This window comes from Bacillus sp. FSL K6-2865 (genome assembly GCF_040311405.1).
Lineage (GTDB): Bacteria > Bacillota > Bacilli > Bacillales > Bacillaceae > Bacillus > Bacillus velezensis.
The window spans coordinates 892,501-949,524 of sequence record NZ_CP152036.1; the positions used below are offsets into that span (position 1 = coordinate 892,501).

The window sequence follows — 57,024 nt, forward strand, 5'->3', positions numbered from 1 at the left end:
CGAAGAGGTCACACCCGTTCCCATGCCGAACACGGAAGTTAAGCTCTTCAGCGCCGATGGTAGTCGGGGGTTTCCCCCTGTGAGAGTAGGACATCGCCAGGCAGACTTCATTCCGCAGTAGCTCAGTGGTAGAGCTATCGGCTGTTAACCGATCGGTCGTAGGTTCGAATCCTACCTGCGGAGCCATTTATGGAGAGCTGTCCGAGTGGCCGAAGGAGCACGATTGGAAATCGTGTAGGCGGTAACCCCGTCTCAAGGGTTCGAATCCCTTGCTCTCCGCCACTAATTATCAATACATAACAAACGAAAAAATACCAGGGCCCGTTGGTCAAGCGGTTAAGACACCGCCCTTTCACGGCGGTAACACGGGTTCGAATCCCGTACGGGTCACTTATATGATGGAGGATTAGCTCAGCTGGGAGAGCATCTGCCTTACAAGCAGAGGGTCGGCGGTTCGAGCCCGTCATCCTCCACCATTATCATCGCGGGGTGGAGCAGTTCGGTAGCTCGTCGGGCTCATAACCCGAAGGTCGCAGGTTCAAATCCTGCCCCCGCAACCAAAAAAATGGTCCGGTAGTTCAGTTGGTTAGAATGCCTGCCTGTCACGCAGGAGGTCGCGGGTTCGAGTCCCGTCCGGACCGCCATTTATAAAAAGGCTCGGTAGCTCAGTTGGTAGAGCAACGGACTGAAAATCCGTGTGTCGGCGGTTCGATTCCGTCCCGAGCCACCATTTGCCGGTCTAGCTCAATTGGTAGAGCAACTGACTTGTAATCAGTAGGTTGGGGGTTCAAGTCCTCTGGCCGGCACTCTAAATGATGGAGGGGTAGCGAAGTGGCTAAACGCGGCGGACTGTAAATCCGCTCCCTCAGGGTTCGGCAGTTCGAATCTGCCCCCCTCCACCATTTTAAATAGGGGCATAGTTTAACGGTAGAACAGAGGTCTCCAAAACCTCCGGTGTGGGTTCGATTCCTACTGCCCCTGCCACTATTTTATTTATTCATCTTCAGATTATGGCGGTTGTGGCGAAGTGGTTAACGCACCAGATTGTGGCTCTGGCACTCGTGGGTTCGATTCCCATCAATCGCCCCATTTTATCATTGGGCTATAGCCAAGCGGTAAGGCAACGGACTTTGACTCCGTCATGCGTTGGTTCGAATCCAGCTAGCCCAGTTGCATTTTTTAAAAAACAACAGCATAAGATGTATTAAGTTCTTTTACATGTTGCGGAAGTAGTTCAGTGGTAGAACATCACCTTGCCAAGGTGGGGGTCGCGGGTTCGAATCCCGTCTTCCGCTCCAAATTACGGCGGCATAGCCAAGTGGTAAGGCAGAGGTCTGCAAAACCTTTATCCCCGGTTCGAATCCGGGTGTCGCCTTTCTATTGCCGGGGTGGTGGAATTGGCAGACACACAGGACTTAAAATCCTGCGGTAGGTGACTACCGTGCCGGTTCAAGTCCGGCCCTCGGCACCAATTTAACTTTGAACGAACTATGTTAAATTGGTCATCAGTTTTCACATTATAAAACATATATGAGAGTGATTTGCATATTGCAGATCACTTTTTTTATATAATAAAAACGTAATGACCATCAATATAAGTTTCTTGCTTGTATCGTATATACTGCATTACCATTTAAAAAACTTTGCTAAAACCGTTGACGTTTTATGAAATACATGTTATATTTATATACGTCGGTTGAACACGACGCATTACATGCCGGTGTGGCGGAATTGGCAGACGCGCACGACTCAAAATCGTGTTCCTTCTGGAGTGCCGGTTCGACCCCGGCCACCGGTATACAAAGGCTTCTACAATATGTAGAAGCCTTTTTTGTTGTGTGAAAATATCCTCCAAGGCTTGTGAAAACATGATACGCGTGCAGATTGTATAAATACGCTTTTTTCAAAGATACTAACAAGAAGTTCTTTGAAAGAGGTGTTTTTTATGGAAGGGACTTGGACTTGTCTTATCCCATTTATTCTGGTCATTCCCATTTCAATCATTACAAAGCAAGTGCAGTCCGGTCTGTTTGTCGGTTTGCTGGTCGGAAGCTATCTTTTGCATCCCAGCTTGCTTGGCGGGATTGAACATATGGTTCAATATGTAATCAGCAACATTGTCGTCACCAATAATATTAGAATCATTGTGTTTCTATATTCATTTGCCGGCCTTGTAGGGATTATAAAGCTGACCGGCGGGATAAAAGGATTCGTCCATTTGATCAGTAAAAAAGTTAAAACCAAAAAAGGTGCGATGCTGCTTGCATGGCTGTCGACATTTGGCACGTTCAGTGAACCGGACTTTCGCATCGTCACAATTGCACCGATCATGAAAGCTTTAAGCAAGCGTCTGGACCTGTCGAAACAGAAAATTGCGTATGCCATTGAGTTTACGGCAAACCCTGTCATTGCCTTGATTCCGATAGCAACGGCATTTGTCGGCTACATGGTTTCCATTATCGGACAGGCCCTCAAAACGTCAGGAATAGATCAGCCGGCTTACACGGTGTATGTGAAAAGTATTCCCTTCAATTTTTTCTCCATTGTGATTATAGTAGTCGGAATTTATTACTGCTTTTTTAAGAAACAAAAAGCGGACGAAAGCTTAGAAAAAACAGAAAAGGACAAACTTCTGCTCGCAAACATAACAAAAATACGGAACCGATTCCGCGGAACAGCGGTGTGTTGCTTTCAAAAGGCTCAGGTTCATTCAACATGGAAACAGGGACGATCTCAGATATTCACGATGGACATACGGGAATGTTCGAAAGTGATGATCATGCTGACCAGCAGGAGGAGCTGGATTCGGCGCACCGTGCTTATATTAAGGAAACACCGATTCGGCCGTGGAATTTAATCATTCCGATCGGGCTGTTTTTGCTATTAACACTCTTTCTCAGTTGGTGGGACGGCCATTCAAAAGCACAAGGGTTTTTGAATGCTTTTATCAAAAGCGATATGCTTGGCGTCATGTTAACCGCATTATTGGCAGCGGTTATTGCAGCATTTGCTCTTTTTATGTTTCAGCGTTTTCATGCAGGCGAGCTTGTTACCCATTTTATTAAGGGCGGAAACGAATTGGTCAACGTTATTATTATGTTATCGCTGATTTGGGCCGTAACAGCAGTATCTGAAGATCTGGGATTCTCGAAATATGTTACTTCTCATTTAACGTCATGGATCCCTCATATGTTTATTGCGCCGTCTCTTTTTATACTGGGGGCTGTTATATCCTATTTTATCGGGTCATCTTGGGGGACTTGGGGGCTTTTAATGCCGCTCGGCGTAACGCTGGCGGTTCAGTCACATACCAGTTTATTATTAGCGATCGGGGCCGTGTTTGCGAGCGGAACATTTGGAGCGTTTGCTTCTCCTCTCAGTGATAATACGGTGACAACCTGTACGGTGTTGGGGATCGATGTTGTGAAGTATGCCCGTTCGAAGCTTGTTCCGGCGCTTATCGCCGCGGGGATCTCCGTTGTGTTATACGGTGCGTTTTCATTTTTTAGATAACAAATACTTTTTAAAGGCGGTATCCGAAATGGGGATAACGCCTTTTTATGAGCTGTTATACTAGAGGAAAAAAGAGGTGATGACATTGGAGCAGATTATTGCAATGGGCGGCGGGGGCTTTTCCATGGAGCCGGATTATCTTATGCTGGATCAGTATATTTTAGAGCAGTCGGCGCGGTCAAAGCCGAAAATTTGTTTTTTGCCGACGGCAAGCGGAGATTCGGAGAATTATATCGGCAGGTTTTATCAGGCCTTTCAAAAGCTGCGGGGTGAGCCGGATCACTTGTCGCTGTTTAAACCGCCGGGTTCTGATCTCAGATCCTTTCTCATGAAGAAAGATATTATATATGTCGGCGGCGGAAATACGCGCAATATGCTTGTCTTATGGAAAGAGTGGGGGCTTGACCTTATTCTTCGTGAGGCTTGGGAAAACGGCATCATGTTGGCGGGTCTCAGCGCCGGGGCGATTTGCTGGTATGAAGAAGGATTGACGGATTCGGCTGGAGATTTGAGAGAGTTAAGAGCTTTAGGATTTTTGCCGGGAAGCTTTTGTCCGCACTATGACGGAGAAGCGGAGCGCCGGCCGGTGTATCACCGTCTGATTTCAGAAAAGAAACTCAGGGAGGGCTATGCCGCTGATGACGGCGCTGCGCTTCATTATAAAGACGGTCAGCTGTTCCGGGCTGTCTCTTCCAGGGAAACCGTAAAGGGTTATCGGGTTTTTAATACCGAAAAAGGCGTTCGGGAAACAGAGCTTATGACCGTACCGTTATCTGAATTTTGATAATATGCTTTTTTTTGTACACAACTTATGTTACGATGAGAGCGAAATCAATAGTTACTGGGGGTGCCCGTCTGAGCGGGCTGAGAGAGAAGCGGCGGCTTCTTAACCCTTTGGACCTGATCTGGTTCGTACCAGCGTGGGGAAGTAAAGGTTTTATTATTGTTGATGAAAACAATAATAGTTTCTTTCTGACTGCAAAACCGGGTTCTTCTTTGAACCCGGTTTTTTTGTGCTGGTGCTGAGCTTGGTTCTGTTATTCAAATGATAAAGGAGAGATTTGTATGCAAAATCAATCAGTACAGCAAGCGAACATTTCCATTATGTCGAGTTTTTCCGGCAGTAAAAAGGTTTATGCAGAAGGTTCTTCGCCCGATATACGAGTGCCGATGCGGGAAATCAGCCTGAGTGCGACTACGGGGGCATTCGGGGAAGAGGAGAATGCGCCGGTCCGTGTTTATGATACGAGCGGGCCGTATACAGACCCAGATGTACAGATTGATATTCATGAAGGGCTGGGGGCGCTCCGCACAAAGTGGATTACCGGGCGCGGAGATGTAGAAGAATATAATGGCCGGACCGTGAGACCTGAAGACAACGGTTATAAAAAAGAGGGCCGTGCCGCTGAATACCCCGGCCTACAGCGGAAACCGCTTCGGGCCAAGCCGGGGAAAAATGTAACACAATTGCATTATGCGAGAAAAGGCATCATTACGCCTGAAATGGAGTTTATCGCAATACGTGAGCATGTGTCTCCCGAATTTGTCAGAGACGAGGTAGCCAGCGGCCGGGCGATTATTCCTTCTAACGTCAACCACCCGGAAAGCGAGCCGATGATTATCGGCCGGAATTTTCATGTGAAAATTAATGCCAATATCGGCAACTCGGCTGTTACATCTTCTATCGAAGAAGAAGTCGAAAAAATGACGTGGGCGATTCGCTGGGGCGCCGATACGATGATGGACTTATCCACGGGAAAAGACATTCATACGACGCGTGAATGGATTATCCGCAACTGTCCCGTGCCTGTGGGGACGGTGCCGATTTATCAGGCGCTTGAAAAAGTAAATGGCATTGCCGAGGATTTAACGTGGGACATTTATCGTGACACATTGATTGAGCAGGCGGAGCAGGGCGTGGATTATTTCACCATCCATGCCGGCGTACTGCTTCGTTACGTCCCGTTAACGGCTAAACGCACGACGGGAATCGTATCCCGCGGGGGGGCGATTATGGCGCAATGGTGCCTGGCTCATCATCAGGAAAGCTTTCTGTACACGCATTTTGAAGAAATTTGTGAAATCATGAAGACCTATGATATCGCTTTTTCTCTTGGTGACGGGCTTCGCCCCGGTTCGATTGCGGATGCCAATGATGAAGCGCAGTTTGCGGAATTGGAGACTCTCGGAGAATTGACGGAGATTGCGTGGAAGCACGATGTGCAAGTGATGATCGAAGGACCGGGTCATGTGCCGATGCATAAAATTAAGGAAAACATGGACAAGCAGCTGGAAATTTGTAAAGAGGCGCCTTTTTACACGCTCGGGCCATTAACGACGGATATCGCTCCGGGTTATGACCACATTACTTCAGCAATCGGCGCGGCGATGATCGGCTGGTACGGGACGGCGATGCTTTGCTATGTCACGCCGAAGGAGCATTTGGGGCTGCCGAATCGTGATGATGTAAGAGAAGGTGTCATCACGTACAAAATCGCGGCACATGCCGCAGACCTTGCTAAAGGGCATCCGGGTGCACAGATCCGTGACGATGCTCTGTCTAAGGCGAGGTTTGAATTCCGGTGGCGTGATCAATTTCATTTGTCTCTTGATCCTGAAAGAGCAATGGAATATCATGATGAAACGCTGCCGGCTGAAGGCGCAAAAACGGCTCACTTCTGTTCGATGTGCGGTCCGAAGTTCTGCAGCATGAGAATTTCTCAGGATATTCGTGATTATGCGAAGGAAAACGGACTTACTGAAGACGAGGCCGTCAACGAAGGGCTGAAAGAAAAAGCAAAAGAGTTTGCAGAGAAGGGAAGCCGCTTATATCAATAAAAGAAAAGATGAGGATGGAGTTTGCCCATCTTCATCTTTTTTAGAAAAACGGTGAACGGCGAAGCGGCGGAATGCTCTGTTCAAAGCGGAATATATTTTCCGGATCATATTTCGTTTTGACTTGACGGAGGCGGTGAACATTTTCTCCGTAATACGTTTGCAGCCAGTTTCTGATTTCTCTATCAGGCCAATTCACGTAATCTCCCATCGTTTCTCTTGATAGGGACGTTCTCAGTCCTTCGATCCAGCGGACATTTTGTCTTTCTTCTTCAGCAGATGTCCAAGTTGTAATATATTCTTGGGCAATGATTGCGTTGCGATAGTAGAATGCCGTTTGGTCCGGAGCGATCCGTCCGGCCGCCCCGCCGAGAGATTGCTGCCACACACTGGCGTTTTCGTTCGGAGCGTGCTCTAAATAGCGCTTTAAAGTGGAAATCGCGCGTGTTGATAATGGTTTTTCAATAAAGGATCCTGACCGCTTCATCTTTTGCGGCTGATTGCCTCCCGGGCTGTTAAAAAAGGCTGCCGCTTTAATAAATGGCACTGTCTTGACCATGCCGCTTGCCGGTTTTCCCGCTTTCATTAACGGAGCCAGCAGTTCTTTCAGCTCATCCTTTGTCCCGGTAAATTGACCGAGCGCTTCTATGCGGTTGACTTCCTTAGGCCAAAACTGAATTGATGAGGTAAGCCGGTTGTCTGTAAATGGAGCCCAGCGCTGCCATGTGTTAAATACTTCCTCAAAATCATCCCAGCCCCAAGTGACAGAAAAAACAGACACGCACGAGATCGGCACGGCTTTAAACATCATGGATGTGACAATGCCGAAGTTGCCTCCCCCTCCTCCCTGAGACGCCCAAAATAGATCAGAGTGCTTTGAACGGTTGACTGTGATCAAGTCAGCACCCGCTTTTTCGTCCGCTATGATCATTTCGAGCTGGAGGAGACGATCGCAAGTAAGTCCGGCTGTCCTTGTTAAATATCCGATTCCTCCCCCGAGCGTCAGCCCCGTGATTCCCACATTCGCAATGGTTCCCGCAGGAAGGGTCAAGCCGTACCGCCAGAGTGTGCGGTAGACTTCCCCCAATTCGGCTCCCGCTTCAATCGAGACCAGCCGCTTATCCTCATTTACTCTTATTTTCTTCATTTCACTGAGATCAATGACTAGTCCGTCATTTAACAGGGAAAAGTTTTCGTAGCTGTGTCTTCCGCCTCTGATACGGAAAGGCACATTGTTCTCACGCGCCCATCTCAGCGCATTGAGGGCGTCATGTTTGTTTTGACAAAACACAATGATGTCTGGATATCTTTGCAGGCTCAAATTGATATTGGTTCTTGCAGCATTATAGTCCGGGTCATCTTTTTTGACGATGCGACCGGTCAATGTTGTCTTTTCCACATTCTCACTCACTTTCACTTGTACTCTGCTATGTTTTCTAGCATATGCGGAAAAATGAGAGAGTGTATGAGGAAAACCCCCGGAAGGAAACGATATTTTAAATTATAGTTGACAGGTAGTGATTGTATGAATTAACATAATCATTACATATTTCCAAACGATGGCTGATCGGATCACCGAAGGCTCTTATCTTTTAAACAGATAAGGGCCTTTTTTGCGTGAAAGTCATGAATGAAATGAAAAGCGGAGGGATGAAAAGTGGCGTTAAAAAAGGTATCACATGTGCGCAAAAAGAGCAAAAAACGAAAAAAGTACAGAAAATACACATTGAATTTCGAACTGCTTGTAGAGAAAAACAAACGGGAGATTATGAGAAATGAGGAACAGATGGAGCAGATTTATATAAAGATAGATGAAAAGCATGCGGGGGTTCGATAAAGATGAAGGAGAGAAAATGGAGGATAAAAACAACGGTACTCGCGCTGTCGGTATCCATCATGTTATCAGGGTGCGCGTTAGGGAGCGCCGGGGAAGAACCGTCATCTGCGGCGGATAAAAAGGAAGAAACACGTATTGCCCATGTCAAGACAAAGGAATTTAAAGCTTCTCATCCGGCGGCCATTCCCGCTAAATCGAAAGCCAGAACTGACACTTTTGTTGCTGGGATTTCCACGCCGGGCGGTGTGTTTCTGCCGTACTTCTACGAAAACGGCTGGGATGGAAATGCGACAGATCCTATTTTTGAACCGTTAGTCAAACTGGATAAAATGGGGAAGCCTGCCCCGGCTCTTGCGGAAAGCTGGAATATTTCCAAAGATCAGCTTACCTACACGTTCCGTTTAAGAAAAAATCTCGTTTTCAGCGACGGTTCACCGCTGACCGCAAAGGATGCCGCATTCACTCTAACACTGCTGCATGATCCTGCATACGCGGGCTATGAAGATATCACCACGGCCTATATTAAAGGCGGTAAGGCTTACAAAGAAGGAAAGGCAAAGACGATAGAGGGCATTCGCGTCCTTAATGACAGAACCATTCAAATCACGACTGAGAAAGTCAGTGCGAAGTCGCTGCTTCTTTTGGGAGGGCAGGTGCTGTCAGAAGCCTACTACGGGAAGAAATATCAATTCGGCAAACTGGACTATTTAAAAGAGCTTTATGCCAAACCGCTCGGAGCGGGACCTTATCAATTTACAGAATACCTTCCGGGACAGGAAATACGCTATCAGGCTAATGAACACTATTATGCCGGAAAACCGAAAACGGAAAAGCTGATTTATAAAATTATCGATCCGTCAACTTCCCTTCAGCTGTTTGAAACGGGTGACCTTGATTACGCTTCTTTCTCACCTGATGATGATACGGTTCAGCATTTAAAAAGTCTCGGTTTTGCCAATATAAGCATATCTGTCGTGAATGATTACGGGCTTGTGTACGTCAATCACAAGCGTCCGCCTTTTCAAGATAAGAAAGTGTCCCAGGCGCTTATTTACGGACTTGACCGTCAAAAAATCGTCGATGTCCGCTTTAAACGCTACGGAGAGGTCGCGAATGTTCCGGTGTCTCCGGTTTCGTGGGCTTATGATGACAAAGGTGTTAATCGGTATGAGTTTAACCCTGAAAAAGCCAAAAAGCTTCTCGATGAAGCGGGCTGGAAAACGGGCAAAGACGGTGTACGTGAAAAAAACGGCAAAAAGCTTGAAATCAGCTATTACACGTCTAAAGCGGATGATGATTTTATTCCGATCGCGAAAGAAAATTACGCGGACATCGGAATCGCATTAAAACCGGAAGTGATGGATTTTAATACAGAAGTAGCGAAAATAAATGACAAACAATATGACCTTGCCGCCGTTTCCACCTCGCAGATTCTTGATCCGAATGACACGGTGGAAAAGCTGGCTTCCGGCCATCCCAATAATGTAACGGGGTATTCCAATCCGAAAGCGGACCGGCTGATAGAGAAAGGAGCCGGCACGCTTGATATCAGCAAAAGAAAAGAGATTTATCACCAGCTGTACCGGGAGCTCGGGGAAAACCCGCCTTACATTCTGATTCATTACCGTCAGAGCGCAAGGGCGGTCAGCGGAAAAATAAAAGGGCTTGAGCCTGACAATTATTCTGGAATCAGTTCAAGTCTCTCAAATGTCTCAATTCAATAGAACGGTTGGGCAAAATACCCGGTGCATCCTGGGGATTTTGCCCTTTCAGCGGAAAGGAGGGGCTTTTTATGAAACGGTATGCCGCAGAACGATTCATTCAAATGCTTGTGATCTTATTCGGTACGTCCTTTATTATTTTTTTCTTATTCGCCATGCTGCCGGGCGACTATATTGATTCCAATGTAAACCTGACTCCTGAAAGAGCGAAGGAGTTAAAAGCGCTTTACGGGTTGGATCAGCCGATTTGGCAACGCTATGTGACGTGGCTCGGAAATGTGCTCAGCGGAGATTTTGGGTTTTCTTTGAAATATCAGGAGAACGTCCTGTCACTGCTTCGGAAATATGTCTGGAATTCGTTTTTTGTCGCGTTTTTGGCGTTGCTTGTCACATGGTCAGCCGCGATGATAACGGGTGTCATATCCGCTGTCAGGAAATACTCATGGTTTGACGGGATCGTGACGTTTCTTGTATTTGCTTCCATGGCGTTCCCGTCTTTTTTTATCAGCCTTCTGTTTATTAAGTGGTTGGGGGTGGATTTGAAAATATTGCCCGTCGGCGGGATGATTGATACCGGAAGCACGAGTACAGGTTTTTCGTACGTGCTTGAAGCCGTCAGACATATGATTCTTCCGACCGTGATTTTATCTATGCTCGGCATCGGCTCGCTGACAAGGTATTTCCGCTCCGGCATGCTGGACGTGATCAGACAGGATTATATCAGAACGGCGAGAGCGAAGGGATTGAAAGAGCGCACCGTCATCTGGAAACATGCGTTGAAAAACGCGCTCATTCCGGCCATCACCCTGCTTGCTTTTGAACTGCCGGGACTGTTTTCCGGAGCCATCATTATTGAACAGATTTTCGGGTGGCCGGGTGTCGGACGTATTCAGCTGGAATCTGTGCATTATCGTGATTATCCGGTTTTGATGGCGTTTACCTTGTTTTTGTCTTGTTTAACGATTGTGGGGAACTTCTTGGCGGATATCGCTTATGCCGCGGTTGATCCGCGGGTCAGGCTGAAATAGGGGGTGTTCGGAATGAAAAAACAAAAAGGGGTGCCGCCTTCTCTTTGGAAGCAGACGTACCGCCGCCTGCTGCAGCATAAGCTGACGGTCATCAGTCTTCTTTTCTTATGTTTTATGTTTTTATTGTGCTTTATCGGGCCGTCTTTTTCTCCGTACATAACAGATCGGACGGATATTTCAAATGCCAATCAGCAGCCGGGAATCCATCATTGGCTGGGAACTGACCAGTACGGGAGAGATGTGCTGATGAGGCTGATGCTGGCGGGGCAGATTTCTCTGACCGTGGGGCTTGCTTCAATGGTGCTGTCGCTTGTCATCGGTTCTTTACTCGGGGCTGCGGCCGGATTTTATCGGGGAGCCGCTGATATGATCATTATGCGCATCGCTGATATGCTCATGTCCATCCCGGGCCTGCCGCTGCTTTTGATTTTGGCTGCGGTGATGTCGGAGTGGAAAGTGCCTTCTGAATACAGGATGTACCTGATCATGATGATGTTAAGCTTGATTGGATGGCCCGGTCTGGCGCGGCTTGTACGCGGACAGATTTTGTCGCTGAAGGAGCAGCCGTTTATGATGGCCGCGGAAGTTTTGGGGCTTAGTGATAAACGGAAAATCCTCTATCATTTGCTTCCCAATACATTGCCGTTATTACTGGTAGCGGCGACTTTGCATGTGGCGGGAGCGATGCTGAGTGAATCGGCGCTGAGTTTTCTCGGGCTTGGCGTTGCTCCGCCCACACCTTCTTGGGGAAACATGATGGAAGCGGCGAATCATTTTATGGATTTTACACTCCGCCCGTGGCTGTGGATTCCGCCGGGAACGGCCATTTTTCTGACCGTTGTGGCGATTCATCTGCTTGGAGACGGTTTAAGAGACGCTTTTGATCCTAAGGTAAAACGGCAGGTGAAAATGAAATGAAAAAACCGCTTTTAGAAGTGATGCATTTGGAAACGGCTTTTTATACAGAGGAGGGGGCGGTAAAGGCCGTGGACGATGTCAGCTTTACGATACATGAGGAGGAAACGGTTTGTATTGTAGGGGAGTCCGGCTGCGGGAAAAGCATGGCGTCATTGTCCATTATGCAGCTTATTCCCGAGACGGGGAGAATCGAACGGGGAGCAGTGCATTTTTCCGGACGGAACCTGTTGGAATTGAAACCAAAAGACATGCAGAAAATCCGCGGCAGCGAAATCGGGATGATATTTCAGGAACCGATGACATCTTTGAATCCGGTGTTTATAATCGGTGAGCAGCTGGCCGAACCGATTCGCGAACATTTATTGCTGAGTAAGAAAGAAGCATGGCGGAAGGCCGTTGAACTGATCACGTTAGTGGAGATCCCGCATGCCGAGCAGGTTATGCACCAATATCCTCATGAGCTGAGCGGCGGCATGCTGCAGCGCATCATGACGGCTGTCGCGCTTAGCTGCGAACCGAAACTGATCATTGCCGACGAGCCGACGACAGCGCTTGACGTAACCATTCAGGCGCAGATATTGGATTTATTGAGGGATATGAAAAAGCAATTCCGCATGTCTATTTTATTCATTACTCATGACCTTGGCGTAGTTGCTGAAATGGCTGATTATGTGATTGTCATGTATGCGGGGAAAATTGTGGAGGAAGGACCGGTTGCAAAGCTGTTTTCTGATCCGAAGCATCCGTATACGAAAGGGCTGCTCGCGGCCAAGCCGGTTATCGGTCAAAGAAGGGAGATGCTGTACACCATTCCGGGGCAGGTCCCCGAGCTTGCGGACCTGTCGGGATCGTCTTGTTATTTTGCGGAGCGATGTGAACACAGCACGGAAATATGCCGGAAATCGAGCCCGCATTTTACTGAATTCGGGAAGGGGCATCAGGCGGCGTGCTGGCTTTACAGAGAGGAGAAAGCAGATGGGTGATGTGTTGCTGGAGGTCAAGGGGCTGAAAAAATATTACGAGGAGCATGGGGGGATGAGAAAGACCCGCAAAAATCCCGTAAAAGCGGTCGACGGTGTCAGTTTTACGATAGAAAAGGGAGAAGTGTTCGGCTTAGCGGGAGAATCGGGCAGCGGAAAGTCATCAATCGGCAAGACCATTTTGAGGCTTCATGAAAAAACAGCGGGAGAGGTGTTTTTTCAGGGGCGTGATGTGTTTCGGATGAGTCGGCGCGAGCTCAAAACTTTCAGATCAGAAGCGCAGCTCATCTTTCAAGATCCGTTCAGTTCTTTAAATCCCCGGCGTCGGATCGGAGAAGCCATCGGTGAAGCGATGATCGAGCATCAATTGGCGGTGAAGCGGAACGCGCGTGATAAAGCGGCGGAAGTTCTTGAAGCCTGCGGACTTTCCGCAAACTTTATCGACCGTTATCCGCATGAATTTTCCGGAGGGCAGCGGCAGCGGATCGTGATTGCAAGAGCGATGGCGCTCAAGCCGCAATTTATCATTATGGATGAACCCGTGGCGGCGTTAGATGTCTCCATCCAGGCGCAGATGATGAATTTGTTCAGCAGCCTTCAAAAACAGCACGGGCTGTCATATTTGTTCATTTCTCATGATTTAAGCGTGGTGGAGCACTTATGTACGAAGGTCGCCATTATGTATTTAGGGACGATTGTGGAATACGCGTCAAAGGAGGAGCTCTTTTCACGGCCGCTTCATCCTTATACGAAAGCGCTGTTATCAGCCGTGCCTGTTCCTGATCCCGGAGCGAAAAGGGAGCGGATAATTTTAAAGGGTGATATACCGAGCCCCTCTGATCCGCCTTCAGGCTGTAAATTCCGAACGAGATGCCCGGCAGCCAAGAAGATATGTGCTGAGAAAAGTCCGGCGCTGTCAGAAAAAGGGCTTCATCATTTTGCGGCATGCCACTTCATATAATTGAGAAAAAACGGTTTTATTGATAATAAACAGGAAAAACCTACCGGGCAGACCGGCAGGTTTTTTGATGTTATTTTGGTGATGGCAGTCCGAGTCCTTCGGCAACGCGTCTGCCGTATTCAGGATCAGCTTTGTAGAAGTGGCCGATCTGGCGCAGCTTAATTTCTTCTTTTTCCACAGGTTTCATCGCACTGACGATATTGGCAACAAGGCGCGCGCGCTCTTCCTCACTCATCAGGCGGTACAGGTCGCCGGCTTGTGTGTAATGATCATGATGATTATAGCTTACACTGTCAGCGAAACCTGATACAGGATATGCCGCCTGTTTATCTTCAGGTGACTCTTTCGGGCCGCCGAAGCTGTTAGGCTCGTAATAGACGGAGCGGCCGCCGTTATCATCAAAACGCATTTGTCCGTCACGCTGATAGTTTTTCACTTCATTGCGGGAACGGTTGATCGGCAGCGCCTGATGGTTCGCGCCGACACGGTAGCGATGCGCGTCATGGTATGCGAACAACCGGCCTTGAAGCATTTTGTCAGGTGAGACGTCGACGCCGGGGACTAATGTGCCGGGAGAGAACGTCGCCTGTTCTACTTCCGCAAAGTAATTTTCCGGATTGCGGTTCAGAACCATGCGGCCGACTTCAATGAGCGGATAGTCTTTTTGAGACCATACTTTTGTGACGTCAAACGGATCAAAGCGATATGTGTTTGCGTCTTCTAACGGCATGATTTGAACATATAATTTCCATGCGGGGAAATCGCCGTTTTCAATCGCATTGAACAAATCTTCCGTATGGTAATCGGGATTTTCGCCCGCGATTTTTGCGGCTGTATTAACATCAAGGTTTTTCACGCCTTGCTCTGTTTTAAAGTGATATTTAATCCAGACGCCTTCGCCTTTATCATTTGTCCATTTAAATGTATGGCTTCCGAATCCGTGCATATGGCGAAGAGTCGCCGGAATGCCCCGGTCTGACATCAGAATGGTTACCTGGTGCAGGGATTCCGGCGACAGAGACCAGAAATCCCAAACGGCCGTTGGATTTTTCAGATGTGTTCTCGGATCTCTTTTTTGTGTATGGATAAAGTCAGGGAACTTGATGGCATCGCGGATGAAGAACACGGGTGTATTGTTTCCGACGATGTCGTAGTTTCCTTCTTCTGTATAAAACTTAACGGCAAATCCGCGCGGGTCGCGCACTGTGTCACTAGAGCCCAGTTCGCCCGCAACGGTTGAGAAACGGATGAAGAGCGGCGTGCGTTTACCGACTTCTGACAGAAATGCGGCTTTCGTATATTTTGTAACGTCATTTGTGACTTCAAAATAACCGTGTGCGCCCGCGCCTTTTGCGTGAACGACACGCTCGGGAACGCGTTCTCTGTTAAAGTGCGCCAATTTCTCAAGCAGATGGACGTCTTGTATTAAAGCAGGACCGCGATCGCCGGCCGTCATTGAGTTTTGGTTATCTCCGACAGGAGCGCCCCAGCTGGTTGTCAATTTATTTGAACTCATGTGATCACCTCTTTAGATTTATAAAAACATAATATCACCTATCATTAAAAAGTCAATATTATTTTATAATGATTATAAAATAATTATTTTTATTATCGAAAAAATGGTTTGGATTTTAAAGCCTACTTGACTGGCGGGAATAATGGGTTTAAGATGAGGAAAAATAGAAACCGCTGACTTGGACACAAGAGGCTCTTATTCTTCACTGGATAAGGGCCTTTTTTTATTGTCAGGCGGTAAGGGAGGCGGCGATTGTATGCTTTTCCGGCAGCATTTTAAACCTGTCGATATTCACGGTCATCTGCCGTACAGCCTTTATTTCGGCAAAAACGATAAGACATTTTCCGATTATAACCGGGAGCGGTCAGATAGAATGAATCTGACTTGGGATTTTCCTGATCCGCATGATGTTGAGGGCGATGACGGCGAAATCGCTTTGATGACAAGATGGGAGAATGAATTAGATAAGTACGGCATTGACGTGCTGAATTTTTTAACAGCAGAGAGCAATGACCGGATGGCGGCGTTTATTCAAGCCAATCCTGCGAGATTTACCGGATTTGCATATCATCCTTTGGAGCGGGAGGATGCGTATGAAGAGCTGAAAAGAGCGGTAGAAGAGCTCGGTCTGAAAGGATATAAACTGTTCGGGCCGCTGACAGACATTGATTTTCATGATCCGTCGCTGAAAAAGCTGTGGACGTATCTGGCTGACAAAAGGCTGCCTGTATTAATTCACTTCGGGCTTTTAGGAAGAGCGGGGGGCATTGTCAGCCATCGCAACATCAACCCGCTCTCCATCTACCGCGTCGCGAGAGAGTATGCTGATATTCCGTTCATCATTCCGCATTTCGGCGCCGGATATTATCAGGAACTGCTGCAGCTGTGCTGGAGCTGCCCGAATGTGTATATTGACACGTCCGGCTCAAATCAGTGGATGAGGTGGATGCCGTACCCGCTTGATTTGGAAATTCTGTTTCGAAAGACATCTGAATTAATCGGTGCTGAACGGATCATCTTCGGGACGGATTCGAACGGATTTCCGAGAGGATATGTATACAGATATCTTCAGGAGCAGGTGAGGACCTGCCGGGAAATCAATATGCGGGAAGAAGATATAGAAAACATTTTCGGCAACAACGCGCGGACATTATTGAAAATCGCCCGTCAAGAAAAGGAAGTAAATACGTGATACAGCCGATGCGCTCTCTGGCAGGGTTATGCCGGAGGGCGTATTTTAATCCTTATAAAAAACAGTTGACAAGTCGGAATAATTTGAATTAACATGATATTCAAATTTAAAAACAAACGGGTTGCCGATCGGACCGCCGAAGGCTCCCATCTCTGCAAGCAATCGGAGATGGGGGCCTTTTTGTTTTTCGATCGCGCGCGGCAGGAGGAGAGGGGAAGACAGATGGCTGTAACCATCAGCATACAAGAAAAAGCTTTTGAGTATGAAGGCCGGAAAACGCCGGTGCTGAATGATATTGAGCTTTCAATTGCATCGGGAGAATTTTTGACTGTCATCGGTCCGAGCGGATGCGGCAAAAGCACGCTTTTAAAATTGATTGCCGGTCTTGATACCGATTATAAAGGCTCTGTCACAATAAACGGCCGCAATGTGTCGGGACCGGGCATCCGGCAGGGATTTATCTTTCAGGAGCACCGGCTGTTTCCCTGGCTGACGGTAAAACAAAACATCGCTGCCGATCTCAATATGAACGACCCGGCCGTTCGGAAAAAAGTGGATGATCTGATTGAGGTTGTCAGGCTGCAGGGAGCGGAGAACGCTTATCCGCGCGAATTATCCGGCGGCATGTCGCAGCGGGTCGCCATCGCCAGAGCCCTTTTGCGCGAGCCGGAGGTGCTGCTTTTAGATGAACCGTTCGGGGCGCTTGACGCTTTTACGAGAAAACATTTGCAGGATGTGCTGCTTGATATATGGCGCGAGAAAAAAACGACGATGATTCTGGTCACGCATGATATTGATGAATCCGTCTATTTAGGCGATAAGCTGGCGATCCTCAGGGCAAAGCCCGGCCGGCTGCACAGCCTGATGCCGATTCAGCTTCGGCATCCGCGCAATCGGACGTCAGCGGATTTTCAGGCCGTCCGGCAGAAGGTGCTTTCTGAATTTGAGAAAACGGAAGACCTCCGGTTTGCGGATGGGTCCGGAATATAGAAGGGACGAAGCGAAGTGAAAAAAATCATCATTCTTTTAGCCGCAGCAGTCATGATGTCAGCCGGATGCAGTGCAGACAGGACAGGAGGGAGCGGGAAAACGGTGAAAGAAATCCGGATCGGCATCCAGCAGAGTTTAAGCCCGCTTCTCATTGCCAAGGAAAAAGGCTGGTTTGAAGAGGCCTTCAAAAAAGACGGAATAAAAGTAAAATGGGTCGAATTCCAAAGCGGTCCTCCGCAGTTTGAAGGTCTTGCCGCCGATAAGCTTGATTTTTCCCAGGTCGGCAATTCACCGGTCATTTCCGGTCAGGCGGCAGGGATTGATTTTAAAGAGATCGGGCTGTCTCAGGACGGGTTAAAGGCAAACGGCATTCTCGTAAACAAGGGCAGCGGGATTCAGAGCCTGAAAGAATTGAAAGGTAAAAAAATCGCTGTAGCCAAAGGCAGCAGCGGCTTTGATTTTCTCTATAAAGCTTTAGATAAAGCGGGGCTTTCCGCCGATGACGTCACCATCATCCAGCTTCAGCCTGATGAGGCGGTTTCCGCTTTTGAAAACAAATCAGTTGACGCATGGTCCATTTGGGAGCCGTATTTGTCGATTGAAACGCTGCAGCACGGGGCGGAAATATTGGCGAACGGAGAAAGCACAGATTTATATTCTCCCGGTTTCACGTTAGTCAGAACGGGATTTTCCAAAGAACACCCGGATGAGGTGGTCCGTTTTCTGAAAGTGCTCAATAAAGCAGTTGCATGGCAAAAGGAACACAAAGATGAAGCTGTCTCCTTATATGCGAAAATCAAACATCTTGATCCGAAAGTCGTCAGAAACGTGCTTAACAATACTGAGCCTCTCAATGAACCGATCAATGATGATATTGTCAAAGCCCAGCAGGAAACCGCTGATTTTCAATATCAAACAAAAGCGATTCATAAGAAAATTCATGTAAAAGACGTTGTCGACAATTCATTTATTAAAAAAGCGCTTGAAACGGGGGATGGCAAGTAATGAAAGCAGAAGCATCAACGGCTGCCAGCGCAATAAGCCAATCAGAAAAGAAAGCTCTGGCAAGATCCCGGAAGTATTCATACCAATGGATGAAAGGGATTGTACTCCCGGCTGCGGTCATCGCAGTATGGCAGTTTATCGCAAGTCTGGGCATCGTCTCGGCCACGGTGCTCCCCTCACCTGTCGTCATCTTGCAGACGTTTCAGGAACTTCTTCTTTCAGGTGAACTTTGGGGTCATTTAGAGATCAGTTTATACAGGGCTGCTGCCGGATTTCTGCTTGGCGCGGGCCTCGGACTTGTTTTCGGGCTGCTGGTCGGTTTCTCAAAGCGGACGGAAGCATATCTAGATCCGTCTCTGCAAATGCTCAGAACGGTTCCGCACTTGGCCGTGACTCCTCTGTTTATTTTGTGGTTCGGGTTTGATGAGACATCAAAAATTCTGCTGATCGCATTAGGGGCATTTTTCCCCGTGTACATTAATACGTTTCTCGGAATCCGCAGTGTGGACGCGAAGCTGTTTGACGTCGCGCGGGTGCTGGAATTTAACTGGTATCAGCAGATGACGAAATTAATTCTTCCGGCATCTCTGCCGAATATCCTGCTCGGCATCAGGCTCTCTCTAGGCATTGCGTGGCTCGGTCTCGTGGTGGCGGAACTGATGGGATCGAGCGAGGGCGTCGGTTATATGATTATGGATGCCAGACAATTTTCACAGACAAATAAGGTGTTTGTCGGCATTATCATTTTTGCGGCTGTCGGCAAGCTGACAGATGCATTGGTCAGAATGCTCGAACGGAAACTATTAAAATGGCGGAACAGTTATGAAGGGTAACCTATTAAAAAAGGAGAGATTCATATGGAGATTCTTTGGTTTATTCCGACGCATGGTGACGGCCGGTATTTAGGGACGCAAACGGGAGGGAGAACGGCGGATCATCTTTATTTTAAGCAAGTGGCACAGGCGGCGGACAGACTCGGGTATACGGGGGTTCTGCTGCCGACGGGGAGATCATGTGAAGACCCGTGGCTGACGGCTGCCGCTTTAGCGAGGGAAACGAGTGACTTGAAATTTTTAGTGGCGGTCCGTCCGGGACTGATGCAGCCGTCTGTCGCTGCGAGAATGGCGTCGACAATGGATCGGCTGTCAGACGGCCGTTTGCTCGTAAATGTCGTAGCGGGCGGAGATCCTTATGAACTGGCGGGAGACGGCATGTTTATCAGCCACGATGAACGTTATAAGGCGACTGAAGAATTTTTAACCGTCTGGCGCGGACTCATGCGGGGGGAAACGGTGACATATGAAGGGGACCATATCAAAGTGGAAAACAGCAATCTGCTGTTTCCGCCAAAGCAGTCTCCGCATCCGCCATTATATTTCGGCGGTTCATCACAGGCGGGAATTGAAGCTGCGGCGAAACATACAGATGTCTATTTAACATGGGGAGAGCCGCCGGAGCAGGTAAAAGAAAAGATTGAAACCGTTAAAAAACAGGCTGCCAAGGAAGGAAGGACGATGCGTTTTGGTATCAGACTTCACGTGATTGTCCGGGAGACTGAGGAAGAGGCATGGGAAGCGGCTGATCGATTAATCAGCCACTTAGACGAAGAGACGATTGCGAAAGCGCAGGCTGCGCTTCGGCGCGCTGATTCATCGGGACAAAAACGGATGGCCGATCTCCATAACGGTGACCGCTCGAAGCTTGAGATCAGCCCGAATCTCTGGGCCGGCATCGGACTGGTCAGAGGCGGAGCGGGCACGGCGCTTGTCGGTGATCCGCAGACTGTCGCTGCTCGAATTTTAGAGTATCAGGCACTCGGCATTGAGACGTTTATCTTTTCAGGCTACCCGCATCTGGAAGAAGCTTATTATCTGGCTGAACTCGTGTTTCCGCTTCTGCCGTTTCAGAATGAACGGACTAAAAAGCTTGAGCGCAGACTGGGTGAAGCAATGGGAAACGACCATTTTGCAAGAGGAAATAAAGCGACAGTCTGATGACGTCGCAAGGCGGATAATTGACGGCGGGCGCTTTCTGCGGATTCATTTCGGGGAAATGCCGGCAGTGAAGGCGGGTATTCACCCGCCTTTTTAAGCGCTTAGCTTGCACGATGCTCATATGGATGATATGATACAAAACGTAATTATTACGATTTGTTAGGGGTGCTGAAATGGCAAAAAAATCAAAAGTGATCAAAGAGCTCAAGCGGCAGAAGCTTGTTGAACAATATGCGGACATCCGAAGAGAATTAAAGGCAAAAGGAGACTGGGAAGCGCTGAGCAAACTGCCGCGTGATTCTGCTCCGGCCAGGCTTCATAACCGCTGTACGTTGACGGGGCGGCCCCGCGGATATATGAGAAAATTTAAACTGTCCAGAATCGCATTCAGGGAGCTGGCCCATAAAGGCCGGATTCCCGGGGTGAAAAAAGCGAGCTGGTAACGTAAAAAACTCCGGATCTGTCATGAACCGGAGTTTTTGCCGTGCTTATGAAAAGTGAAAACATAAGCCAAATGCTGAATCATCATCAGAATGAAAATCAAAAGAATCGGAAAAAAGGGAAGATGCGGCTGAATCAGCGGATAAAACAAAAGCAGAACGGCTGCGGCCGGCAATGAGAAGTAAACGGCGATATACGAGGAACGGCAAGCTTTAGCCGTCATCATCTGTTCTCTTTCATCCTGTTCCTCAAATTCATCGGGCACAAGCCTGTGCTTTTTGCCGTTCCGTTTTTTCTTTTCAGTATAGATATATAATGCAGTACAAACGGTAAACAGCAGAAACGGCGTGATATTCAGCTCAAATGAACCGCTCCCCTCCGTTTGGAAAAACTGAGCGATCCGCGGCGCCGCTTCCATAAAGGAAATAAGCGTCCAGCAGGCCAATCCGTAGAGTGCAAGGTGAAAACACGCTTTTCTTTTCAAACTCATTTTTTCTCCTCCTCCAGCCAGAAAACTTCCTCCATCGGCAGGGAGAAAGCCCGGCAGATGTTAAGCGCCAATAAAAGTGAAGGCACATAATCTCCTTTTTCAATCGCTGCAATCGTCTGTCTGGTGGCTCCGGCTTCTTTTCCGAGCGTTTCCTGAGAATAGCCGAATCTGGCTCTCAGCTCTTTTACTTTATTTTTCATCATCAGGCGTACCTCAAGTTTTTTCTTTTTTATATTGTATGAGACTCTTAACAAAATGTAAACCCAACTTAACATGTGGACAAAAAAAGAATTTTTTTCGACAAATTTTTTAACATTCCCTTGACGAAAAAAAAATAAACATGTAATATTAGAAACATCAAATCGGTACTGACAAAAAATAATTTTGATGCGGGTGTAGTTTAGTGGTAAAACCTCAGCCTTCCAAGCTGATGTCGTGAGTTCGATTCTCATCACCCGCTCCATACATACGTTATTAACGCAGTGTTTCGTTTCTCTGATAAACGAAGTATTGCGTTTTTTTATGTGAAAAAAGACACGAAGGCGTGTCTTTTTATGAAAGCCAAGAGACGGTATGCGTGCCTCCGTGAATTTGTTCAAACATTTTTGTTAAGGATGATAGCAGCTCATCCGCCGCGTCGGCATGAAATGAAGGCGGGAAAAAGATCAGCTGCAGCATTTTCTTTGTGCCGGGCGTGACCGGGCGGGTATTGATATGTCCGGTGAAGTCGCCGAAAACGCCGTCCGGGCCGGAGAAAGACAGTACGCTTTCTTTTTCTCCGATCGTAATCGAAATCGGTTCATCTATTTCTGCGGCGTCATACGCCATGATAGGCAATGAATATTTCAAGGAGAAAAAAAGTATGGTATCATGGGCTGAATTCACACTTTCAATGAATCGTTCCCGGGAAATATCGCCGAGCATAAGCTCCATCGGCGTTTTTTGTCCTGAAAAGGCGGGACTGAGCTGTTCCATTATACGCGCCCACTCTTTTACAAAAGGCTGCTCTTCTATACCGCCGTCAGCATAATCAAAGTAAAGAGATTCTTGAAATAAACGGAGGCGGCCTTTCAGCATTTGCGGAGCAGGCCCGACTTCGATCTGTTCATATAAGACGGCTGCCGCTTTGATCCCCGGCACCCGTTCAGCAATAAGTGGATCTAAACTGATGTTCAAGTGTGTTCACTCCATTTCGGGATGATAAAACTCTATTATACCTGTGCGGGAGCCTGATCACAAAGAAAGGAGGCTGTGCAAAAAATGAATATTCATAAACTGAAAGAGGAATTAATCGAATACGCCAAAAGCATCGGAGTCGACAAAATCGGGTTTACGACGGCTGATACGTTCGACAGTCTGCGGGACCGGCTGATTCTTCAGGAATCACTCGGCTATTTATCCGGTTTTGAAGAGCCGGATATTGAAAAACGGGTTACTCCGTCTTTGCTTCTCCCGAAAGCCAAATCAATCGTCGCCATCGCCCTTGCGTATCCTTCCAAAATGAAAGATGCGCCGAGGAGCACGAGGGACGGGCGGCGCGGCATTTTTTGCAGAGCTTCCTGGGGGAAGGATTATCATGACGTGCTGAGGGAAAAGCTTGATCTGCTGGAGAATTTTCTCCAAAGCAAACATGAGGATATCCGCACAAAGTCAATGGTGGATACAGGGGAATTGTCCGACAGGGCCGTGGCTGAACGGGCGGGAATCGGCTTCAGCGCCAAAAACTGCATGATCACCACGCCTGAATACGGCTCTTACGTCTATCTGGCTGAAATGATCACCAATCTGCCCTTTGAACCGGATGTGCCGATTGAAGATATGTGCGGTACGTGCACAAAATGTTTAGACGCGTGTCCGACCGGCGCGCTCGTCAATCCCGGACAGCTTAACGCCCAGCGCTGTATTTCGTTCCTGACCCAGACAAAGGGATTTTTGCCGGATGAGTTCCGCACGAAAATCGGAAACCGTCTGTATGGCTGTGACACGTGCCAGACGGTCTGTCCGATTAATAAGGGGAAAGATTTTCATCTTCATCCGCAGATGGAGCCTGATCCGGAAATCGCAAAGCCGCTGTTAAAGCCGCTTTTGACCATAAGCAACCGCGAATTCAAAGAAAAATTCGGACATGTATCGGGATCATGGCGCGGCAAGAAGCCGATACAGCGGAATGCGATTTTAGCTTTGGCTCATTTTAAAGATGCCTCGTCTCTTCCGGAATTAACGGCCTTGATGCACCAAGATCCGCGCCCCGTTATCAGGGGGACGGCCGCCTGGGCCATCGGGAAAATCGGTGATCCTGATTATGCGGGGGAATTAGAAAAAGCGCTTCAAAAGGAGCAGGATGAGGAAGCTATACGGGAAATTGAAAAGGGACTGGAGCTGTTATCGGTTTCTGATAAGACTAAAACCGGCCGGTCCTGACATATGTATAGAGAAAAAGCACTTGGCGTGAGTTCAAGTGTTTTTCTTTATAAAACAGTATGGTGGGTGGAGCGCTTGAAGCATATTATTGAAGATTTAGCGGAGGCCCGGCTTCATTATTTAATCAACGGAACCGAGATGAGGCACAATGGGCAGCCCGGCGATCTTGAGGTCCTGACGAGAAAAAAAGAGCTGTTTGAAAAACGGAAAGTTGACATCGTGAAAGCGAAGGCAAAAGCCGTCATTGTCAAAAGCAGCCTTGAGGACGACGGCACGTTATGCGTCATGTACACGATTCATTTCGAATATTTGTGCAAGGAGCATGACGGACACCTTTACTTAGAAGAGCAGATTGAGGAACGGACTGCATTTCTCTATGATCAGCTTTTGATTAAAGACCGGGAAGTAAAGAAAAAACCGGCGGGATTTTCTGACGGAAACAGCGTAATTGAATATGAGCGGAGTGAACGGGAAGATTTCGGGCGGGCGTTTCAATACGACCGTCTGGCTGCCGTGCAGTACGCGGAGAAGTTTTGGAATAAACGAAATCCCGCTTATAAAAATTTCAGCGACAACTGCACCAATTTTATTTCCCAATGTTTACATGCCGGAAAAGCACCGATGCGGGGGCATCCGAACAGAGGCTCAGGCTGGTGGATGAAGGCAAGCTCGTGGAGCTACAGCTGGACGGTCGCGCATTCGATGAAGATGTATCTGGCCCAATCCAAGGCAGGGCTTCGCGCGGTGCAAGTATCAAGAGCTGAAGAACTGATGCCCGGAGATATTATTTGCTATGATTTTGAAGGGGACGGCCGTTTTAATCATACGGCGATCGTGGTCGCGAAAGATAAAAGCAATATGCCGCTTGTCAATGCCCAAACGTATGACAGCAGAATGAGATATTGGTCATATGAGGATTCAACGGCGTATACTCCTTCCATCAGATATGCGTTTTTTCATATTACGGATGATACGACAAAAGAGTAATTAATGATATAATGGTGGGCGGAATAAAAAACAGAGGTGAACATCGTGGCATTACATGTCGTTTTATATCAACCCGAAATCCCGGCCAATACGGGAAATATCGCACGTACTTGTGCGGCAACAGACACAACGCTTCATTTGATCCGCCCGCTCGGATTCTCGACCGATGATAAAATGCTGAAGCGCGCCGGACTCGATTATTGGGAGTTCGTCAACGTCGTATATCATGATTCATTGGAAGAGTTATTTGAGGCATATGAGAACGGAAAGTTTTTCTTCATTACAAAATTCGGCCAAAAGCCGCACACATCATTTGATTACTCAAATACGGAGGAAGACTTTTTCTTCGTATTCGGCAGAGAAACGAGCGGACTTCCGAAAGAATTGATCGAAAACAATATGGACCGCTGCCTGCGTCTGCCGATGACCGAGCATGTGAGATCATTAAACCTGTCCAACACGGCCGCGATTCTTGTATATGAAGCGCTGCGCCAGCAAAATTACAGAGATTTGACGTGAGAAAAAACGCCCGCATCCGGGCGTTTTTTTTATTGAATAAAAAAGACGGACAGCAGCTGTTCACGGCATTTTTATATTCCAGGCTTAACAACGTAACAGTGTTATGTTACAATACATTCATCAAAGGAGCTGGATTCATGGAGGAACAACTGATTTCTAAAAAAGAATTGCTGGAAGAAACATCAATTTCATACGGGCAGCTGTACCGCTGGAAACGGAAAAATTTAATCCCTGAAGAATGGTTTATCCGAAAATCAACATTTACAGGCCAGGAAACATTTTTTCCGAGAGCGGAAATATTAAAACGTATCTCAAAAATACAGAAAATGAAAGAAAATTTGTCTTTGGATGAAATGAGAGAAATGCTGTCTCCGCAAATGACTGATGTCAATATAACGTCTGCGGAACTGCTTCAAAAGGGACTGATTTCAAAAGCCGCGCTGCAAGTTTATGGCGAAGACGGCGTGACATTCACGTCCCGCGCGTTGCTGTCTTTATATGTGCTTGAAGGGCTTTTGCAATCGGGCAATATCAGCCTTGAGGAAGGAAAATTGGCGGCAGGGGTGCTGAAAACGTATGAGGCTTCCGAGCTGAAAGCGAATACGGAGCTTGTCATGCTCCGAAAGCTTGGCGTAACGACGTGCTTCATCACAGACGCGGAACATATTCTATTTGAACCGACTGTCAAAGTGGTTGAACGGGTGGCGCTTGCTGCGGCATCGGAAGAATTAAAAACGAAATGGATGCAGGAGGACCATCAATGGAAGTAACAGATAAATTAATCATCAACGGTTCAGGAAGTTCAAAAGGAGGCCGTTTTCATACAGTGGAGATCAACGGGAGCGGCACGGTATCGGGTGATGTGGAGTGCACGAGCCTTTTGTTTAACGGCAGCGGAAAAACAGACGGACATGTCAAGACGCAAACGCTGACGATCAGCGGTTCGGGGAAAATTTCCGGCAGTGCCGAAGCTGAATCCATCCGTATCAACGGAACGGGTGTCATTAAAGGTGATGTCAAAACGGAGCGGCTGAACGTCGCGGGATTTTCATCTTTCGGCGGCGGTGTGAAAGCTGATGATATTTTCATATCCGGGAAAGCCGGGATTGAAGGCGATTGCGAGACAGAGACGTTCCGTTCGGAAGGCAAATGCAAGATTGGCGGCCTGCTGAATGCCGATGAAGTCAGTATTAAGCTGACGGCGGGAGAGAGCCATGTGAAAGAGATCGGCTGCCGCCATTTGAAAGTGATGAGCAGAAAGAGCGTGCTTACGCGTTTTAAGCTGATGCCGGCCCCGGTGCTGACAGCGGAGCTGATTGAAGGTGACATCATTGAATTGGCGGACACGAACGCGAAGACAGTCCGCGGAAATCATGTGCGGATCGGCGCAGGCTGCACCATTGGGACTGTGGAATACAGCGGCGATTTTACATGTGATCCTTCCGCTTTGGTTAACAAAGTCGTGAAACGATAGGAGGAACTGCGATGGAAACGACAAAAAAATTGAGTCATTTAAAAATGTACGGAGCCGGACACGCCTCCGGCGGCTCCTACCAAAATGTAAGCATTAAAGGGGAAGGAACTGTCGGCGAAGGACTTCAAAGCGAACGCTGCCGGGTATTCGGTACGGGACTTTTTCTCGGAGATGCCGAGATCAACAGGCTGAAAATTTTCGGAGAGCATGAAGTTGCAGGAGATTTATCAGTACGTTCAGCAAACGTGATGGGCACATTGAAAGTCGGCGGCTCCATGCGTTTCGCCACGATGAGGCTGAAAGGACTTGCTGAAATTGGCGGCGGGGCCGCGGGAGAGCAGTGTCATATAAAAGGCAGTCTCACCGTCGGCGGCGATTGCGAGACGGAGCTGCTTCATGTAACAGGATGTATCAATGTGGCAGGATTGTTAAACGCGGGGGACGTAAACATCCATTTGCGTTATGACCGAAGCCGCGTGAAAGAAATCGGCGGCACATCGATCACCGTCAGACGGAAACTCGGTTTTCTTAAACGGAAAGCCGGCACGCTTTCTGCTGAATTGATCGAAGGAGACGCAATTTATCTCGAATACACGGAAGCGGACATCGTCAGAGGGAAACATGTGGAAATCGGCCCGGGCTGCAAAATCGGAAAAATCGAGTATCAAACAAGCTGCAAATCTCATGAAAAATCAACTGTCCAAGAACATATTCAAATATGAAACAGTGTTATGTTGTACAGGAAAGGGTGCTCTTCATAAAGAGCACCCTTTTGCCGTTATTTGTTTTCAGGTTTGCTGTCGTAACCCGCCGTAAAAATGGATACTAAAAAAGTGAGAATGACCCCAAGTAAAATGATCGTTTTCATCATTTCTCCTCCTCTTTGCTTTTCCATTTGATGTCCGAGTCTGGATGAAACTGTATTTCTTTCATTATGAACGGTGCACCGGACCCTTGTCAATGACGGCCTTGTAACGTCTTTATTTTTAAGAAACGAAAAGCATGTATTATCACGTCACCGCATAGATTGTAACAAAGTACCTTATTTCTAGTGCATTAACCATGATAGAGGAGGTTCTTATGGATATATTAAAGAAAATTGAAAAGTACAGAGAGGAAGAGCAGCGTCTCAAATGGGAAGGGACGTTCGCTGATTATTTGGAGATCATAAAAGAAAATCCATTGGTCGCGCAGTCTGCTCATTCTCGTGTTTTTAATATGATAAAAGACAGCGGAATCGAGGAGGATGACGGTAAAAAGACATACAGCTTTTTCTCGCGGGAGCTGTTCGGCCTTGAGGAATCTCTGGAACGGCTCGTGGAGGAATACTTTCACCCGGCTGCCAAGCGGCTCGATGTAAGAAAACGGATTTTACTATTGATGGGACCCGTCAGCGGCGGAAAGTCAACTCTTGTCACCATGCTGAAAAAAGGGCTTGAAGCCTACTCATTGACAGACAACGGCGCTGTTTACGCCATTAAAGGCTGCCCGATGCATGAAGATCCTCTCCATCTCATTCCCCATCATCTGCGCGACGACTTCTACAGAGAATACGGCATCAGAATTGAGGGCAGCCTTTCTCCGCTTAATGTCATGCGGCTTGAAGAAGAATACGGCGGCAGAATTGAGGATGTAAAGGTTGAACGTATATTCTTCTCGGAGGATAAACGTACCGGAATCGGAACCTTCAGCCCGTCTGACCCGAAATCACAGGATATCGCCGACTTGACGGGGAGTATTGATTTTTCAACGATTGCCGAATACGGCTCAGAATCAGATCCGCGCGCTTATCGGTTTGACGGTGAATTAAATAAAGCGAACCGCGGAATGATGGAGTTTCAGGAAATGCTGAAATGCGATGAAAAATTTCTGTGGCACCTTCTGTCACTCACGCAGGAAGGGAATTTCAAAGCCGGACGGTTTGCGCTCATCTCAGCCGACGAATTGGTTGTTGCGCATACGAACGAAACGGAGTACCGCTCGTTTATTGCCAATAAGAAAAATGAAGCCCTTCACTCCAGGATCATCGTGATGCCTGTTCCTTATAATTTAAAGGTGTCAGAGGAAGAACGGATTTATGAAAAAATGATTTCTGAAAGTGATGTTTCTGACGTACACATCGCCCCCCATACATTAAAAGTGGCCGCGATGTTTTCTATTTTGACCCGGCTGAAGGAACCGAACCGCTCTGATATTGATCTCGTCAAAAAAATGAGGCTCTATGACGGAGAAAGCGTTGAAGGTTACAATTCCGTTGATCTGGAGGATATGAAGAAGGAATTCCATGATGAAGGAATGAGCGGAATTGACCCGCGCTATGTCATCAACCGCATTTCCTCAACAATTATCAGAAAAAATATGGAATCGATCAATTCGCTTGACGTGCTGCGTTCCTTGAAAGAAGGACTCGACCAGCATCCGTCCATCTCCGCCGAGGACAAAGAGCGGTATATGAATTTTATTTCCGCCGCCAGGAAAGAGTACGATGACATCGCTAAAAAAGAAGTGCAGAAGGCGTTCGTCTATTCATATGAAGAATCCGCGAAAACTCTCATGGACAATTATTTAGATAATGTGGAAGCGTACTGCAATAAAAATAAGCTCCGCGATCCGCTGACGGGTGAAGAAATGAATCCTGACGAAAAACTGATGAGATCCATTGAAGAGCAGATCGGCATTTCAGAAAACGCGAAAAAAGCGTTCCGCGAAGAAATTTTAATCCGCATATCCGCCTATGCAAGAAAAGGAAAACGCTTTGACTATAATTCGCACGAAAGACTCCGCGAGGCGATTCAGAAAAAGCTGTTCGCAGACTTAAAAGATGTGGTGAAAATTACGACCTCCACCAAAACGCCGGATGAGCAGCAGCTTAAAAAGGTCAATGAGGTAGTGGCAAGGTTAATAGATGAACACGGCTATAATTCGACTAGCGCTAATGAACTGCTGAAGTATGTCGGAAGCTTGTTAAACCGCTGATGTTTGATTTCATTGAGAGGCCCGTCTGTAAAAGGACGGGTTCTTTTGTCTGTTTTTCACAATTGTTTGTCAATTGGAGAGTCCGGCCGGCATAAGATAAAAATAAATCTTTTCGCCGGACTTGTTTCATAAACAGGACCAAGCCGGAATACACATGTAAAACGACCATAACGGTTAAGGAGGGGAATTCATGTCCCGTAATGACAGCGGAAATTTTTTGATTTCAGAGGAAGACTGGTCCCTCCATCGCAAAGGCTTTGACGACCAGCAGCGCCACCAAAAGAAAGTACAGGAAGCGATAAAAAACAACCTTCCGGACCTTGTTACTGAGGAAAGCATTATTATGTCCAACGGAAAAGATGTCGTGAAAATCCCGATTCGTTCGCTTGATGAATATAAAATCCGTTATAACTATGATAAAAATAAACATGTCGGCCAAGGCGACGGCGACAGCGAAGTCGGCGATGTCGTCGCAAGAGACGGCGCAGATAAAAAGCAGGGGGCCGGAAAAGGCCAGGGAGCAGGCGATCAGGCAGGCGAGGATTATTATGAAGCGGAAGTTTCATTGATGGATCTGGAAGAAGCGCTGTTTCAGGAATTAGAACTGCCGAATCTGCAGCAAAAGGAAAGGGACAATATCGTCCATACCGATATCGAGTTCAATGATATCCGGAAAACCGGGCTGACAGGGAATATCGATAAGAAAAGGACGATGCTGTCGGCCTATAAACGAAACGCCATGACAGGCAAGCCGTCGTTTTACCCTATTTATCCGGAAGATCTGAAATACAAAACATGGAATGATGTGACGAAGCCGGAATCGAAAGCTGTCGTTTTAGCGATGATGGATACAAGCGGTTCGATGGGCGTATGGGAAAAGTATATGGCGAGGAGCTTCTTTTTTTGGATGACACGATTTTTACGGACAAAGTATGAAACGGTTGATATCGAATTTATCGCTCACCATACGGAAGCGAAGGTTGTGTCCGAAGAAGATTTTTTCTCGAAAGGCGAGAGCGGGGGCACCATCTGTTCCTCCGTTTACCGGAAGTCTCTTGAATTAATTGATGAAAAATATGACCCCGCCCGCTACAACATCTATCCCTTTCATTTTTCAGACGGAGATAACCTGACTTCGGATAACGCCCGGTGCGTAAAGCTCGTCAATGACATCATGAAAAAATCGAATCTGTTCTGTTACGGTGAGGTCAATCAATATAACAGGCATTCCACCCTCATGTCCGCCTATAAAAATGTCAAAGATGATAAATTTAAATACTACATCCTGAAACAGAAATCAGACGTATTTCAAGCGCTGAAAAGCTTTTTTAAAAATGAGGAAGCCGGTGTAAGCAAAGCATCGTATGAAATATAAAGCCGAGTGAAGAATCGTGCGGCCGCGGTTCTTCACCCGGCTTTTTTAAATTAAAAATAAAGAGAAAAAACGGCATAAAAAAAATCCTTAAAAAATGAAACTTTTCTCTTTACAAACCTTCTTTCATTTATTAATATTTTATCTTGTGAACTATTATTAAGGGAATGAGGTGAAAATACGGTGATTGAATCAGAGCTCGCTTTGCTCAGTTTTGAACAACTGTTTGATACTTCCAGATCGATTTACAAAAAGCAGAAAATGATTCTGGAGACAGTTCTTGAACCTTTTGATATTACAGTGCTGCAGTATCTGCTGATGTTCAAAATACATAAGAGCAAAAGCACGCAGCTTTCAAGGCTGGCTTTGTCGCTTGATCTGAAACCGGCGTCTGTCACGAGAATGACCGATATTCTGTATAAGCGCCGCCTAATGGTTCGGAGCGACTATCACGACGACCGGCGTGTTGTTATGATTCAGTTAACCGAAGAGGGGGAAGAACTTCTAAAGAAAGCTGCTGTTCAATATGCCGAAAAAGCGGCGGTCTTATACCGGCAGCTCAATACCGCTGAACTGCAGTACCTGCGCAAGCTTGCGGAAAGTTTAACGAAGCTTGCAAACGGCTGTGCAGTGAAAAACGGAAAATAAAAAAATCCCCACATATTTTTATCATCATTCCACAAAATGATAGAGGAAGAAACGAAAGGAGAAAACAAAATGAACAGAGGACGTTTAATTCTGACCAACATTATCGGTTTGATTGTTGTTCTTGCAATTATAGGCGGAGGTGCTTACTACTATTATCAAAGCACACACTATGTAAAAACCGATGAAGCAAAAGTTGCCGGCGACATGGCTGCTATCACAGCTCCTGCTGCGGGTAAAGTAACTGACTGGAACCTTGATGAGGGGAAAGAAGTAAGCAAAAACGACGTTGTTGCAAAAATCAAAGGACAGCAAAATGCTGACGTAAAAGCCATCATGGATGGAACAATCGTGAAAAACGAAGTGAAAAACGGCCAAATGGTGCAAGCCGGTACGACAATTGCCCAGGAAATTGACATGAAACACCTTTACATCACTGCAAACATTAAAGAAACAGACATTAGAGACATTGAAGTAGGAAACAAAGTAGACGTAATTGTTGACGGCGACCCTAATACAACATTTGACGGAACAGTAGAAGAAATCGGTTATGCGACAAATTCAACATTTGATATGCTGCCTTCTTCAAACTCAAGCGGCAACTACACAAAAGTAACGCAAAAAGTTCCTGTTAAAATTTCACTCAGCAACCCATCTGACAAGGTGCTTCCTGGTATGAACGCATCTGTAAAAATCTCTGAATAATACAGATCAGTCATCAAACCATGAAGGGAGGTTGTCTTAGGTGGCTAAATCAGATAATCAAGTAAAAAGTCCTAAAACATTGCTTATTGTGCTTATGGCCGGGTTATTCCTGGCGATCTTGAACCAAACGCTTCTTAACGTGGCGATGCCGCACTTAATGACCGAGTTCGGTGTGAGTGCGACGACGATTCAGTGGCTTACGACCGGATACATGCTGGTCAACGGTGTTTTGATTCCGTTATCTGCGTTCTTAATTACCCGGTTCGGACAGAGAAGCCTCTTTCTCGTAGCCATGTTCTGTTTTACAGCGGGAACGTTAGTCTGCGGAATCGCGCCTAACTTCTCAACCATGCTGATCGGCCGGTTAATTCAGGCGGTCGGCGGCGGTATCCTGCAGCCGCTGGTCATGACAACCATTCTGCTTATCTTCCCGCCTGAAAGCAGGGGGAAAGGAATGGGGATTTTCGGTCTTGCGATGATGTTTGCTCCGGCGGTCGGACCGACTCTTTCCGGCTGGATCATCGAGCATTACACATGGCGCATTATGTTCTACGGCCTTGTTCCGATCGGGGCAATCGTTATTATCATAGCGTTCTTCCTCTTTAAGAACTTGGTGGAACCGCAAAAAATCAAACTCGACAGCTTGGGTGCGATTCTATCCATTGTCGGATTTGCCTCATTGCTTTACGGAGTCAGTGAAGCGGGCAGCGACGGCTGGGGAGATCCGATCGTGCTGTCTACCGTCATTGTCGGTGTCATCGCGATTGCCGCGTTTGTCATTCAGCAATTGCGCTCTGAAAAACCGATGCTCGACTTCCGGGTATTTAAATATGATATTTTCTCACTTTCCAGTGTGATTAACATCATTATTACCGTTGCGCTTTACACAGGAATGTTCCTGCTTCCGATTTACCTGCAGAACTTAGTCGGCTTTACGGCGCTGCAATCGGGCCTCTTGCTATTGCCGGGCGCGATTGTCATGCTGATCATGTCGCCGATTTCCGGTATTCTGTTTGACAAAATCGGTCCGAGACCGCTTGCGATTATCGGGCTGGTCATCACGGTCGCAACGACATTCCAGTACACAAAATTGACAATTGACACACCTTACACGCACATTATGCTTGTCTATGCCATCCGCGCATTCGGTATGTCACTGTTAATGATGCCTGTTATGACAGCCGGAATGAACCAGCTTCCGGCACGGTTGAACAGCCACGGCACGGCGATGAGCAACACGCTCCGCCAGATCAGCGGTTCAATCGGAACAAGTTTGATCACAACGATTTATACGAACCGTACGACAATGCACTATTCGCAGATTGCGGATAAAACGAGCACGGCTGATCCAAGCTTCATGCAGTCGTTCCAAAGCGCGGTTTCGAATTTAATGGTCAACATGAACATGTCGCTTGATGCGGCGAAACAAACCGTTTATTCTTATCTCTACAAAACAGCTTCACTTAATTCCAACGTTATGGGGATTAATGACGCGTTTATGTGGGCGACGATCTTTGCGGTTATCGGCGTAGTCCTGAGCCTGTTCTTGCGTGACGTACGGAAAGACAAACAGCGGGCGAAGAAAAAAGAGGAGCTGTCATTGCTTCCGGCCCCTAAAGAAGTGAAGGAATCTTAATCATCTGAATGGGAGGTTTCCTGAATGAAAATTTACGTAGTGTACGATAGTGAAGGCGAACATACAAAACACCTTGCTGAAGCCATTGCCGAAGGAGCGCGAGAAAACGCTGAGGCTGAAGTCCTGATCGATCATGTCGATCAAGCAGACATCCGCAAGCTGAAAGACATGGATGCCATTATCTGGGGATGTCCGGGTCACTTTGGCACCATCAGTTCAGGCTTAAAAGCGTGGATCGACAGACTCGGCTATCTGTGGGCTGAAGGCGAGCTGATTGATAAAGTCGGCGCCGTATTCTGTACGACGGCGACAACACATGGCGGATTAGAAATGACAATGCACAATCTGATCACTCCTATGTTTCACCAAGGCATGATTGTTGTCGGACTTCCCGGCAACGTTCCTGAAAACGCGCTGTACGGCTCTTACTACGGCGCGGGCGTCACATGCCCGGTTGACAGCGATGTGCTGATGACGGAAGAAGGCCTTCAATTAGGCCGTGCGCTTGGCAGACGTGTCAGCCAAGTCACAGGTAATCTAACTGCCGGACGACAGTAAGGAGAGGGTTATATGGCCATTATTATAGCGGTTATTGCTGCTGTCATTGTGATTGCACTTCTTATCACATTCAATGTCCGCAGCACTTCTGCAGGACAGGATGTCAAAGAAGAAAAGAGAGAAGCGATCGGCACTACAGCCGAACAGCCGGAAAAGCATGATCCGGCCGAGGAGCGCTCAGCCGAGCATGCTCCCGTCGTTGTAAAATCTGAATCTCCCCGTGAGAAAAAGAATACAATGGGCGATGATGTGTACCGTCAGGCGCTTCAGAAGTTTAAGACTTCTGAGACGGATCAGGAACCAAACGATCCTGATAGCGGCGGCAAAATGCAGGATAGCAGCTATCGTGATGCGCTGCTCTCCTTAAAAAACAAAAAGAAGTAATTGGAAAGGCAAATCTGCGTAAGAGCGGATTTGTCTTTTTTTTTATTGAAGATATTGTAATACGTGATGATCTAGTGTACTATGTTACTCATACACTTGATCCGAATGGAGAGAGAAAGAATGACATCGTTTTTAGGTTTGCTGAAAAAAGATGCGAAAGTTTCATGGATTTGGCTCGCGGTGTGGCTTTGCGGCATGATTTGCTGGGCGTTTGCAGCCCACGTCATCGCTGCCCGTCAGAAAGAACCGCTCGTCATTTTCGGCTTTTTTACGGCAATGGGGTTTTTTCAATTTCTTGTAGCGCCGCTTTTTATGTACTATCACCTTCATAAAGAAGGAAAAAATCAGCTGTGGCTTTACAATCCGAATGGAGGATTTTATCTGCTGGCTTCCAAGCTGACGGCCTCACTGCTGTATCAGTTGATCGGGCAGCTGGCGCTGACCGGTTACGGCATTTGGATGTACCGGATGCTTTCTGCAAAAGGAGCGCTGGAACACACCATTCCCCTGGCCGGCACATTAACCGGACTGAATGCTTACCTGCTGATCAGTTCAGCGTATTTATCTGTGATCGTGGCCGTATTTTGGACTGTTTTTCACTCATTAAAACATGTTCCCGTCCTCCGGTGGGTGATCTGCATCGTGCTTGCGTTTGTCTGGACCTATATTGACGATAAAATCATTACGCCATTCACTTCATCTCAACATGATTTATGGCCGGTAAAAGTGTATGCGGATTTTGATTTTCACTATACAAAATTGACCGGCTGGACGGTGGAGCTGAAGGCCGTCCACATCTCGCTTTTCAGCTTCCTGGCAGTGATCGTGCTTGCGGCGCTCTGTCTCGCGCTGGCCTCTATGCTGCTGAATCGAAAGGTTGAGGTGTAATGATGGAGAATGAATTTCAGTCATCCAAGCCGATTTATCTGCAGATTGCCGATCGTGTATATTACCGGCTGATCCGAAGTGAGCTTTCACCGGGGGACAAACTGCCGTCCGTAAGGGAGATGGCCGTACAGATGAAAGTGAATCCGAATACGATACAAAGAACGTACAGTGAAATGGAAAGGCTGGGGATCGTGGAGACGAGAAGAGGACAGGGAACCTTTATAGCGGAAAGGTCCGATCTGAAAGCGGAGCTGAAAGACAGGCTGACTAAAGACGTTTTCAAACGCTTTATTCAGGAAATGGCGGAGCTGGGGTTATCTCCTGAGGAAATGATCGACGGGATCAAACAATATGCGGAGGAAGCAAACGATGAATCTTGATTTTGAACGCGTAACAAAAAAATACGGCCGCAGGCTCGCGGTCAGCGATGTATCATTTTCATTGTCTCCGGGTAAAATCTACGGAATTTTAGGGCCGAACGGAAGCGGTAAATCAACAACGCTTAAAATGCTTGCCGGGCTTGCGTTCCCGACCTCGGGCGCCGTCCGGATCGGAGACTGCGCAGTAAGCAGGAACATGCTGTTTCGTACGGCTTATTTAACCGAACATGATATGTTTTTCGCCCGGACGACCGTCGGTGATATGCTCACATTTTATCATTCGCAATTCCCGGATTTTCAGCTGGAAAAAGCACATAACCTATTAACGGAAATGAATCTTTCAGCGAAGCAGAAGATAAAAGAGCTGTCCAAAGGCAGCCGGGGCAGGCTGAAAATCGTTTTGGCCCTGTCGAGAAAAGCATCCGTCATTCTGCTGGATGAGCCGTTTTCAGGTCTTGATCCGGCTGTCAGAGAATCGATTGTCAACAGTCTCGTATCTTATATTGATTTTGACAGCCAGATCGTCGTCATCGCCACGCATGAGATCGGCGAGATTGAGACGCTGTTAGACGAAGTGATGGTTTTCATAAAAGGGAAAATCGCTGAACGGCGCGAGGTCGAAGAAATTCGGGAACAGGAAGGAATGTCCGTGCTGCAATGGTACAGAAGCGTCATGCAGGCGCACGAAATAGAAGGGGGATTCTAATTGGAAACGGTATTAGAACTGCAACAGGTAAAGAAAACGATAAAAGGACGAACGATTATTCATGATCTGAGCTTCTCCGTCCGGGCGGGCGAAGTGTTTGGGTTTCTAGGGCCGAACGGAGCGGGGAAAACCACTACGATCAGAATGATGGTCGGATTAATGAAACTGTCTCAGGGAGACATCGTAATCTGCGGGGAATCCATTACGAAAAACTATGCAAAAGCGGTCAGGCACGTCGGAGCCATCGTGGAAAACCCGGAACTGTACAAATTCCTGAGCGGTTATAAAAATTTACAGCAGTACGCAAGGATGGTAAAAGGCGTTACGAAAGAAAAAATAGATGAGGTCATCGAGCTCGTCGGGTTGCAGGACAGAATACATGACAAAGTAAAAACCTACTCTCTCGGAATGAGACAGCGTCTCGGCCTCGCCCAAAGCCTGCTGCATAATCCTAAGGTGCTGATTCTGGATGAACCGACAAACGGCCTTGATCCCGCGGGCATTAGGGAAATCAGGGACCATCTGAAAAAGCTGACACGTGAAAAAGGAATGGCTGTCATCGTCTCAAGCCATCTGCTGTCAGAAATGGAGTTAATGTGCGACCGAATCGGCATTCTGCAAAAAGGGGAGCTTGTCGATATTCAAAAAGTAAGGGATGAAGGAAAAGAGGATAAAGATACATACTTCTTCCGTATTGAACAAAGAGAAGAGGCTCTGGCCGTTCTGAGTCAGTTTGACTGTGCGAAGAAGACAAACGGCATTGAGATCAAGCTGTCAAAACAGGAAGTGCCTGATGTGATTTCACTGCTCGTCCGTGAAAACATCCGCTTATATGAAGTGAAAATCATGACAAAATCTTTGGAAGACCGTTTCTTGGAGATTACCGGCGGGACGAAAGAGGAGGTTCAATATGTTTAAGCTGATCTATAATGAATGGATAAAAATTTTCAGCCGCGTCGGCACGTGGGCTATGATTGTAATTTTAGGCGTTTCGATGATCGGTTTTGCGCTTCTGTCAAACCATTTCACCTCGAGCGAAGCCAATCCGAATTGGAAACAGGAGCTCCAGGCCGAAAACAAAGAAATGAAACAGCAGATGAAGGAAACCGGAAACCAGACGCTCATTGATAACCTGAAACAGAATGTCGCGATCAATCAATACCGTATGGATCATAACATCCCTGAGGATACAGGGTACACAGTGTGGTCATACGTAGCTGATTCTTCGATGATGACGGTTTTGACCGGGCTGTTTACGATTATCATTGCCGCAGGCATCGTGGCGAATGAGTTCAACTGGGGCACGATCAAGCTGCTTGCCATCCGTCCGCTCAGCCGTTTTCAGATTTTGCTATCTAAATATATGACGGTGCTGCTGTTCGGACTGCTGATGCTTGTGATTTTATTTGCCGGCTCCGCTCTGCTGGGATTGGTCTTTTTCGGTACAGGGGGAGATACTGCGGCTGATGTTCATCTCGTATACAAAGACGGCCATGTTTTTGAGCAAAATATCATCGCTTTCCTCGCTAAAACATATGTCTATGAATCTGTCTCCGCTTTTATGCTTGCGACGATGGCGTTTATGCTGTCTGCGGTATTCCGGAACAGCTCATTAGCGGTCGGATTTTCTATTTTTCTATTGGTTATGGGGAACACGGCGACTGTATTTCTTGCCACGAAATTTGAATGGACCAAATATATTTTATTCGCCAATACGGATTTGTCGCAATATATGAACGGGACTCCTTTAGTAGAGGGGATGACGATGACATTTTCGGTTGTGATGCTTGTGATTTACTTCGTTATTTTTCTGGCGCTCGCATTCGGCGTCTTCTTAAAACGCGATATTGCCACCTGATATAAAAAAGCTGTTTTGCCTTTGCAAAACAGCTTTTCGTTTTAGATGAAAAAAACCCTGCCGGCGTACACCGGCAGGGTTTTTAAACAATTTATGCTTTTGTTACGTTAGCAGCTTGTGGTCCGCGGTTTCCTTCAACGATTTCGAAAGAAACAGATTGGCCTTCTTCTAAAGTTTTGAAGCCTTCGCCTTGAATAGCAGAGAAGTGAACGAATACATCGTCTTGACCTTCTACTTCGATGAATCCGAATCCTTTTTCAGAGTTGAACCATTTTACTTTACCTTCTAACATGAAATTTCCTCCTAAAGCGACATAACGCTTAAATTCACTATTCTTGCTCTAAAACAAACTTCCAAGACGAAAACTCTTACAAAACTTTCTTCTTAAAGATAGTTCGAACAAAAATAATTACCTTTACTCTACCAGTAATTCGAAGAAAAAACAACTGCTAAATGTAACTTTTTTCGAAATAACATGTTTTAAGAGGAGAACGCTCTGGTACGGAAATCTGATTTGAGACTAGAACAGCCCATTTTCAGCTGATAAAAACCGCTTTGCAGCCTCTTAAGGAAGCAATTGACAACCCTTTTTTAAATCGGTATTGTATGTAATCATGAGCCCGAATACCATGGTGCAGCCTCTGTACATAAAAATAGATAGGGAGTAGGTCAACTTGAACCTGCGGCTTATAAACAGTCTGTTTCTTATCATTTTGATCATATCACTTACTTCATGCCATTATCCTGACAGGAACCGGACAATTACTATCGGAATCAATGAATCTGATCAATCGATCTGGGAGTTTGTCGCGAAAAAAGCCGGTGAGAAAGGATTGCAGCTTTCTTTGGTAACGTTTTCGGATTATGCCGAGGCCGTTTTGGCGCTTGCCGGCGGGGATCTCGACGCCAATGCGTTTCAATCCGTTTCTTATTTTGAATCTTTGCCGCCTCATGTGAAAAAGAAGCTGGCTCCTTTAGGAACGACATATGCGGCATCGCTGGGGGTGTATTCCAAGCAACATAAACGGCTGAAGGATATACCGGACGGAGCGGTCATTGCCGTGCCTGGTGAAGCGGCGGCCTTCGGCAGGGCGCTTTTTCTCATGCAGGAGGCCGGACTGATGACATTGAAAAAGGGATTCACCGGTACGGGTTCAACTGATATGATCAAGGACAACCCGAAGCATCTGACATTAAAAACGGAAACAAAAAAGAACGCATATCAGGCGGCGGAACATGCTGACGCAGCAGTTCTCAGTCAAAGCGAGGCGAAAAGAGCAGGATTTCATGCGGAGAAGGACGCGCTGATCCGATCGGCGCAAATGAAGGAAGCGTATATTCATCTGATCGCCGTCAGAGCTGAGGATAAAGATGATGAACGGATGCAAAAACTCCTGTCTTTGTATCAATCAGATGATACCGCGGCGTTTATTGAAAAAGAATATGAGGGCAGCCTGATTCCTGTTTTCCTGAGAGGCGGCTTTCTCACTGAAAAGAAAGAATGATTTCCTCTTCGGGCGATCATTCTTTTTTTTCAGTGCTGCACACTTGATTGCGCCCTGATGTTTTCGCTTTGTACAGCATCCGGTCTGCGATCAGGGGCAATGTCTGAGGATCCGATGTATTTGTCGGATAATGCGCGATGCCGAGGGAAACGGTCACGGGAATTGTATCTCCGCTCGTCAGCAGAATCGGGTTCGCGTCAATCGTCTGCCTGATTTCTTCTGCGAGGTGAAGCCCTTTCGTATACGTGCAATTGGGCATAAGCACGGCAAATTCTTCCCCGCCGATGCGGGCTGACGGATCAGAACTGCTGAGTAAGAACCTCAGACGCGTCCCCAGTTCCTTCAGTACTTGATCCCCTTCATAATGGCCGTATTGATCATTGATTTGCTTAAAGTGATCAATATCCAAATAAATAAGCGCGAGCTGAGACGAGGGGGATTGAGACGCCCGATCGTACAGAACGCGCGAGACTTCCTCGAATTTTCTCTTATTAAAAATCCCCGTCAGAAAATCATAATTCGCTTGAAACTTGTATTGCTTGAACAAAAGGCGGGCATCGGCTTCGTGTTTAATGATATACAGCGACAGCATTCCGCCCAAGACGGAAATGAGCCAATAATAAACGAGAGCCCCGGCAGGCTGTTCGGGCATAAGAAACAGCAGCGTCAGGGTGAAAATAACATTTGAAAAAAGCAGCATAACGAACGCCATTTTGTGATCCGGCTTTTTTCCTCTGAGGACGGCTGCAGAAAGTATCGCAATAACCCCGACGGCGACGATGGAAAAAATGGCGCTGGCATTGAAATTGATCAGGATACGGCCTGCGACGATAATCGCAAAGGCGGCTGCCGTAGACACCCAGCCTCCGTAAAGAGCGGCGATGATAATGGGGATATTTCTGAGATCAATGATGGAATCGGAGTAAGAAAAGCCGAAAGCAATCAGAAAAACCCCTAAAAGCCCGCAGACCGTCCCCTTCAGTAATTGAAACATCAGACGGTCTTCTTTATACGAAAGCGACTCTTTAAAGAGAAGGGTGAAGAGATAATTAAATGTAATTAAAATCGTTAAATTAAGAAACAGTTCCTTCAGCATAACAATCACCCTTATATAAGTTACTAGAGAAAGGGTGGAAAGAAAAGAGAAAAGTCTATAGAAATACATATTTTGTCAATTCTTACTTGACCGATCGGAATTCATATAATATAGTGTTAAAGGATAAATGAGCAAGGGAGTGTTTACCTGTTTTGGAGAATTTATTTATAGTCTTACATGTTTTCATTATGCTTTTGCTTATAGCAGGTCTGTTTGTGATGCAAAAAAAACACGTTTCCTTTTCTAAACGTGTCTTTACCGCGCTCGGACTAGGCATTGTATTCGGTTTTGCACTGCAATTGATTTACGGGCCGGCTTCACATATCGTGACACAAACGGCCGATTGGTTTAATATCGCCGGCGGCGGTTATGTCAAATTGCTTCAGATGATCGTCATGCCGCTAGTCTTTATTTCTATTCTCGGCGCATTTACGAAGCTGAAACTGACCCATAACATCGGGAAAATCAGCGGACTGATCATCGGAATTTTGATCGCTACGACAGCAATTGCTGCGGCAGTCGGAATTGTTTCGGCGCTTTCCTTTGATCTGAAAGCCGTTCATATCGACCAGGGAAGCACCGAGTTATCAAGAGGCCAGGAGCTGCAGCAAAAATCTGAGGATATGACGGCCAAAACGCTGCCTCAGCAAATCGTTGAGCTTCTGCCGGGAAATCCGTTTCTTGATTTCACGGGGGCCAGACCGACTTCCACCATCGGAGTCGTTATTTTCGCCGCTTTCCTCGGCATCGCTTTTCTGGGCGTGAAACGGAAGCAGCCGGAGCACGCTGCGACTTTCAGCGGAATTGTCGATGCGGTATACGCGATTATTATGCGCGTCGTGACATTAATTTTAAGACTGACGCCTTACGGGGTATTGGCGATTATGACCAAAACGATCGCGACAAGCGACATCGACAGCATTGCGAAACTGGGGATGTTTGTGATCGCTTCATACGCCGCGCTTATCGCCATGTTTATCATTCACTTGCTGCTGATCACGTTCAGCGGTTTAAATCCGATCACATACGTGAAAAAAGCATTTCCGGTTATGGTGTTTGCGTTTACGTCCCGTTCAAGCGCAGGGGCTTTGCCGCTTAATATTAAAACACAAAAAAGCATGGGCGTCCCGGAAGGAATTGCGAACTTCGCCGGTTCATTCGGCTTATCGATCGGTCAAAACGGCTGTGCCGGCATTTACCCGGCGATGCTCGCGATGATGATTGCGCCGACAGTAGGACAAAACCCGTTTGAACCGGGATTTATCATCTCCGTCATCGCCATCGTGGCAATCAGTTCATTCGGTGTAGCAGGCGTGGGAGGCGGCGCGACATTTGCGGCTCTGCTCGTCCTATCCGCTTTGAACATGCCTGTCGCGCTTGCCGGGCTGCTCATTTCAATTGAGCCGTTAATTGACATGGGGCGCACCGCCTTAAATGTCAGCGGCAGTATGACCGCAGGGCTGTTAACAAGTAAAATGACGAAGGAAACCGATACCGCGGTGTACAATGATTCCACAATCGTCATTGAAACTGAAGAAGCTTAATAAAAAAGCAGATAGCACTAAAACGAAAAATCCTTCATCGTTGAACGAATGAAGGATTTTTTCGTTTCTAATGATTTCCGGGTTCAATTTCTTCCAGCATATTCATCACGGTGCTGTCATTTAAAACATTCACCGCGCTTTCTTCGAAGTGAATCGGCTCGGTATAGTGAGGCTTCGGCGAAGTTTCTTTACTGCGGCTGCGGTCTGCCTGTCCGTCCGTATGGGATGAGCCGGAGTGATTGCGGGAAGTCTGCTCATGCTGCTGTCCGCCGGATTCCCCGCCGAACGCCTGTTTGATCAGCTCGGCAGGCTGCAATGAGCCGGTTTGTGAATGCCGGGCTTTGTCCGTGTGCTGCTGTCCGCCGGATTCCCCGCCGAAAGCTTGTTTGATCAGCTCGGCAGGCTGCAATGAGCCGGTTTGTGAATGCCGGGCTTTGTCTGCGTGCTGCTGTCCGCCGGATTCCCCGCCGAACGCCTGTTGAATCAGGTCAGCAGGCTGCATGGAGTGTGTGCCATCTTTATGCTGCATTCTGCCTGAAACCATTCCGGAGATTTTCCGGCGGATTTCGGGTGATAAAGCTGCAATCAGAATCGATGATCCGATCAGCAGCGCTGTCGGGCTGATACCGCTTTTTTTTCTGAACAAGTTAAATCCCTCCTCATTCAATTGATTACGCTTACCTTTCCCTTTCCTTCTGATATTTATCCAAACCGCTCAGGATGCAAACGGCGTGCATAAATCCCGCCGAATAGAAAAACCTATACGTAAAGTGAGAAAGGAGGAATTCACATGATAAAAAAGCAAGCAGTTATCTCTGCCCTTCTTCTGCCGATGCTGATTACCGCAGGGTGCAGTATGGGGAACCAAGGAGAAGGAAAACGAAATGACAACCGCACCCAGAATGTAAATTACCGCAACACGCCTAACGACGGTGCGACAAATATGAATACAGTGAACCGTCATAACCAAAACACCGATCACAATGACAATCGTAACCTGAGAGTGGCTGATAAGGCCGCCGACAAGGTGACTGATTTAAAAGAGGTTAAAAATGCGACTGTGATCGTTGCCGGAAACAGCGCATATGTTGCCGTTGTTTTGACAAACGGGCAAAAAGGCGCCATCGCCAACCATTTGAAAAATAAGATTACCGATAAGGTAAAATCAGCCGATAAACATGTCCGGACTGTATATGTATCAGCGAACCCGGACTTCGTTGAACGCATGCAAGGCTACGGAAAACGAATCCAAAACGGACATCCTGTATCCGGTCTGTTTGATGAATTCGGTCAAATGGTGCAGCGTGTATTCCCAAACCCCAATAAATAAATGAATGGAAAAGCCGCATTTGCTGCGGCTTTTTTATTTTATCTGCCGTCACGACCCAGCGCTCCTGAGCATAAAGTAAAGAATGAGATGAAAATGAAAGGATCGGGGAGGGGAGCTTGTTTGCGTGACGGCATGGGGAAACGGGCGGCATTCACTCTGATCCTGTGCGGAGTCCTTGTCATATTGGCTGTCAGTTCAGCCGTTTCAGTAAGTATGATGTACGTCCTGTCAGGCCAAAACAGCCGCTCTGTTCCGACGAAGGAACAAGTGACTGAACACATGAATAAAGAAATTTACAAACATACAGCGATTTACTATACGGCGGATGAAAAGCCGCTCTTGGATCTGACCAAGCTTACGCTGGACCACGCAAAGCGTATCAATCAAATCATTGTCGGCTATAAAGGTGCAGCGCCGCTAGAACTCATTTTCTTTTCGGATGAAGCTGAAATGGAGCAATATTCAGGATTGAAAAATGTAGTCGGTTTTTATTCAGAACAGGAGCAGATGATGGGGCTTTTGCCTGAAGAGAAAAAACAGCTTTTGAAAAAAGATGAGCTGGCCGTTTTCATGTATAAGCAATTGATTATACATGAATATACACACTACGCGTTTCATCAAAAAACGCGGCAATTGGGGACGGATACGTCTGTATTTCCGCTTTGGTTTCATGAGGGGCTGAGCGAGTGGGTCGCGCATTATGATGTAGTCATTGATCCGATTGCATTTTCCGTCGTGCCGTTTGATCAATTAACGACCGACCGAAAATGGCAGAAATCGCGTATGGAATATGAAACGGATGTCTATTTGCAAAGCTTCTATATGATAAAGGACTTAACCGACACATTCGGAGAAGGCATTATCTTAACCATTATCAACAAAACCGCCGAAACACAGGATTTTGAAAAAGGCTTTGAAGCGGCTACGAAAGAAAGCCTGAAACGATTTGAACATGATTTCATAAAAGCATATGAAAAAAAGAAAACGGCGTTGGAGAGTCAGGTTTCCAACGCCGTTTTTATTCAATGGAGGTTTTGCTGCTGCTGTCCCATTTGTCCTTTAATCGGAGGCATTTGCGGCTGTCCCTGGGCCGGTGCAAATGAATTCAGCATGGTCTGCATATCTTGTGCATTGAGCTGAGGAACCTGATAATAACCGTGTTTGTTTTGGTATAAGAAGATTTCATACGCCATTTCGACATATTGCTGAATTTGGGCGGAGAGCACTCTTCTAGTGACGGGATTGGTCATTTCAAGCGAGCTCATCGTCAAGAGAGAAGCTTGAGCTTTAATCAGGCCGAGCATATGGCCGCTGATCCCGAGATCTTTGACATCATTTAATGATTGATTCGGTTTTTTCGGCTGAGTCGGTTTTATACCGTAGACGGCCTGGTTCTGTTCCTTCATCATATATGTCGACGTTTCCTGAGAAGGCTTTTGGCCGGTCTTAAAGCATTCTGCCGTCAGATTATAGAGTCCGAGAATGAATTGATACTGGCGGTCAAGGATGTCGGCCAGCTGCTGATCCTGTATAAACTGTCTGAGCATCATAAATTGATCCAAAACGCCGACTGTTCCGGCCAGCACTTCATGCATATCGAAAAGCTCATGTCCTCCGTGATTCACTTGCGGTGAACCCGGGATCCCTTGATTTACTGGCGGCTGCTGCTGATTCTGCTGCTGTTCCACTGGTTGTTTTCCTCCTTCATGTCAAATCATCATTAAGATGTGAAAAAAGCCGATCCGTTATACATCAAGTCCTGTTTCGTTACGTGGGGATTATTTACTATTTTGCGCCAGCGAAGACAATCTTTACAAAAAAGTGATGTGATTTTTAAGAAAATAAGCTAACGTATTTCTTAGAAGACAGGGGGGAAATGAATGAAGAAAAAAAGGGGTATGCGTCTTTCGTGCTGTTTGCTGACGGTTTGTTTTTTGATGTTCAGTGTGAAAGATGCGGAAGCAATCGGACAAGCCGGCTCACTGAATGAAGCTAAAACAGATAAGGCCTATAAAGAACAGCAGACTGAAGACTCCGGCCGTGTCCCGCTCAGAATCATCAGTATGAATGATCTGCACGGAAAAATTGATCAGCAATATGAGCTTGACCTTAACGGAGACGGTAAACCGGATGGCACGTTCGGGCGGATGGACTACGCCGCAGCGTACATTAAAAAGGCGAAAGCCGAGAAAGAACACGCCTTTGTCGTGCATGCGGGCGATATGATCGGGGGCAGCTCTCCCGTGTCAGCCCTTTTTCAGGATGAACCGACAGTAGAATTGATGGAAGACATCGGTTTTGATGTCGGAACTGTCGGCAATCACGAATTCGATGAAGGAACGAATGAGCTTAAACGGATCATCAATGGAGGAGATCATCCGGACGGTAAGGGGACAAGCGGTTATGACGGACAAAATTTCCCGCTCGTCTGCGCCAACTGTAAACTGAAGTCAGGGGAGTCCTTTCTGCCGCCGTATGAAATTAAATACGTTTCCGGAATTCCGGTCGCATTTATCGGGGTTGTAACCAGATCGGCGGCAGGCATGGTCATCCCGGACGGAATTAAAAATATTACGTTTACAGATGAGGTAAAGGCCGTCAATGACGCCGCCGCTGACCTGAAGAAAAAAGGAATTAAAGCAATAGCCGTGCTCGCCCATATGTCTGCTGAACAAAATGGCTCAGCTATCACGGGAGAATCCGCAAAGCTTGCAAGCGGAACAGACTCAGAGATTGATGTGATTTTCGCCGCGCACAATCATAAAGTCGTAAACGGAGAAATCAACGGCAAGCTGATCGTGCAGGCATTTGAATACGGAAAAGCAATCGGAATCGCCGATCTTGAACTTGATAAAGAGTCGAAGGATATCGTGAAAAAATCAGCGGAAATCCAATATATCGATCAAAGCAAAATCAAGCCTGACCCGGCTGCGGCAGGCATATTAAGCAAATATGAAGAGAAAGTGAAACCGATTATCAGCGAAGCAGTCGGGGAAGCGGCCCATGATATAACGGGCGGGTATTCAAATGACGGCGACACGGCGCTCGGAAATCTGATTGCCGACGGTATGAAAGCGAAGATGAAATCCGATTTTGCGCTTATGAATGGAGGAGGCATCCGGGACGGCATAAAAAAAGGGACGATTACATGGGGAGACCTTTATAATGTACAGCCGTTCGGCAATGTGCTGACGAAGCTTGAAATCAAAGGAAAAGATTTGCGGGAGATCATTAACGCGCAAATTTCTCCGGTGTACGGTCCGGATTACAGCATCAGCGGATTTTCCTATACATGGAACCCGGAAACCGGACAAGCGGTTGATATGAAGATGGCGGACGGGACAGACATACAGCCCGAAAAAGGATATACAGTAACAGTCAATCAATTTATGGCAACGGCAGCGGGGGCAAAATACGGTCCGATCGGGAAACTCGGCAAGAATCCGGTGACGGGGCCTGAGGATTTGGAAGCGACAGTAGACTATGTCAAAAGCTTTTCCGCGCCGATTTCTTATCAAACCGACGGCCGAATCCGCACGGCATCAGCCGCCGAAACACCTGATGACACTGGCAATCAGCCGGGAAGCGGGGAAACACCGGGCGGTACCAGGCCTGATAAAGGAGAAAAACCTCAAGCGGAAAAACCCGCTAAAAAACCGGATGCAGCAGAACAGCCTGATCAAACCAAAAAACCTGAACGTCCTGTCGTAGAAGAAACAGCATCTGATACAGTGCAGTCAATTCCCGAATCCCGTCCGGCGTCTGCCGCAAATTCGGAACAAAGCACAAAACAGACTGAAAGCGGCACACAAAAAGGCCGCCCATTGCCTGATACTTCAGCGGGCAGCCATCAGACGGCATTGGCCGGCCTGGTGATCACGGGTGCCGGCGTATATTGGCTTTTCAGAAAGAAAAGGGGAACCCGCACACGATGAACAAACTGAAACATATTCCGCTTCTCGTCATCATCGCCGGTATCATCATCACATGTTACGGAAGCTGGAAGATCATTGATTCACATATGAAAACGAACCAATCGCTTGAAGAAGCAAAAAAAGCAACAGAACCTGTATTGGAAAAGAACGAAACAAAAAGCGCTGTGCTGACACAGCGCAAAAAAGAATTTCACCCCGAAACGGGTGAGGCAAGCGGCATTTTAGAAATCCCTGAAATCGACGCTGAGCTCCCGATCGTCGAAGGGACTGACGCAGATGATTTAGCAAAAGGCGTCGGACATTATAAGGACAGCTATTATCCGGGCGATCACGGCCAAATTGTGTTATCCGGCCACAGGGACACGGTGTTCCGCCGGACCGGCGAACTGAAAAAAGGAGACAGACTGAACGTGATTTTGTCTTACGGCACGTTTTCTTATAAAATCAGCCGTACAAAAATCGTCAGCCGGGATGATACATCTGTCATCACCCTTCAGCACAAGCGGGAGGAACTGATCCTGACCACTTGCTATCCGTTTTCTTACATTGGAAATGCGCCGAAACGATATATTATATATGCCGACCCGGTTTAAGAAAAATACGTTTCGGTAAAATGAGCCAGATCAGCCGGCATCGGCGCCTCGGCAACGATTTCTTCTCCTGAGATCGGATGGACGACACTGACTTTTTTTGCGTGAAGCGCCTGCCTGTGAAACAGCGTCCTGCTTCCTCCGTACAGGTCATCGCCCGCCAACGGATGGCCGATGCTTGCCATATGAACCCTGATTTGATGTGTTCTCCCGGTTTCCAGTTCAAGCTCTGCCAATGTAAGCTGCGCACCGGGATGATAGCCTTTCACTTTGTAATGGGTGACGGCGGCTTGTCCGCCGGGTGAGACGCGCCGTCTGACGGAATGTGACCTGTCGCGTCCGATCGGCGAGTCAACCGTGCCTTTTTTCGGCGTGACTTTTCCTTCCGCCGCGGCGATATAGGTGCGTTTTAATGTTTTGGTTTCGAGCTGACGGTCAAGGATTGCATGGGCCAGGCGGTGTTTCGCGAAAACGACCGCGCCTGACGTGTCACGGTCAAGACGGTGAACGTGGCGCACTTTCGCCTGCTCGCCGTTGATTTGAAAATGGTAAGCGATCAGGTTGCTGAGGGTGCCGGTCTGACCCTCTTCATTTGGATGAGTCGGCATTCCCGCCGGCTTATTTGCAATCAGCATATGATTGTCCTCAAATAAAATGTCCGGCTCTCCGTATTCCGGAGTCACCGAAGAACCTGTTTTTTCCTGAAGATCAATGAATAAGCGATCTCCGGTTTTCAGTATGATGTTGTTTTTCGGGGATGTTCGATTCACCTGAATGCTTTCTTGGTTCATCCATTCCGTAATTACGGGTTTTGACGCCTGGAATTCAGATTTCAGGACTGAAAACAGCCATTGTCCGGCGTGCTTTTCCGTAATCAGGAATTCCAGACCGCGGTCATTTTGTTTCATATCATAAAGCTCCTTTTCAAGCGGAAAGCGGCTGTTTCAATAGGAAACACTTACCTTAGCTTTCGCGTTTTTTTCTATGCTATTCTTGATAAAGATTAAGGATATTCACATGGCAAGAAAGGTGATTGATGTGAGAATTGTGAACGCAGCGACTGACGGACAAGAAAGCGCGATACAAGAGCTTTCCTCTGAATTGTTTCAAAATGTCTTTCCTCTTTATTTCTCCGAACTGGAAATTCAGCGCTTTAAAAAAAGGGGCGTATTATCATTACAAAACCAACGTTACCAAGGAACTTTAAAAGAAGCGTTTCAAATTATGGCTTGTCTGCAAACGGTACATATCATGCTGTCAAAGCCGCACCCGGTATATGACGTCAAAGAGCGGGCGCTGTTTGATAAAAATTGCGCTTTGCTGAATGAATGCGGAATGAATTTTCCCTTTACCTATGATGATTTCGAGACAGGGGCCGGATCAGAAGCCTGCGGTCGCAGAAGGCTGATCTGACGGGTATAAAGAGCCTTTTGACAGGCTCTTTTTTGCTTCCTTGACATGATACCACAATTTCTTTCCTCTAACTCCCTTTATAATGAGACAAATCCCCGAGCATAATAAATGTCGAAAGGGGTGCTTTACAATGAGTTCAATCAAACAATCAATGACTACCCACGTGGCTACCGTTTCTCCCAATCAAACGATTCAGGAAGCGGCTGCGCTGATGCACCAGCATAATGTCGGAGCAATTCCCGTCGTTGACGGAGGGGAATTAAAAGGAATGCTGACAGACCGTGATATCGCATTGAGAACAACGGCTCAAGGCCGCGACGGCCAAACACCTGTTTCACACGTGATGTCTTCTGCAGTTGTATCCGGAAACCCGGAAATGAGTCTTGAAGAGGCGTCACATCTGATGGCCCAACACCAAATCCGCCGCCTTCCCATTGTCGATCAAAATCATCTGGTCGGGATCGTTGCGCTTGGAGACTTAGCGGTCGATCAGCGTTCAAATGAGTCTGCGGGAGCAGCTCTTTCCAATATTTCCAGTCAAAACACACAGTAACGGATGAAGAGAGCTTGCACTCATGCAGGCTCTTCTTTCCGTGAGAATGTTACATTTTGAACGCGAAAGAAATTCACGGTATAGTGTATACATAGGTCAGTACGTTTAGCTAAAGGAGCTGTAACCATTGATAAAAGCATTAATCTTTGATTTTGACGGGTTAATTTTAGATACAGAAACCCATGAATATGAAGTGCTGCAGGAAATGTTTGAGGAACACGGTTCAACATTGCCTTTATCCGTCTGGGGAAAGGTGATCGGAACGGCCGCGGGGTTTAAGCCGTTCGCATATTTAGAGGAGCAGCTGGGAAGAAAGCTCGATCATGATGAACTGACGGCGATCAGGCGCGGGCGCTTCGAACAGCGGATGAAGACGGAAACGGCGCGCCCCGGGGTGGAAGCTTATTTAGCCGCGGCAAAAGAATTAGGATTGAAGGTGGGGCTCGCGTCCAGCTCAGATTTCAAATGGGTATCGGGCCATCTGAAGGAATTAGGCCTGTTTGATGAATTTGAAGTGATTCAGACGGCTGACGACGTAGAAGAAGTGAAGCCGAATCCGGAGCTCTATCTGAAAGCTGCGGAACATTTAGGCGTTGAACCATCTGAATGTCTGGCCTTTGAGGATTCGGTCAACGGCTCTATCGCAGCCAAACGGGCCGGCATGAAATGTGTCATCGTGCCGAATAAGGTAACAAGCGCCCTGTTGTTTGAAGAATACGATCACAGACTGGAATCGATGGCGGAAATGGAACTTGAATTACTCTTACAGCGATTGAACGATCAAAACGAACCGGCAGGGGGAAGCAGCATTGTCTGAGAAACTTGATCTGACCCGTTTTGAAAAGAAAATGGTCATCCGAAATATGGAAGAGAAAGATATCAACAAAATTATTGAGCTGCAAAAGGATTGTTTTCCGGGGATGGAGCCGTGGGAGCCTGAGCATTTAATCAGCCATCTCGCGCACTTTCCGGAAGGTCAGTTTTGCGCCGAGTATGAAGGGGAAATTATCGGTTCATGCTCAAGCCTGATCATCAATTTCGATGAATATGATGACCGCCACACGTGGCAGGACATTACAGACGACGGTTATATCACGAACCACAACCCGGACGGATTGAATCTGTACGGGATTGAGGTAATGGTTCACCCGGAATACAGACGGATGAAAATCGGACACCGGCTGTATGAGGCGAGAAAAGACTTGGCGAGACGATTGAATCTGAAAAGCATCATTATCGGCGGGCGGATTCCGAATTATCATAAGTATGCGGAAGAAATGACGGCGAGAGCCTATGTCGAACAGGTGACGCGCCATCAGATTTATGATCCGGTGCTTTCTTTCCAGCTGATGAACGGATTTACGCTCATGCGGATCAATCCGAATTATCTCCCGGATGACACCGCGTCCATTAAATATGCGACATTAATGGAATGGAACAATGTCGATTACCTGCCGCAGTCGAAGCGCTATTACAAATCGGCATTTCCGGTGCGCATCTGCGTCATTCAATATGAAATGAAAAAGATTTACTCCTTCGAGGAATTTGCCAATCAGGTTGAATATTATGTCGATGTGGCTTCCGATGCAAGATCTGATTTCGCGGTGTTCCCGGAGATTTTCACGACGCAGCTGATGTCTTTCCTCGAGGAGCGTTCTCCGAGTCTGGCCATTCAGAGGATTACCGAATATACCGAGGACTATATCAGCCTCTTTACAGATCTCGCGGTGAAATATAACGTCAACATCATCGGCGGCTCCCACTTCGTTGAAGAAGAGGGGAAAATTTATAACATCGCCTACTTATTCAGACGTGACGGCACGATTGAAAAACAATATAAGCTTCACATTACGCCGAATGAGCGGAAATGGTGGGGCATCAGCGCCGGAGACAGGGTGCGCGTATTTGATACGGACTGCGGAAAGATCGCCATTCAGATCTGTTACGATATCGAATTTCCGGAGCTTGCGAGAATTGCAGCGGATCAAGGGGCGAAAATTATCTTTACGCCGTTCTGCACTGAAGACCGCCAAGGCTACTTGCGCGTAAGGTACTGCTCTCAGGCGAGAGCGGTTGAAAACCAAATTTACACCGTCATCTCAGGTACGGTCGGAAACCTGCCGCAAACAGAAAATATGGATATTCAATACGCGCAGTCAGCCATTTTTGCTCCGTCTGATTTTGAATTTGCCAGAGACGGAATCGTCGGTGAAACGAATCCGAATATCGAAATGGTCGTGATCGGGGACGTGGACCTTGAAATCTTAAGAAGGCAGCGTGAAAACGGAACCGTGCGCCAGCTGAAAGATCGGCGCAAAGATATTTACCGGATTACGCATCTGAAATAAAAAAACGCCCGCTCCGCTTAAGGGGCGGGTTTTTTTATAAAAACACTTGCACCGGCCCCGGTTTCGGGATATGCTCTTGTAGCCCTTTCGCTTTCTGGGAGAAAGCGTTTTTTTAATTGCCGCCGCTTTATTGACTCGCCCATGCCGCGCCTTTATATTCTTATTAAGAGGAATACTTCACCAAGAGAATCGGCGTCAGAAGCCGGGCAGCTTTCGATACAGTGCAATGATATTGAAAGGGAGATGAGCGGTGTGGAACATGTACAAAAAAATCAGTCACTCAAACAAAAGGATAAAGAGCTGATTTGGCACGCGATGAAAGGGGCGGAGCCGGATGACAGCATAATCGTCCAAAAAGGGGAAGGCGCCTGGGTTACGGATATTGACGGCAGACGGTATTTGGACGGCATGTCAGGCCTGTGGTGCGTCAATATCGGATACGGCAGAAAGGAACTTGCCGATGCGGCTTACAGCCAATTGAAGGAGCTTCCTTATTATCCGCTGACCCAAAGCCATCAACCCGCGATTGAGCTTGCGGAAAAATTGAATGAATGGCTCGGCGGCGATTATGTAATCTTCTTTTCCAACAGCGGATCGGAAGCAAATGAAACCGCGTTCAAAATTGCCCGCCAATACCACATTGAAAACGGCGATCACAGCCGCTTCAAATTCATCTCCCGGTACAGAGGCTATCACGGCAATACGATGGGGGCGCTCGCCGCTACCGGCCAGGCGCAGAGAAAGTATAAATATGAGCCGCTCTCACAAGGTTTTTTGCACGCGGCGCCGCCTGATCTTTATCGGAATCCCGGCGATGCCGTCACATTGGAAAGCGCGCATGACATCGACCGGATCATGACGTGGGAGTTAAGCGAAACGATTGCCGGCGTTATTATGGAACCGATTATTACAGGCGGAGGGATACTGATGCCCCCGGACGGGTATATGGCAAAGGTAGAGGACATTTGCCGCCGCCACGGCGCGCTTCTGATCAGTGATGAAGTTATTTGCGGTTTCGGCCGCACGGGAGAGCCGTTCGGATTTCAGCATTACGGCGTTTCACCGGACATCGTCACAATGGCAAAAGGCATTACGAGCGCTTATCTGCCGCTGTCGGCAACGGCAGTAAAACGGGAGATTTTTGAGGCGTATTCGGGCGGTGAGCCGTACGGCCGCTTCCGGCACGTGAATACATTCGGAGGCAATCCGGCAGCCTGCGCCCTGGCCTTGAAAAACCTGCAATTGATGGAGGACGAAAATCTGATCGCCCGCTCCCGGGAGCTTGGAGAAAGGCTGCTCCGTGAGCTTGAGCCGCTCAGAGAACATCCGGCGGTCGGAGATGTACGGGGCAAGGGCCTTCTTGCCGGCATTGAGCTCGTCAAGGACAAAATCACGAAGGAACCCGCTGATGCCGCCCTTGTGCAGCACGTCATCACCGCGTGCAGAGAAAAAGGCCTGCTTGTCGGGAAAAATGGGGATACTGTAGCGGGATATAATAATGTCATTCAGCTGTCTCCGCCTTTTTGCCTGTCGGACGAGGAGCTCTCTTTCATCATTTCGACCGTCAAGGAAAGCGTGCTGAGCATTGATTTTTAATGTAAAGGAGTAAAACATGAGTTTTCACAACCAGCAGATTCTACCGGCAATCCGGAACATGAAGCAATTCGATGCATTTTTAGAAAGTCCGTTCTTATACGGCGTCATTTTAGATATCCACCTCGGTCAATTAAAAGGTGTCGTGAATGAAGCGAAAAAACACGGAAAACTTCTGATGGTTCACGTCGATTTAATTCACGGCATTAAGCATGACGAATACGGTGCGGAGTTCATTTGTCAGGACATCAGGCCCGCCGGCATCATTTCGACGAGATCATCAGTCATCGTCAAAGCGAAACAAAAGAAAATATACGCGATCCAGCGTCTGTTTCTCTTGGATACGAGCGCCATGGAGAAAAGCATGGAATTCGTCGGAAAGCATAAGCCTGACTTTATCGAGGTTCTCCCGGGCATCGTTCCGACTTTAATCAGAGAAATTAAAGAAATGACAGGGATTCCGATTTTTGCCGGCGGCTTCATCCGCACGGAGCAGGACGTTGAAAACGCCTTGCAGGCAGGAGCCACGGCCGTGACGACTTCAGACACCGACCTATGGGCTAAATATGAACATTCTATGACAAAAAAAGATTGACACCGCTTACACCCATTGTTACAATAGACCTAGGTTAATACTATGTGATGGAGACCCGGAGACCCACAACAGCTCTTTACGGAAGCAATAAAGCGTAAAGCGGTTTGTTGTGGGTTTTTTATTCTCTATAACTCTGTCAAACCTGCTATTATGTCATTTAGGAGGAATGATGATGACAGCATTTTGGGGAGAAGTAATCGGTACAATGCTGCTTGTTATTTTCGGCGGCGGCGTTTGTGCGGGAGTCAATTTAAAGAAATCGCTTTCATACCAATCCGGATGGATTGTTATTGTATTCGGCTGGGGATTGGGAGTAGCCATGGCGGCATATGCCGTCGGCAGCATCAGCGGCGCCCACTTGAATCCGGCTTTAACGATAGGCCTTGCGCTTGAAGGCAGCTTTCCTTGGAAAGAGGTCCCTGTTTATATTGCAGGACAGATGATCGGAGCAATGATCGGTGCGGTTGTTGTGTTCCTTCATTATCTGCCGCATTGGAAGGCGACGGATGATCCGGCCGCTAAACTGGGCGTTTTCTCGACCGGCCCGAGTATTCCTCATACATTTGGGAATATGATAAGTGAAGTCATTGGTACGTTTGTGCTTGTGCTCGGCATTTTGGCAATCGGAGCGAATGAATTTACAAAAGGGCTGAACCCGCTGATTGTCGGATTCCTCATCGTTGCTATCGGGATTTCTCTTGGAGGGACGACCGGATATGCGATCAACCCTGCGCGGGATTTGGGGCCGAGAATCGCTCACGCCTTTCTGCCGATTCCGAAAAAAGGGCCGTCAAATTGGAAATATGCCTGGATTCCCGTAGTCGGTCCGATCATGGGCGGTGCGTTCGGCGGCGTATTTTACAATGCCGCGTTTAAAGGAAATGTGACACCTAGCTTTTGGTTTGTAAGCGTTATAATGGTTGTAGTGCTTTTCATACTCTATATTTATACCAAGAAATCTCAATCACAGAAAACATTATCAAATTCTGAATATATTTAAAAAGGAGAGCGGCATCATGGAGACCTATATTTTATCAATTGACCAAGGCACAACAAGTTCAAGAGCGATTCTTTTTAATAAAGAAGGAAAAATCGTGCATTCCGCTCAAAAGGAATTCACACAGCATTTCCCTCAGCCGGGCTGGGTGGAGCACAATGCGAACGAAATCTGGGGAACGGTGCTCGCCGTTATCGCGACTGTGATCTCCGAGTCCGGAATCAGCGCTGATCAAATTGCCGGCATCGGCATCACGAACCAAAGGGAAACGACGGTCGTATGGGATAAAGATACCGGAAAGCCGGTATACAATGCGATTGTGTGGCAATCGAGACAAACATCCGGCATTTGCGAAGAGCTTCGTGAAAAAGGATATAATGATACATTCAGAGAAAAAACGGGACTTTTGATCGACCCTTATTTCTCAGGAACGAAAGTCAAATGGATTCTTGACAATGTAGAAGGCGCGCGGGAAAAAGCGGAAAACGGAAATCTTCTGTTCGGAACGATTGATTCATGGCTCATCTGGAAAATGTCCGGAGGGGCGGCGCACGTAACGGATTATTCCAACGCTTCAAGAACGCTGATGTTTAAT

The 57,024-nt window shown here is 47.3% G+C and carries 56 protein-coding genes, 17 tRNA genes, 1 rRNA gene, 1 pseudogene and 1 riboswitch (2 of these 76 cut by a window edge); of the genes and pseudogenes, 65 read left to right on the forward strand and 10 right to left on the reverse strand.

What is annotated here, in order from left to right; genetic code table 11:
* The 20 genes and pseudogenes from rrf to thiC all read left to right on the forward strand — a co-directional run.
* Positions 1-102, forward strand: a 5S ribosomal RNA gene (rrf, locus tag NYE42_RS04360) (it extends 14 nt beyond the left edge of the window).
* A gap of 9 nt (positions 103-111) precedes the next feature.
* Positions 112-186, forward strand: a tRNA-Asn gene (locus tag NYE42_RS04365).
* A gap of 5 nt (positions 187-191) precedes the next feature.
* A tRNA-Ser gene (locus NYE42_RS04370) sits at positions 192-282 on the forward strand.
* Between the two features lie 36 nt (positions 283-318).
* Positions 319-390: transfer RNA gene (locus tag NYE42_RS04375), tRNA-Glu, on the forward strand.
* A 10-nt stretch (positions 391-400) separates the two neighbouring features.
* Positions 401-476, forward strand: a tRNA-Val gene (locus tag NYE42_RS04380).
* Between the two features lie 7 nt (positions 477-483).
* Positions 484-560, forward strand: a tRNA-Met gene (locus tag NYE42_RS04385).
* 7 nt (positions 561-567) lie between these two features.
* Positions 568-644: transfer RNA gene (locus NYE42_RS04390), tRNA-Asp, on the forward strand.
* Positions 645-654: 10 nt separating this feature from the next.
* Positions 655-730 (forward strand) — tRNA-Phe (locus tag NYE42_RS04395).
* Between the two features lie 3 nt (positions 731-733).
* Positions 734-806, forward strand: a tRNA-Thr gene (locus NYE42_RS04400).
* 11 nt (positions 807-817) lie between these two features.
* A tRNA-Tyr gene (locus NYE42_RS04405) sits at positions 818-902 on the forward strand.
* An 8-nt stretch (positions 903-910) separates the two neighbouring features.
* Positions 911-984, forward strand: a tRNA-Trp gene (locus NYE42_RS04410).
* Between the two features lie 29 nt (positions 985-1,013).
* Positions 1,014-1,089 (forward strand) — tRNA-His (locus NYE42_RS04415).
* 9 nt (positions 1,090-1,098) lie between these two features.
* Positions 1,099-1,170, forward strand: a tRNA-Gln gene (locus NYE42_RS04420).
* Positions 1,171-1,223: 53 nt separating this feature from the next.
* Positions 1,224-1,298: transfer RNA gene (locus tag NYE42_RS04425), tRNA-Gly, on the forward strand.
* A gap of 6 nt (positions 1,299-1,304) precedes the next feature.
* Positions 1,305-1,375 (forward strand) — tRNA-Cys (locus NYE42_RS04430).
* Positions 1,376-1,382: 7 nt separating this feature from the next.
* Positions 1,383-1,471, forward strand: a tRNA-Leu gene (locus NYE42_RS04435).
* A 245-nt stretch (positions 1,472-1,716) separates the two neighbouring features.
* Positions 1,717-1,798: transfer RNA gene (locus NYE42_RS04440), tRNA-Leu, on the forward strand.
* A 147-nt stretch (positions 1,799-1,945) separates the two neighbouring features.
* Positions 1,946-3,513, forward strand: a pseudogene (locus NYE42_RS04445) (Na+/H+ antiporter NhaC family protein).
* A gap of 85 nt (positions 3,514-3,598) precedes the next feature.
* Positions 3,599-4,297, forward strand: a complete 699-nt coding sequence (locus NYE42_RS04450; protein WP_352426787.1) for a peptidase E — start codon at positions 3,599-3,601, stop codon at positions 4,295-4,297.
* 49 nt (positions 4,298-4,346) lie between these two features.
* Positions 4,347-4,457: riboswitch (TPP riboswitch) on the forward strand.
* 121 nt (positions 4,458-4,578) lie between these two features.
* The gene (thiC, locus tag NYE42_RS04455; RefSeq protein ID WP_042634986.1) at positions 4,579-6,351 is read left to right on the forward strand and encodes a phosphomethylpyrimidine synthase ThiC; all 1,773 of its coding nucleotides are present in this window, start codon (positions 4,579-4,581) and stop codon (positions 6,349-6,351) included.
* Between the two features lie 40 nt (positions 6,352-6,391).
* Here the strand turns inward: thiC and NYE42_RS04460 are convergent, their stop codons facing one another.
* Complete coding sequence (locus NYE42_RS04460) at positions 6,392-7,747, reverse strand: FAD-binding oxidoreductase (RefSeq protein WP_144664197.1); 1,356 nt, start codon at positions 7,745-7,747, stop codon at positions 6,392-6,394.
* Between the two features lie 258 nt (positions 7,748-8,005).
* Here NYE42_RS04460 and NYE42_RS04465 point away from each other — a divergent pair, with 258 nt between their 5' ends.
* The 6 genes from NYE42_RS04465 (at position 8,006) to NYE42_RS04490 (ending at position 13,793) form a co-directional block, all read left to right on the forward strand.
* A complete protein-coding gene (locus tag NYE42_RS04465) occupies positions 8,006-8,185 on the forward strand; it encodes an FbpB family small basic protein (protein ID WP_015417079.1) in 180 nt (59 codons plus the stop codon).
* 2 nt (positions 8,186-8,187) lie between these two features.
* Positions 8,188-9,909: an ABC transporter substrate-binding protein gene (locus NYE42_RS04470; RefSeq protein ID WP_256683745.1), complete on the forward strand. Its 1,722-nt coding sequence runs from the start codon at positions 8,188-8,190 to the stop codon at positions 9,907-9,909.
* Between the two features lie 68 nt (positions 9,910-9,977).
* Complete coding sequence (locus NYE42_RS04475; RefSeq protein ID WP_241458076.1) at positions 9,978-10,934, forward strand: ABC transporter permease; 957 nt, start codon at positions 9,978-9,980, stop codon at positions 10,932-10,934.
* 12 nt (positions 10,935-10,946) lie between these two features.
* Positions 10,947-11,852: an oligopeptide ABC transporter permease gene (opp4C, locus tag NYE42_RS04480; RefSeq protein ID WP_144464976.1), complete on the forward strand. Its 906-nt coding sequence runs from the start codon at positions 10,947-10,949 to the stop codon at positions 11,850-11,852.
* Entirely contained in the window at positions 11,849-12,835 is a 987-nt protein-coding gene (locus NYE42_RS04485; protein ID WP_352426788.1) for an ABC transporter ATP-binding protein, read from the forward strand. The genes opp4C and NYE42_RS04485 overlap by 4 nt, the downstream gene beginning before the upstream one ends.
* Complete coding sequence (locus tag NYE42_RS04490; RefSeq protein WP_352426789.1) at positions 12,828-13,793, forward strand: ABC transporter ATP-binding protein; 966 nt, start codon at positions 12,828-12,830, stop codon at positions 13,791-13,793. The genes NYE42_RS04485 and NYE42_RS04490 overlap by 8 nt, the downstream gene beginning before the upstream one ends.
* A 70-nt stretch (positions 13,794-13,863) precedes the next feature.
* On the opposite strand, the gene katA is transcribed toward NYE42_RS04490, so the two are convergent.
* Positions 13,864-15,309: a catalase KatA gene (gene katA / locus NYE42_RS04495; protein ID WP_003155420.1), complete on the reverse strand. Its 1,446-nt coding sequence runs from the start codon at positions 15,307-15,309 to the stop codon at positions 13,864-13,866.
* A gap of 256 nt (positions 15,310-15,565) precedes the next feature.
* On the opposite strand from katA, the gene NYE42_RS04500 reads away from it, so the two are divergent.
* The 6 genes from NYE42_RS04500 to rpsN all read left to right on the forward strand — a co-directional run bounded on the left by NYE42_RS04500 (position 15,566) and on the right by rpsN (position 20,933).
* A complete protein-coding gene (locus NYE42_RS04500) occupies positions 15,566-16,501 on the forward strand; it encodes an amidohydrolase family protein (protein WP_039062853.1) in 936 nt (311 codons plus the stop codon).
* 222 nt (positions 16,502-16,723) lie between these two features.
* On the forward strand, positions 16,724-17,491 hold the full coding sequence (locus NYE42_RS04505) for an ABC transporter ATP-binding protein (RefSeq protein WP_352426790.1): 768 nt from the start codon (positions 16,724-16,726) through the stop codon (positions 17,489-17,491).
* 15 nt (positions 17,492-17,506) lie between these two features.
* Positions 17,507-18,496 (forward strand): aliphatic sulfonate ABC transporter substrate-binding protein, encoded by a 990-nt coding sequence (locus NYE42_RS04510; RefSeq protein WP_352426791.1) that lies wholly within the window; start codon positions 17,507-17,509, stop codon positions 18,494-18,496.
* Positions 18,496-19,329 (forward strand): ABC transporter permease, encoded by an 834-nt coding sequence (locus NYE42_RS04515; protein WP_352426792.1) that lies wholly within the window; start codon positions 18,496-18,498, stop codon positions 19,327-19,329. The genes NYE42_RS04510 and NYE42_RS04515 overlap by 1 nt, the downstream gene beginning before the upstream one ends.
* Before the next feature lie 24 nt (positions 19,330-19,353).
* Entirely contained in the window at positions 19,354-20,490 is a 1,137-nt protein-coding gene (gene ssuD / locus NYE42_RS04520; protein ID WP_352426793.1) for an FMNH2-dependent alkanesulfonate monooxygenase, read from the forward strand.
* A gap of 173 nt (positions 20,491-20,663) precedes the next feature.
* Positions 20,664-20,933: a 30S ribosomal protein S14 gene (rpsN, locus tag NYE42_RS04525; RefSeq protein ID WP_039062849.1), complete on the forward strand. Its 270-nt coding sequence runs from the start codon at positions 20,664-20,666 to the stop codon at positions 20,931-20,933.
* 20 nt (positions 20,934-20,953) lie between these two features.
* Here rpsN and NYE42_RS04530 read toward each other — a convergent pair whose 3' ends face one another.
* The gene (locus NYE42_RS04530) at positions 20,954-21,421 is read right to left on the reverse strand and encodes a hypothetical protein (protein ID WP_251257039.1); all 468 of its coding nucleotides are present in this window, start codon (positions 21,419-21,421) and stop codon (positions 20,954-20,956) included.
* Entirely contained in the window at positions 21,418-21,621 is a 204-nt protein-coding gene (locus NYE42_RS04535) for a helix-turn-helix transcriptional regulator (protein ID WP_003155407.1), read from the reverse strand. Before NYE42_RS04535 ends, NYE42_RS04530 begins: the two co-directional genes overlap by 4 nt.
* Before the next feature lie 189 nt (positions 21,622-21,810).
* On the opposite strand from NYE42_RS04535, the gene NYE42_RS04540 reads away from it, so the two are divergent.
* A tRNA-Gly gene (locus NYE42_RS04540) sits at positions 21,811-21,884 on the forward strand.
* 89 nt (positions 21,885-21,973) lie between these two features.
* Here NYE42_RS04540 and NYE42_RS04545 read toward each other — a convergent pair.
* Positions 21,974-22,597, reverse strand: coding sequence for a hypothetical protein (locus NYE42_RS04545; RefSeq protein WP_025284465.1), 624 nt, complete (start codon positions 22,595-22,597; stop codon positions 21,974-21,976).
* Positions 22,598-22,681: 84 nt separating this feature from the next.
* On the opposite strand from NYE42_RS04545, the gene queG reads away from it, so the two are divergent.
* The 18 genes from queG (at position 22,682) to NYE42_RS04635 (ending at position 38,930) form a co-directional block, all read left to right on the forward strand.
* A complete protein-coding gene (gene queG / locus NYE42_RS04550; RefSeq protein WP_015239452.1) occupies positions 22,682-23,842 on the forward strand; it encodes a tRNA epoxyqueuosine(34) reductase QueG in 1,161 nt (386 codons plus the stop codon).
* Between the two features lie 75 nt (positions 23,843-23,917).
* Positions 23,918-24,829 (forward strand): amidase domain-containing protein, encoded by a 912-nt coding sequence (locus tag NYE42_RS04555; RefSeq protein WP_012117141.1) that lies wholly within the window; start codon positions 23,918-23,920, stop codon positions 24,827-24,829.
* Positions 24,830-24,865: 36 nt separating this feature from the next.
* Complete coding sequence (gene trmL, locus NYE42_RS04560; protein WP_007610253.1) at positions 24,866-25,348, forward strand: tRNA (uridine(34)/cytosine(34)/5-carboxymethylaminomethyluridine(34)-2'-O)-methyltransferase TrmL; 483 nt, start codon at positions 24,866-24,868, stop codon at positions 25,346-25,348.
* A gap of 137 nt (positions 25,349-25,485) precedes the next feature.
* Positions 25,486-26,118, forward strand: coding sequence for a YhbD family protein (locus NYE42_RS04565; RefSeq protein ID WP_352426794.1), 633 nt, complete (start codon positions 25,486-25,488; stop codon positions 26,116-26,118).
* Entirely contained in the window at positions 26,109-26,822 is a 714-nt protein-coding gene (locus NYE42_RS04570; protein WP_260854722.1) for a polymer-forming cytoskeletal protein, read from the forward strand. The genes NYE42_RS04565 and NYE42_RS04570 overlap by 10 nt, the downstream gene beginning before the upstream one ends.
* Before the next feature lie 11 nt (positions 26,823-26,833).
* The gene (locus NYE42_RS04575) at positions 26,834-27,544 is read left to right on the forward strand and encodes a hypothetical protein (protein WP_352426795.1); all 711 of its coding nucleotides are present in this window, start codon (positions 26,834-26,836) and stop codon (positions 27,542-27,544) included.
* Between the two features lie 358 nt (positions 27,545-27,902).
* Positions 27,903-29,798 (forward strand): serine/threonine protein kinase PrkA, encoded by a 1,896-nt coding sequence (gene prkA / locus NYE42_RS04580; protein ID WP_003155391.1) that lies wholly within the window; start codon positions 27,903-27,905, stop codon positions 29,796-29,798.
* Positions 29,799-29,988: 190 nt separating this feature from the next.
* Entirely contained in the window at positions 29,989-31,173 is a 1,185-nt protein-coding gene (gene yhbH, locus NYE42_RS04585; RefSeq protein WP_007408433.1) for a sporulation protein YhbH, read from the forward strand.
* A 180-nt stretch (positions 31,174-31,353) separates the two neighbouring features.
* A complete protein-coding gene (locus NYE42_RS04590; RefSeq protein ID WP_003155389.1) occupies positions 31,354-31,818 on the forward strand; it encodes a MarR family transcriptional regulator in 465 nt (154 codons plus the stop codon).
* A 36-nt stretch (positions 31,819-31,854) separates the two neighbouring features.
* Positions 31,855-32,520, forward strand: a complete 666-nt coding sequence (locus NYE42_RS04595; RefSeq protein WP_007610259.1) for an HlyD family secretion protein — start codon at positions 31,855-31,857, stop codon at positions 32,518-32,520.
* 40 nt (positions 32,521-32,560) lie between these two features.
* Positions 32,561-34,156 carry an MFS transporter gene (locus NYE42_RS04600; RefSeq protein WP_003155387.1) on the forward strand — a complete coding sequence of 532 codons (1,596 nt, stop codon included), beginning with the start codon at positions 32,561-32,563 and terminating at the stop codon, positions 34,154-34,156.
* Between the two features lie 24 nt (positions 34,157-34,180).
* Positions 34,181-34,714, forward strand: coding sequence for an NAD(P)H-dependent oxidoreductase (locus NYE42_RS04605; protein ID WP_003155386.1), 534 nt, complete (start codon positions 34,181-34,183; stop codon positions 34,712-34,714).
* Positions 34,715-34,726: 12 nt separating this feature from the next.
* Positions 34,727-35,098, forward strand: coding sequence for a hypothetical protein (locus NYE42_RS04610; RefSeq protein ID WP_003155385.1), 372 nt, complete (start codon positions 34,727-34,729; stop codon positions 35,096-35,098).
* Between the two features lie 120 nt (positions 35,099-35,218).
* Positions 35,219-35,986 carry a hypothetical protein gene (locus NYE42_RS04615; protein ID WP_012117148.1) on the forward strand — a complete coding sequence of 256 codons (768 nt, stop codon included), beginning with the start codon at positions 35,219-35,221 and terminating at the stop codon, positions 35,984-35,986.
* Between the two features lie 2 nt (positions 35,987-35,988).
* On the forward strand, positions 35,989-36,366 hold the full coding sequence (locus NYE42_RS04620) for a GntR family transcriptional regulator (protein WP_012117149.1): 378 nt from the start codon (positions 35,989-35,991) through the stop codon (positions 36,364-36,366).
* On the forward strand, positions 36,356-37,072 hold the full coding sequence (locus NYE42_RS04625; protein WP_025284469.1) for an ABC transporter ATP-binding protein: 717 nt from the start codon (positions 36,356-36,358) through the stop codon (positions 37,070-37,072). The genes NYE42_RS04620 and NYE42_RS04625 overlap by 11 nt, the downstream gene beginning before the upstream one ends.
* Complete coding sequence (locus NYE42_RS04630) at positions 37,073-37,990, forward strand: ABC transporter ATP-binding protein (RefSeq protein WP_352426796.1); 918 nt, start codon at positions 37,073-37,075, stop codon at positions 37,988-37,990.
* Entirely contained in the window at positions 37,983-38,930 is a 948-nt protein-coding gene (locus tag NYE42_RS04635; RefSeq protein ID WP_025284471.1) for an ABC transporter permease, read from the forward strand. The genes NYE42_RS04630 and NYE42_RS04635 overlap by 8 nt, the downstream gene beginning before the upstream one ends.
* 91 nt (positions 38,931-39,021) lie before the next feature.
* Here NYE42_RS04635 and cspB read toward each other — a convergent pair whose 3' ends face one another.
* Entirely contained in the window at positions 39,022-39,222 is a 201-nt protein-coding gene (gene cspB, locus NYE42_RS04640) for a cold shock-like protein CspB (RefSeq protein WP_003155376.1), read from the reverse strand.
* 382 nt (positions 39,223-39,604) lie between these two features.
* Here cspB and NYE42_RS04645 point away from each other — a divergent pair, with 382 nt between their 5' ends.
* A complete protein-coding gene (locus NYE42_RS04645) occupies positions 39,605-40,435 on the forward strand; it encodes a MetQ/NlpA family ABC transporter substrate-binding protein (protein ID WP_352426797.1) in 831 nt (276 codons plus the stop codon).
* A 16-nt stretch (positions 40,436-40,451) separates the two neighbouring features.
* Here the strand turns inward: NYE42_RS04645 and NYE42_RS04650 are convergent, their stop codons facing one another.
* The gene (locus NYE42_RS04650) at positions 40,452-41,531 is read right to left on the reverse strand and encodes a diguanylate cyclase (protein WP_352426798.1); all 1,080 of its coding nucleotides are present in this window, start codon (positions 41,529-41,531) and stop codon (positions 40,452-40,454) included.
* Positions 41,532-41,683: 152 nt separating this feature from the next.
* Here NYE42_RS04650 and NYE42_RS04655 point away from each other — a divergent pair, with 152 nt between their 5' ends.
* Complete coding sequence (locus NYE42_RS04655; protein WP_251257045.1) at positions 41,684-43,075, forward strand: L-cystine transporter; 1,392 nt, start codon at positions 41,684-41,686, stop codon at positions 43,073-43,075.
* A 67-nt stretch (positions 43,076-43,142) separates the two neighbouring features.
* On the opposite strand, the gene NYE42_RS04660 is transcribed toward NYE42_RS04655, so the two are convergent.
* Entirely contained in the window at positions 43,143-43,721 is a 579-nt protein-coding gene (locus tag NYE42_RS04660; RefSeq protein ID WP_225045698.1) for a hypothetical protein, read from the reverse strand.
* A gap of 144 nt (positions 43,722-43,865) precedes the next feature.
* On the opposite strand from NYE42_RS04660, the gene NYE42_RS04665 reads away from it, so the two are divergent.
* Both NYE42_RS04665 and NYE42_RS04670 read left to right on the forward strand, forming a co-directional pair.
* Positions 43,866-44,405, forward strand: a complete 540-nt coding sequence (locus NYE42_RS04665; protein ID WP_003155362.1) for a YhcN/YlaJ family sporulation lipoprotein — start codon at positions 43,866-43,868, stop codon at positions 44,403-44,405.
* A gap of 120 nt (positions 44,406-44,525) precedes the next feature.
* Positions 44,526-45,545, forward strand: a complete 1,020-nt coding sequence (locus tag NYE42_RS04670; protein WP_342497268.1) for a hypothetical protein — start codon at positions 44,526-44,528, stop codon at positions 45,543-45,545.
* Here the strand turns inward: NYE42_RS04670 and NYE42_RS04675 are convergent.
* A complete protein-coding gene (locus NYE42_RS04675) occupies positions 45,428-46,093 on the reverse strand; it encodes a spore coat protein (protein ID WP_007408445.1) in 666 nt (221 codons plus the stop codon). The two genes, NYE42_RS04670 and NYE42_RS04675, sit on opposite strands and share 118 nt — an antisense overlap.
* Positions 46,094-46,285: 192 nt before the next feature.
* On the opposite strand from NYE42_RS04675, the gene NYE42_RS04680 reads away from it, so the two are divergent.
* A complete protein-coding gene (locus tag NYE42_RS04680) occupies positions 46,286-48,340 on the forward strand; it encodes a 5'-nucleotidase C-terminal domain-containing protein (RefSeq protein WP_144664036.1) in 2,055 nt (684 codons plus the stop codon).
* On the forward strand, positions 48,337-48,933 hold the full coding sequence (locus NYE42_RS04685) for a class D sortase (protein ID WP_061581855.1): 597 nt from the start codon (positions 48,337-48,339) through the stop codon (positions 48,931-48,933). Before NYE42_RS04680 ends, NYE42_RS04685 begins: the two co-directional genes overlap by 4 nt.
* Here NYE42_RS04685 and NYE42_RS04690 read toward each other — a convergent pair.
* Positions 48,930-49,838, reverse strand: coding sequence for an RluA family pseudouridine synthase (locus NYE42_RS04690; protein WP_042635004.1), 909 nt, complete (start codon positions 49,836-49,838; stop codon positions 48,930-48,932). The two genes, NYE42_RS04685 and NYE42_RS04690, sit on opposite strands and share 4 nt — an antisense overlap.
* Before the next feature lie 109 nt (positions 49,839-49,947).
* On the opposite strand from NYE42_RS04690, the gene NYE42_RS04695 reads away from it, so the two are divergent.
* The 8 genes from NYE42_RS04695 to glpK all read left to right on the forward strand — a co-directional run.
* On the forward strand, positions 49,948-50,343 hold the full coding sequence (locus NYE42_RS04695) for a DUF5365 family protein (protein ID WP_029325982.1): 396 nt from the start codon (positions 49,948-49,950) through the stop codon (positions 50,341-50,343).
* 130 nt (positions 50,344-50,473) lie between these two features.
* Positions 50,474-50,896 (forward strand): CBS domain-containing protein, encoded by a 423-nt coding sequence (locus tag NYE42_RS04700; protein WP_007408449.1) that lies wholly within the window; start codon positions 50,474-50,476, stop codon positions 50,894-50,896.
* A gap of 127 nt (positions 50,897-51,023) precedes the next feature.
* Complete coding sequence (locus tag NYE42_RS04705) at positions 51,024-51,713, forward strand: HAD family hydrolase (RefSeq protein ID WP_003155347.1); 690 nt, start codon at positions 51,024-51,026, stop codon at positions 51,711-51,713.
* Positions 51,706-53,244, forward strand: a complete 1,539-nt coding sequence (locus NYE42_RS04710) for a bifunctional GNAT family N-acetyltransferase/carbon-nitrogen hydrolase family protein (protein ID WP_003155346.1) — start codon at positions 51,706-51,708, stop codon at positions 53,242-53,244. The genes NYE42_RS04705 and NYE42_RS04710 overlap by 8 nt, the downstream gene beginning before the upstream one ends.
* 243 nt (positions 53,245-53,487) lie before the next feature.
* Entirely contained in the window at positions 53,488-54,840 is a 1,353-nt protein-coding gene (locus NYE42_RS04715) for an aspartate aminotransferase family protein (RefSeq protein WP_099567264.1), read from the forward strand.
* 16 nt (positions 54,841-54,856) lie between these two features.
* Positions 54,857-55,432: a glycerol-3-phosphate responsive antiterminator gene (locus tag NYE42_RS04720; RefSeq protein ID WP_007409286.1), complete on the forward strand. Its 576-nt coding sequence runs from the start codon at positions 54,857-54,859 to the stop codon at positions 55,430-55,432.
* Positions 55,433-55,604: 172 nt separating this feature from the next.
* Positions 55,605-56,432, forward strand: coding sequence for an MIP/aquaporin family protein (locus tag NYE42_RS04725; RefSeq protein ID WP_032874243.1), 828 nt, complete (start codon positions 55,605-55,607; stop codon positions 56,430-56,432).
* A gap of 16 nt (positions 56,433-56,448) precedes the next feature.
* A protein-coding gene (glpK, locus tag NYE42_RS04730) for a glycerol kinase GlpK (RefSeq protein ID WP_144664039.1) crosses the window boundary here: on the forward strand, positions 56,449-57,024 show its 5' portion. Its footprint extends 915 nt past the window's final position; the window shows 576 of its 1,491 coding nt (coding positions 1-576); its start codon is at positions 56,449-56,451; the stop codon falls past the right edge of the window.

Excerpts from the sequence above, each read along its gene's own strand:
- thiC (WP_042634986.1), top strand. The coding sequence starts at position 4,579 with ATGCAAAATCAATCAGTACAGCAAGCGAACATTTCCATTATGTCGAGT.
- NYE42_RS04470 (WP_256683745.1), top strand. The coding sequence starts at position 8,188 with ATGAAGGAGAGAAAATGGAGGATAAAAACAACGGTACTCGCGCTGTCG.
- NYE42_RS04475 (WP_241458076.1), top strand. The coding sequence starts at position 9,978 with ATGAAACGGTATGCCGCAGAACGATTCATTCAAATGCTTGTGATCTTA.
- opp4C (WP_144464976.1), top strand. The coding sequence starts at position 10,947 with ATGAAAAAACAAAAAGGGGTGCCGCCTTCTCTTTGGAAGCAGACGTAC.
- NYE42_RS04485 (WP_352426788.1), top strand. The coding sequence starts at position 11,849 with ATGAAAAAACCGCTTTTAGAAGTGATGCATTTGGAAACGGCTTTTTAT.
- NYE42_RS04490 (WP_352426789.1), top strand. The coding sequence starts at position 12,828 with ATGGGTGATGTGTTGCTGGAGGTCAAGGGGCTGAAAAAATATTACGAG.
- katA (WP_003155420.1), bottom strand. The coding sequence starts at position 15,309 with ATGAGTTCAAATAAATTGACAACCAGCTGGGGCGCTCCTGTCGGAGAT.
- NYE42_RS04500 (WP_039062853.1), top strand. The coding sequence starts at position 15,566 with ATGCTTTTCCGGCAGCATTTTAAACCTGTCGATATTCACGGTCATCTG.
- NYE42_RS04505 (WP_352426790.1), top strand. The coding sequence starts at position 16,724 with ATGGCTGTAACCATCAGCATACAAGAAAAAGCTTTTGAGTATGAAGGC.
- NYE42_RS04515 (WP_352426792.1), top strand. The coding sequence starts at position 18,496 with ATGAAAGCAGAAGCATCAACGGCTGCCAGCGCAATAAGCCAATCAGAA.
- ssuD (WP_352426793.1), top strand. The coding sequence starts at position 19,354 with ATGGAGATTCTTTGGTTTATTCCGACGCATGGTGACGGCCGGTATTTA.
- rpsN (WP_039062849.1), top strand. The coding sequence starts at position 20,664 with ATGGCAAAAAAATCAAAAGTGATCAAAGAGCTCAAGCGGCAGAAGCTT.
- NYE42_RS04530 (WP_251257039.1), bottom strand. The coding sequence starts at position 21,421 with ATGAGTTTGAAAAGAAAAGCGTGTTTTCACCTTGCACTCTACGGATTG.
- NYE42_RS04535 (WP_003155407.1), bottom strand. The coding sequence starts at position 21,621 with ATGAAAAATAAAGTAAAAGAGCTGAGAGCCAGATTCGGCTATTCTCAG.
- queG (WP_015239452.1), top strand. The coding sequence starts at position 22,682 with ATGAATATTCATAAACTGAAAGAGGAATTAATCGAATACGCCAAAAGC.
- NYE42_RS04565 (WP_352426794.1), top strand. The coding sequence starts at position 25,486 with ATGGAGGAACAACTGATTTCTAAAAAAGAATTGCTGGAAGAAACATCA.
- NYE42_RS04570 (WP_260854722.1), top strand. The coding sequence starts at position 26,109 with ATGGAAGTAACAGATAAATTAATCATCAACGGTTCAGGAAGTTCAAAA.
- NYE42_RS04575 (WP_352426795.1), top strand. The coding sequence starts at position 26,834 with ATGGAAACGACAAAAAAATTGAGTCATTTAAAAATGTACGGAGCCGGA.
- prkA (WP_003155391.1), top strand. The coding sequence starts at position 27,903 with ATGGATATATTAAAGAAAATTGAAAAGTACAGAGAGGAAGAGCAGCGT.
- yhbH (WP_007408433.1), top strand. The coding sequence starts at position 29,989 with ATGTCCCGTAATGACAGCGGAAATTTTTTGATTTCAGAGGAAGACTGG.
- NYE42_RS04595 (WP_007610259.1), top strand. The coding sequence starts at position 31,855 with ATGATAGAGGAAGAAACGAAAGGAGAAAACAAAATGAACAGAGGACGT.
- NYE42_RS04605 (WP_003155386.1), top strand. The coding sequence starts at position 34,181 with ATGAAAATTTACGTAGTGTACGATAGTGAAGGCGAACATACAAAACAC.
- NYE42_RS04610 (WP_003155385.1), top strand. The coding sequence starts at position 34,727 with ATGGCCATTATTATAGCGGTTATTGCTGCTGTCATTGTGATTGCACTT.
- NYE42_RS04615 (WP_012117148.1), top strand. The coding sequence starts at position 35,219 with ATGACATCGTTTTTAGGTTTGCTGAAAAAAGATGCGAAAGTTTCATGG.
- NYE42_RS04620 (WP_012117149.1), top strand. The coding sequence starts at position 35,989 with ATGGAGAATGAATTTCAGTCATCCAAGCCGATTTATCTGCAGATTGCC.
- NYE42_RS04625 (WP_025284469.1), top strand. The coding sequence starts at position 36,356 with ATGAATCTTGATTTTGAACGCGTAACAAAAAAATACGGCCGCAGGCTC.
- NYE42_RS04635 (WP_025284471.1), top strand. The coding sequence starts at position 37,983 with ATGTTTAAGCTGATCTATAATGAATGGATAAAAATTTTCAGCCGCGTC.
- cspB (WP_003155376.1), bottom strand. The coding sequence starts at position 39,222 with ATGTTAGAAGGTAAAGTAAAATGGTTCAACTCTGAAAAAGGATTCGGA.
- NYE42_RS04650 (WP_352426798.1), bottom strand. The coding sequence starts at position 41,531 with ATGCTGAAGGAACTGTTTCTTAATTTAACGATTTTAATTACATTTAAT.
- NYE42_RS04665 (WP_003155362.1), top strand. The coding sequence starts at position 43,866 with ATGATAAAAAAGCAAGCAGTTATCTCTGCCCTTCTTCTGCCGATGCTG.
- NYE42_RS04680 (WP_144664036.1), top strand. The coding sequence starts at position 46,286 with ATGAAGAAAAAAAGGGGTATGCGTCTTTCGTGCTGTTTGCTGACGGTT.
- NYE42_RS04685 (WP_061581855.1), top strand. The coding sequence starts at position 48,337 with ATGAACAAACTGAAACATATTCCGCTTCTCGTCATCATCGCCGGTATC.
- NYE42_RS04690 (WP_042635004.1), bottom strand. The coding sequence starts at position 49,838 with ATGAAACAAAATGACCGCGGTCTGGAATTCCTGATTACGGAAAAGCAC.
- NYE42_RS04695 (WP_029325982.1), top strand. The coding sequence starts at position 49,948 with ATGGCAAGAAAGGTGATTGATGTGAGAATTGTGAACGCAGCGACTGAC.
- NYE42_RS04700 (WP_007408449.1), top strand. The coding sequence starts at position 50,474 with ATGAGTTCAATCAAACAATCAATGACTACCCACGTGGCTACCGTTTCT.
- NYE42_RS04715 (WP_099567264.1), top strand. The coding sequence starts at position 53,488 with ATGAGCGGTGTGGAACATGTACAAAAAAATCAGTCACTCAAACAAAAG.
- NYE42_RS04720 (WP_007409286.1), top strand. The coding sequence starts at position 54,857 with ATGAGTTTTCACAACCAGCAGATTCTACCGGCAATCCGGAACATGAAG.
- NYE42_RS04725 (WP_032874243.1), top strand. The coding sequence starts at position 55,605 with ATGACAGCATTTTGGGGAGAAGTAATCGGTACAATGCTGCTTGTTATT.